At 64.8% G+C, this 54,698-nt stretch carries 60 protein-coding genes and 1 tRNA gene (2 of these 61 running past the window's edge); 34 read left to right on the plus strand and 27 right to left on the minus strand.

Translation table 11 applies throughout. The features are described 5' to 3' along the window. From AC6I6S_RS13445 to AC6I6S_RS13465, 5 genes are all read left to right on the plus strand, one after another. Window positions 1–894, plus strand: the 3' end of a protein-coding gene (locus tag AC6I6S_RS13445) for a hypothetical protein (protein WP_497950802.1). It extends 1,140 nt beyond the left edge of the window; the window shows 894 of its 2,034 coding nt (coding positions 1,141–2,034); its start codon lies off the left edge, out of view; the stop codon is at window positions 892–894. A gap of 462 nt (window positions 895–1,356) precedes the next feature. Further along, the gene (locus tag AC6I6S_RS13450) at window positions 1,357–2,076 is read left to right on the plus strand and encodes a hypothetical protein (protein ID WP_497950804.1); all 720 of its coding nucleotides are present in this window, start codon (window positions 1,357–1,359) and stop codon (window positions 2,074–2,076) included. After that, window positions 2,073–2,462: a hypothetical protein gene (locus tag AC6I6S_RS13455; protein WP_497950805.1), complete on the plus strand. Its 390-nt coding sequence runs from the start codon at window positions 2,073–2,075 to the stop codon at window positions 2,460–2,462. Before AC6I6S_RS13450 ends, AC6I6S_RS13455 begins: the two co-directional genes overlap by 4 nt. A gap of 39 nt (window positions 2,463–2,501) precedes the next feature. Beyond that, on the plus strand, window positions 2,502–3,227 hold the full coding sequence (locus tag AC6I6S_RS13460; RefSeq protein WP_497950807.1) for a hypothetical protein: 726 nt from the start codon (window positions 2,502–2,504) through the stop codon (window positions 3,225–3,227). After that, a complete protein-coding gene (locus AC6I6S_RS13465; protein ID WP_497950808.1) occupies window positions 3,224–4,030 on the plus strand; it encodes a hypothetical protein in 807 nt (268 codons plus the stop codon). Before AC6I6S_RS13460 ends, AC6I6S_RS13465 begins: the two co-directional genes overlap by 4 nt. A 124-nt stretch (window positions 4,031–4,154) precedes the next feature. Here AC6I6S_RS13465 and AC6I6S_RS13470 read toward each other — a convergent pair whose 3' ends face one another. Next, window positions 4,155–5,126, minus strand: coding sequence for a DUF3179 domain-containing protein (locus AC6I6S_RS13470; RefSeq protein ID WP_497950809.1), 972 nt, complete (start codon window positions 5,124–5,126; stop codon window positions 4,155–4,157). Between the two features lie 121 nt (window positions 5,127–5,247). Between AC6I6S_RS13470 and AC6I6S_RS13475 the strand changes: the two genes are divergently transcribed. Continuing rightward, window positions 5,248–5,370, plus strand: a complete 123-nt coding sequence (locus AC6I6S_RS13475) for a hypothetical protein (protein ID WP_497950811.1) — start codon at window positions 5,248–5,250, stop codon at window positions 5,368–5,370. A gap of 177 nt (window positions 5,371–5,547) precedes the next feature. On the opposite strand, the gene AC6I6S_RS13480 is transcribed toward AC6I6S_RS13475, so the two are convergent. From AC6I6S_RS13480 to AC6I6S_RS13520, 9 genes are all read right to left on the minus strand, one after another. After that, window positions 5,548–5,946 carry a helix-turn-helix transcriptional regulator gene (locus tag AC6I6S_RS13480; protein WP_497950812.1) on the minus strand — a complete coding sequence of 133 codons (399 nt, stop codon included), beginning with the start codon at window positions 5,944–5,946 and terminating at the stop codon, window positions 5,548–5,550. A 212-nt stretch (window positions 5,947–6,158) separates the two neighbouring features. Continuing rightward, window positions 6,159–6,968, minus strand: coding sequence for a 5'/3'-nucleotidase SurE (surE, locus tag AC6I6S_RS13485; RefSeq protein WP_497950814.1), 810 nt, complete (start codon window positions 6,966–6,968; stop codon window positions 6,159–6,161). 95 nt (window positions 6,969–7,063) lie between these two features. Continuing rightward, window positions 7,064–8,542, minus strand: coding sequence for a small ribosomal subunit Rsm22 family protein (locus AC6I6S_RS13490; protein ID WP_497950815.1), 1,479 nt, complete (start codon window positions 8,540–8,542; stop codon window positions 7,064–7,066). Next, window positions 8,539–9,300, minus strand: coding sequence for a prephenate dehydrogenase (locus AC6I6S_RS13495; protein WP_497950816.1), 762 nt, complete (start codon window positions 9,298–9,300; stop codon window positions 8,539–8,541). Before AC6I6S_RS13495 ends, AC6I6S_RS13490 begins: the two co-directional genes overlap by 4 nt. Before the next feature lie 117 nt (window positions 9,301–9,417). Continuing rightward, window positions 9,418–10,851 (minus strand): two-component system sensor histidine kinase NtrB, encoded by a 1,434-nt coding sequence (locus tag AC6I6S_RS13500; RefSeq protein ID WP_497950817.1) that lies wholly within the window; start codon window positions 10,849–10,851, stop codon window positions 9,418–9,420. Window positions 10,852–10,873: 22 nt separating this feature from the next. Continuing rightward, complete coding sequence (locus AC6I6S_RS13505; protein WP_497950819.1) at window positions 10,874–12,343, minus strand: ATPase domain-containing protein; 1,470 nt, start codon at window positions 12,341–12,343, stop codon at window positions 10,874–10,876. 61 nt (window positions 12,344–12,404) lie between these two features. After that, window positions 12,405–12,968 carry a response regulator gene (locus tag AC6I6S_RS13510; RefSeq protein WP_497950820.1) on the minus strand — a complete coding sequence of 188 codons (564 nt, stop codon included), beginning with the start codon at window positions 12,966–12,968 and terminating at the stop codon, window positions 12,405–12,407. A gap of 316 nt (window positions 12,969–13,284) precedes the next feature. Then, a complete protein-coding gene (locus AC6I6S_RS13515; protein ID WP_497950821.1) occupies window positions 13,285–14,421 on the minus strand; it encodes a helix-turn-helix transcriptional regulator in 1,137 nt (378 codons plus the stop codon). 289 nt (window positions 14,422–14,710) lie between these two features. Beyond that, window positions 14,711–15,898: a M24 family metallopeptidase gene (locus AC6I6S_RS13520; protein ID WP_497950822.1), complete on the minus strand. Its 1,188-nt coding sequence runs from the start codon at window positions 15,896–15,898 to the stop codon at window positions 14,711–14,713. Window positions 15,899–15,992: 94 nt separating this feature from the next. Here AC6I6S_RS13520 and aroA point away from each other — a divergent pair, with 94 nt between their 5' ends. The 5 genes from aroA (at window position 15,993) to AC6I6S_RS13545 (ending at window position 22,174) form a co-directional block, all read left to right on the plus strand. Beyond that, a complete protein-coding gene (gene aroA / locus AC6I6S_RS13525) occupies window positions 15,993–17,303 on the plus strand; it encodes a 3-phosphoshikimate 1-carboxyvinyltransferase (RefSeq protein ID WP_497950824.1) in 1,311 nt (436 codons plus the stop codon). Between the two features lie 144 nt (window positions 17,304–17,447). After that, window positions 17,448–18,602, plus strand: coding sequence for a chorismate synthase (aroC, locus tag AC6I6S_RS13530; protein ID WP_497950825.1), 1,155 nt, complete (start codon window positions 17,448–17,450; stop codon window positions 18,600–18,602). Between the two features lie 213 nt (window positions 18,603–18,815). Then, window positions 18,816–20,723: a 2-oxoacid:acceptor oxidoreductase subunit alpha gene (locus AC6I6S_RS13535; RefSeq protein ID WP_497950826.1), complete on the plus strand. Its 1,908-nt coding sequence runs from the start codon at window positions 18,816–18,818 to the stop codon at window positions 20,721–20,723. A gap of 2 nt (window positions 20,724–20,725) precedes the next feature. Continuing rightward, window positions 20,726–21,658, plus strand: coding sequence for a thiamine pyrophosphate-dependent enzyme (locus AC6I6S_RS13540; RefSeq protein ID WP_497950828.1), 933 nt, complete (start codon window positions 20,726–20,728; stop codon window positions 21,656–21,658). A 144-nt stretch (window positions 21,659–21,802) separates the two neighbouring features. After that, window positions 21,803–22,174, plus strand: a complete 372-nt coding sequence (locus tag AC6I6S_RS13545; RefSeq protein ID WP_497950829.1) for a hypothetical protein — start codon at window positions 21,803–21,805, stop codon at window positions 22,172–22,174. A gap of 1 nt (window position 22,175) precedes the next feature. Here the strand turns inward: AC6I6S_RS13545 and AC6I6S_RS13550 are convergent, their stop codons facing one another. Continuing rightward, window positions 22,176–22,526, minus strand: coding sequence for a hypothetical protein (locus AC6I6S_RS13550; protein ID WP_497950830.1), 351 nt, complete (start codon window positions 22,524–22,526; stop codon window positions 22,176–22,178). A 231-nt stretch (window positions 22,527–22,757) separates the two neighbouring features. On the opposite strand from AC6I6S_RS13550, the gene lrpA1 reads away from it, so the two are divergent. The 4 genes from lrpA1 (at window position 22,758) to AC6I6S_RS13570 (ending at window position 26,144) form a co-directional block, all read left to right on the plus strand. Beyond that, complete coding sequence (lrpA1, locus tag AC6I6S_RS13555) at window positions 22,758–23,186, plus strand: HTH-type transcriptional regulator LrpA1 (RefSeq protein ID WP_497950832.1); 429 nt, start codon at window positions 22,758–22,760, stop codon at window positions 23,184–23,186. A gap of 124 nt (window positions 23,187–23,310) precedes the next feature. Further along, the gene (locus tag AC6I6S_RS13560) at window positions 23,311–23,763 is read left to right on the plus strand and encodes a universal stress protein (RefSeq protein WP_497950833.1); all 453 of its coding nucleotides are present in this window, start codon (window positions 23,311–23,313) and stop codon (window positions 23,761–23,763) included. A 71-nt stretch (window positions 23,764–23,834) separates the two neighbouring features. Beyond that, window positions 23,835–24,023, plus strand: coding sequence for a hypothetical protein (locus AC6I6S_RS13565; RefSeq protein ID WP_497950834.1), 189 nt, complete (start codon window positions 23,835–23,837; stop codon window positions 24,021–24,023). A 138-nt stretch (window positions 24,024–24,161) separates the two neighbouring features. Then, on the plus strand, window positions 24,162–26,144 hold the full coding sequence (locus AC6I6S_RS13570; RefSeq protein ID WP_497951483.1) for a cation:proton antiporter domain-containing protein: 1,983 nt from the start codon (window positions 24,162–24,164) through the stop codon (window positions 26,142–26,144). Here the strand turns inward: AC6I6S_RS13570 and AC6I6S_RS13575 are convergent. Further along, the gene (locus AC6I6S_RS13575; RefSeq protein ID WP_497950836.1) at window positions 26,137–26,661 is read right to left on the minus strand and encodes a hypothetical protein; all 525 of its coding nucleotides are present in this window, start codon (window positions 26,659–26,661) and stop codon (window positions 26,137–26,139) included. The two genes, AC6I6S_RS13570 and AC6I6S_RS13575, sit on opposite strands and share 8 nt — an antisense overlap. A 132-nt stretch (window positions 26,662–26,793) precedes the next feature. Here AC6I6S_RS13575 and AC6I6S_RS13580 point away from each other — a divergent pair, with 132 nt between their 5' ends. Both AC6I6S_RS13580 and AC6I6S_RS13585 read left to right on the plus strand, forming a co-directional pair. Then, the gene (locus AC6I6S_RS13580; protein ID WP_497950837.1) at window positions 26,794–27,669 is read left to right on the plus strand and encodes a CbiX/SirB N-terminal domain-containing protein; all 876 of its coding nucleotides are present in this window, start codon (window positions 26,794–26,796) and stop codon (window positions 27,667–27,669) included. Window position 27,670: 1 nt separating this feature from the next. Further along, on the plus strand, window positions 27,671–28,843 hold the full coding sequence (locus AC6I6S_RS13585; RefSeq protein WP_497950838.1) for a DR2241 family protein: 1,173 nt from the start codon (window positions 27,671–27,673) through the stop codon (window positions 28,841–28,843). Window positions 28,844–28,871: 28 nt separating this feature from the next. Here the strand turns inward: AC6I6S_RS13585 and AC6I6S_RS13590 are convergent, their stop codons facing one another. From AC6I6S_RS13590 to AC6I6S_RS13600, 3 genes are read right to left on the minus strand one after another with little or no spacing between them, the layout of a single operon-like run. Then, on the minus strand, window positions 28,872–29,438 hold the full coding sequence (locus AC6I6S_RS13590; RefSeq protein WP_497950840.1) for a DUF7524 family protein: 567 nt from the start codon (window positions 29,436–29,438) through the stop codon (window positions 28,872–28,874). 7 nt (window positions 29,439–29,445) lie between these two features. Next, window positions 29,446–29,643 carry a methytransferase partner Trm112 gene (locus AC6I6S_RS13595; RefSeq protein ID WP_497950841.1) on the minus strand — a complete coding sequence of 66 codons (198 nt, stop codon included), beginning with the start codon at window positions 29,641–29,643 and terminating at the stop codon, window positions 29,446–29,448. 57 nt (window positions 29,644–29,700) lie between these two features. After that, window positions 29,701–31,065, minus strand: a complete 1,365-nt coding sequence (locus tag AC6I6S_RS13600; RefSeq protein WP_497950843.1) for an adenylosuccinate synthase — start codon at window positions 31,063–31,065, stop codon at window positions 29,701–29,703. 316 nt (window positions 31,066–31,381) lie between these two features. Here AC6I6S_RS13600 and AC6I6S_RS13605 point away from each other — a divergent pair, with 316 nt between their 5' ends. Continuing rightward, window positions 31,382–31,687, plus strand: coding sequence for a hypothetical protein (locus tag AC6I6S_RS13605; RefSeq protein ID WP_497950844.1), 306 nt, complete (start codon window positions 31,382–31,384; stop codon window positions 31,685–31,687). A 1-nt stretch (window position 31,688) separates the two neighbouring features. Here the strand turns inward: AC6I6S_RS13605 and AC6I6S_RS13610 are convergent, their stop codons facing one another. Together AC6I6S_RS13610 and AC6I6S_RS13615 are read right to left on the minus strand one after the other, a co-directional pair. Further along, entirely contained in the window at window positions 31,689–33,995 is a 2,307-nt protein-coding gene (locus AC6I6S_RS13610; RefSeq protein ID WP_497950846.1) for a DUF7527 domain-containing protein, read from the minus strand. An 89-nt stretch (window positions 33,996–34,084) separates the two neighbouring features. Further along, complete coding sequence (locus AC6I6S_RS13615) at window positions 34,085–34,363, minus strand: UPF0058 family protein (protein WP_497950847.1); 279 nt, start codon at window positions 34,361–34,363, stop codon at window positions 34,085–34,087. 130 nt (window positions 34,364–34,493) lie between these two features. Between AC6I6S_RS13615 and AC6I6S_RS13620 the strand changes: the two genes are divergently transcribed. Beyond that, window positions 34,494–34,847 (plus strand): VOC family protein, encoded by a 354-nt coding sequence (locus AC6I6S_RS13620; protein ID WP_497950848.1) that lies wholly within the window; start codon window positions 34,494–34,496, stop codon window positions 34,845–34,847. Window positions 34,848–34,929: 82 nt separating this feature from the next. On the opposite strand, the gene AC6I6S_RS13625 is transcribed toward AC6I6S_RS13620, so the two are convergent. Further along, the gene (locus tag AC6I6S_RS13625) at window positions 34,930–36,060 is read right to left on the minus strand and encodes an ABC transporter ATP-binding protein (RefSeq protein ID WP_497950849.1); all 1,131 of its coding nucleotides are present in this window, start codon (window positions 36,058–36,060) and stop codon (window positions 34,930–34,932) included. A gap of 94 nt (window positions 36,061–36,154) precedes the next feature. Then, window positions 36,155–36,625 carry a DUF5793 family protein gene (locus tag AC6I6S_RS13630; protein WP_497950850.1) on the minus strand — a complete coding sequence of 157 codons (471 nt, stop codon included), beginning with the start codon at window positions 36,623–36,625 and terminating at the stop codon, window positions 36,155–36,157. 172 nt (window positions 36,626–36,797) lie between these two features. Here AC6I6S_RS13630 and AC6I6S_RS13635 point away from each other — a divergent pair, with 172 nt between their 5' ends. Together AC6I6S_RS13635 and AC6I6S_RS13640 are read left to right on the plus strand one after the other, a co-directional pair. Further along, window positions 36,798–37,436, plus strand: a complete 639-nt coding sequence (locus tag AC6I6S_RS13635; protein ID WP_497950851.1) for a class I SAM-dependent methyltransferase — start codon at window positions 36,798–36,800, stop codon at window positions 37,434–37,436. Window positions 37,437–37,548: 112 nt separating this feature from the next. After that, window positions 37,549–37,619: transfer RNA gene (locus AC6I6S_RS13640), tRNA-Gly, on the plus strand. Window positions 37,620–37,817: 198 nt separating this feature from the next. Here the strand turns inward: AC6I6S_RS13640 and AC6I6S_RS13645 are convergent. The 4 genes from AC6I6S_RS13645 to AC6I6S_RS13660 all read right to left on the minus strand — a co-directional run bounded on the left by AC6I6S_RS13645 (window position 37,818) and on the right by AC6I6S_RS13660 (window position 41,288). After that, window positions 37,818–39,356 (minus strand): pyridoxal phosphate-dependent decarboxylase family protein, encoded by a 1,539-nt coding sequence (locus AC6I6S_RS13645; RefSeq protein ID WP_497950852.1) that lies wholly within the window; start codon window positions 39,354–39,356, stop codon window positions 37,818–37,820. 155 nt (window positions 39,357–39,511) lie between these two features. Continuing rightward, the gene (locus AC6I6S_RS13650) at window positions 39,512–40,228 is read right to left on the minus strand and encodes a DICT sensory domain-containing protein (RefSeq protein ID WP_497950854.1); all 717 of its coding nucleotides are present in this window, start codon (window positions 40,226–40,228) and stop codon (window positions 39,512–39,514) included. Between the two features lie 15 nt (window positions 40,229–40,243). Further along, a complete protein-coding gene (locus tag AC6I6S_RS13655; protein WP_497950855.1) occupies window positions 40,244–40,651 on the minus strand; it encodes a DUF7344 domain-containing protein in 408 nt (135 codons plus the stop codon). Between the two features lie 85 nt (window positions 40,652–40,736). After that, entirely contained in the window at window positions 40,737–41,288 is a 552-nt protein-coding gene (locus AC6I6S_RS13660; RefSeq protein ID WP_497950856.1) for a hypothetical protein, read from the minus strand. 105 nt (window positions 41,289–41,393) lie between these two features. Between AC6I6S_RS13660 and AC6I6S_RS13665 the strand changes: the two genes are divergently transcribed. From AC6I6S_RS13665 to AC6I6S_RS13675, 3 genes are all read left to right on the plus strand, one after another. Continuing rightward, window positions 41,394–41,945: a GNAT family N-acetyltransferase gene (locus AC6I6S_RS13665; protein ID WP_497950857.1), complete on the plus strand. Its 552-nt coding sequence runs from the start codon at window positions 41,394–41,396 to the stop codon at window positions 41,943–41,945. A gap of 42 nt (window positions 41,946–41,987) precedes the next feature. Beyond that, window positions 41,988–42,965 (plus strand): flap endonuclease-1, encoded by a 978-nt coding sequence (gene fen, locus AC6I6S_RS13670; RefSeq protein WP_497950858.1) that lies wholly within the window; start codon window positions 41,988–41,990, stop codon window positions 42,963–42,965. Between the two features lie 258 nt (window positions 42,966–43,223). After that, window positions 43,224–43,538 (plus strand): hypothetical protein, encoded by a 315-nt coding sequence (locus AC6I6S_RS13675; RefSeq protein ID WP_497950860.1) that lies wholly within the window; start codon window positions 43,224–43,226, stop codon window positions 43,536–43,538. A 68-nt stretch (window positions 43,539–43,606) separates the two neighbouring features. On the opposite strand, the gene AC6I6S_RS13680 is transcribed toward AC6I6S_RS13675, so the two are convergent. Together AC6I6S_RS13680 and mvaD are read right to left on the minus strand one after the other, a co-directional pair. Then, a complete protein-coding gene (locus tag AC6I6S_RS13680) occupies window positions 43,607–44,749 on the minus strand; it encodes an NAD(P)/FAD-dependent oxidoreductase (protein WP_497950861.1) in 1,143 nt (380 codons plus the stop codon). A 301-nt stretch (window positions 44,750–45,050) separates the two neighbouring features. After that, a complete protein-coding gene (gene mvaD / locus AC6I6S_RS13685) occupies window positions 45,051–46,037 on the minus strand; it encodes a phosphomevalonate decarboxylase MvaD (protein ID WP_497950862.1) in 987 nt (328 codons plus the stop codon). A gap of 139 nt (window positions 46,038–46,176) precedes the next feature. Here mvaD and AC6I6S_RS13690 point away from each other — a divergent pair, with 139 nt between their 5' ends. The 3 genes from AC6I6S_RS13690 to AC6I6S_RS13700 all read left to right on the plus strand — a co-directional run bounded on the left by AC6I6S_RS13690 (window position 46,177) and on the right by AC6I6S_RS13700 (window position 48,540). Continuing rightward, a complete protein-coding gene (locus AC6I6S_RS13690) occupies window positions 46,177–47,478 on the plus strand; it encodes an outer membrane protein assembly factor BamB family protein (RefSeq protein WP_497950863.1) in 1,302 nt (433 codons plus the stop codon). A 55-nt stretch (window positions 47,479–47,533) separates the two neighbouring features. After that, a complete protein-coding gene (nth, locus tag AC6I6S_RS13695) occupies window positions 47,534–48,217 on the plus strand; it encodes an endonuclease III (RefSeq protein WP_497950865.1) in 684 nt (227 codons plus the stop codon). Between the two features lie 98 nt (window positions 48,218–48,315). Next, window positions 48,316–48,540, plus strand: a complete 225-nt coding sequence (locus tag AC6I6S_RS13700) for a hypothetical protein (protein ID WP_497950866.1) — start codon at window positions 48,316–48,318, stop codon at window positions 48,538–48,540. A 36-nt stretch (window positions 48,541–48,576) separates the two neighbouring features. Here AC6I6S_RS13700 and AC6I6S_RS13705 read toward each other — a convergent pair whose 3' ends face one another. Continuing rightward, window positions 48,577–49,401, minus strand: a complete 825-nt coding sequence (locus tag AC6I6S_RS13705) for an IS5 family transposase (protein ID WP_497950867.1) — start codon at window positions 49,399–49,401, stop codon at window positions 48,577–48,579. 81 nt (window positions 49,402–49,482) lie between these two features. Then, complete coding sequence (locus AC6I6S_RS13710) at window positions 49,483–49,968, minus strand: DUF7321 family protein (RefSeq protein WP_497950868.1); 486 nt, start codon at window positions 49,966–49,968, stop codon at window positions 49,483–49,485. A gap of 186 nt (window positions 49,969–50,154) precedes the next feature. Between AC6I6S_RS13710 and AC6I6S_RS13715 the strand changes: the two genes are divergently transcribed. The 7 genes from AC6I6S_RS13715 to AC6I6S_RS13745 form a co-directional block, all read left to right on the plus strand. Then, a complete protein-coding gene (locus AC6I6S_RS13715) occupies window positions 50,155–50,997 on the plus strand; it encodes a DUF7319 domain-containing protein (protein ID WP_497950869.1) in 843 nt (280 codons plus the stop codon). Between the two features lie 71 nt (window positions 50,998–51,068). Continuing rightward, window positions 51,069–51,734, plus strand: a complete 666-nt coding sequence (locus AC6I6S_RS13720; RefSeq protein WP_497950871.1) for a plastocyanin/azurin family copper-binding protein — start codon at window positions 51,069–51,071, stop codon at window positions 51,732–51,734. Window positions 51,735–51,737: 3 nt separating this feature from the next. Continuing rightward, on the plus strand, window positions 51,738–52,142 hold the full coding sequence (locus AC6I6S_RS13725; protein ID WP_497950872.1) for a DUF7318 family protein: 405 nt from the start codon (window positions 51,738–51,740) through the stop codon (window positions 52,140–52,142). Window positions 52,143–52,145: 3 nt separating this feature from the next. Further along, the gene (locus AC6I6S_RS13730) at window positions 52,146–53,009 is read left to right on the plus strand and encodes a ubiquinol-cytochrome c reductase iron-sulfur subunit (RefSeq protein WP_497950873.1); all 864 of its coding nucleotides are present in this window, start codon (window positions 52,146–52,148) and stop codon (window positions 53,007–53,009) included. Further along, a complete protein-coding gene (locus AC6I6S_RS13735) occupies window positions 53,009–53,806 on the plus strand; it encodes a cytochrome b (protein ID WP_497950874.1) in 798 nt (265 codons plus the stop codon). The genes AC6I6S_RS13730 and AC6I6S_RS13735 overlap by 1 nt, the downstream gene beginning before the upstream one ends. A 4-nt stretch (window positions 53,807–53,810) precedes the next feature. After that, complete coding sequence (locus tag AC6I6S_RS13740) at window positions 53,811–54,569, plus strand: cytochrome b family protein (RefSeq protein WP_497950875.1); 759 nt, start codon at window positions 53,811–53,813, stop codon at window positions 54,567–54,569. A gap of 15 nt (window positions 54,570–54,584) precedes the next feature. Then, a protein-coding gene (locus AC6I6S_RS13745) for a DUF7315 family membrane protein (RefSeq protein WP_497950877.1) crosses the window boundary here: on the plus strand, window positions 54,585–54,698 show its 5' portion. 216 nt of this gene lie beyond the right edge of the window; the window shows 114 of its 330 coding nt (coding positions 1–114); its start codon is at window positions 54,585–54,587; its stop codon lies off the right edge, out of view.

Consider the following 54,698-nt stretch of genomic DNA (forward strand, 5'->3'; position numbering starts at 1 on the left):
GCAGAGTCGCCCATCCCAAACGGATGCAGCCAGATTATCGGCGACTCTTTTGAGAACGCGCTTCAGCGTACCCGGCCTGTGCCAGACGAAACTCGGTTCGTGTTCATCACTACTCCGGAACGCGGTGCACAGTTATCGTCTTTCGTTTCGAATGCCTCGTCCCAGACACGTCTCGAGCCGGATCGGATTTCAGTCATTACGAAACCAAGTAGAGACACGCTCGAGCAAGCGCTTCGAACGCCGTGTGAGTTTCTCTACTGTGATTTGCCAGTCACTAACGAGGGGGTTCAGTGTGCCGATGGCATAGTTGACCCCGCTGCGGAACGCGCTTTCGGCGCGAGTGCGTTCGCACTAGCCGGCTCAGGACGGACCGATATCGGCCGACAGTGCGTTCGTCACGGGGCTGTTGCAGGCATGCTCACGGAGGCGCGGCTACCCGCCCCCAGTATCATCCGACTTGCAGGATCCCTCCAGAAGGGTTTCTCGCTCCTCGAGAGCACACGCATCGCAGAAATCGAGCACTATACACCGTATCAGTTTATTGGTGATCCGACATGCACTGTCGTCAATCGGATGGGTGATTTCCCTCCCATACGGCTCGACATAACCTCTGTCGGCATTGATGAACACAGGGTTTCGATTTATTTCCAGCCGACTAGCGTCTGTTGGATCGGCTCTAGTGGACAGCTTGGCGATGGAATGTCCCTTGGAGCGCGACAACTGTGTGGCTCCGAAATCGAACAACCACACACCTACACGACCGAAGAGGTGGTTGCGTGTCTCGAAGATCATCACTACATCGTTCGATTGAACGGGAGCACGTATCACGGCGAGATAGATGCCTCGAGAAGACTTGTGCGCAATTCGGCTCGACGTGCACTCTCAGCACTGTAGCATCCCAGACCAGGGGCTTTCTTCTCCAGGCATGTGCCAGAGTAATCTTTACCGACTGTGCTAGTCTCATTTGACCCACCAGATTTTCGTTCGTGTTACGGTATTTTCAAATCGCCGGGGGATATATTTCCACATGAATTCTGTGGGCATAGTAATGTATTTCGAAGAGGATGGGACTCTCAAAGAGGTACTTCAGCAATCTGCGCAGGAAAAATTCAGTAATTGAGAAGTAATTGGAAGTATAATATTATATAATATCATTGTACTAGTGAATTGGGCTAATCGATTCTCCGATTGACACTCCTTACTGGCGCTGAAATACAGGAGATCATCGCTGCAGCACATGCAAGCCCAAGGACAACGGGACCGTCTGTGGTCGAGACTGATGGATATCCGATGGTCGCAGACAACATTACACAGACCGAGAACGAGACTGGCTCTGGAGCGGCCGGATCGCAGTCTATGGATGCGGACTCGAGTGATGACAACGATTCGAAGCGGTTGCTGACGGACGGTGGGGAGGACGAGGAGGAAGACGAGACGGAGGAGGAAGAAGAGTCGGACGACGAAGAATCCGAAGAAGAAGAGTCAGAGGAGGAAGAGCCCGAAGAAGAGGCAGATGAAGAAGAGTCGGAGGATGAGGAGCCTGAAGAGGAAGAAGCCGACGAGCAAGAGGAAGGGGATGAAGACGGTGACGAAGAGGGAGCGGATCTCGTTCATCTCGATCTCGAGGGGCTGTTCCTCGACGTGCTGGGCCTCGAGGTCGACCTGAACGAGGTCGTCCTCAACGTGTCCGCCCAGCCGGGATCGAACCGTTTGCTCGGGAACCTGCTCGAGGCGGTGTCCGGACTCCTCGATGGGGGCCCCGGCTCGATGCTCGGCGGCGTGAAAGGTTCGATCCTCGAAGCGCTCACTGGACTGTTCGGCTCCGGCGACGGTGAGGACGGCGAGTCGGAAGGGGCGGGGCGGCTGCGGAGCGCCCTGTCGTCGATAGGTGAGAAGATCCGGGAGGTACTGGCGAACGCGGTTCAGCAGCTTCCACTCGAGGAAATCATCGCCGGCGTCGTCCGTGAACTCGTTCGCCAGTTCCTGGACAAACCCAGCTCGATGGCCGAGGAGGCGATCGGTGACGAGGAATCGGAGTCGGACGAGAGCGAGGAGGAAGCGGAGGCCGAAGCATGAGCGACGAATCACTTGTCGACCGAGTCGACTACGAGCAGATCATCGACGAGATCGACATCGAAAACATCCTCGAGGGGACCGAGTGGGAGGGGGCCCTCGACGACGAGAGTCCGCTCGGTGAGCAACTCGGCGGGAAGATCGGCGAGGTCGTCGGCCGAATGATCGGCGAGGCGGTCGGTCAGCTGATCGGTGAAATGCTGATTGAGGAGATTCTCGAAAGCACTGAGAACGGAGCGGACAGCGAGGAGGCCGAAGACGAGGGAGATGCTGACGACGAGAACGGCGGTAGTGAGGGCGGAGGTGAGGAAGACGGCGAAAGCGAGGCGGAAGAAGAGAGCGATGAGAGTGATGAGGACGACGACCAGAGCGACGATGATTCGGACTGACCCTACACCGATGCGGCGGACTCCCGCGAGGTGTGCTGCGTGAGCGAGCAGTCGACGCTCAAGGAACTCGTGGTCGAGGAGGTAACCGAGCAGATGAGCGTCGAAAAGCTCCTGAGCGGCGGGAGCCTCAAAGACAGCATCGATGCGGGCGAGATCGGTGCCGCCGTCAGCGGCGAACTTGGCGCGCGTCTCGGCCGAGCGATCGGCGAGTCGCTCGGCCGAACCGTCCACGAGACGATCGAAACGGGGCTCGAGGAGGAAAAACGCCCGAGTGAGATCGGGGCCGACCTGAAAGGCGCGATCAGAGAGGGGGTCGTCGGCGCGTTCAGCGATGGCGACGGGCGCGAAACCCTCGAATCGATGCTCAAACCGCTTGCGGACGACGAGGAACTCGACCTCGCGGACGCCGATGCAGTACCCGCGATCGGTACCGAAGACGAATCGGACGAGGACGAAGAAGAAACAGAGGGGGCTCCGGAAGAGGAAGAGACAGAGGGGGGCGAGGAAGCAGAGGAGGACGAGGAGAGCGAAGAGGCTGAGGAGCAAGGTATCGCCGACTTCGATGAAGAAGAGCCCTCGGTCGAAGACCTCGAGAACCTGCGTCGAGAAACCCTCGAGGACTTCCTCGAGGTGATGTCCTACCGTGACCTCCAGTCGATCGCGAAACAGGTCGGCGTGAAGGCGAATCTGAGCCAGGAGGAGATGACGGAGAGGATCATCGAAACAGTTACCGACGGGGACGACGAGAACTCCACTGAATCATGAGCCCTGACCTCGACGACCGTATTCAGGAACTGCTCGAGGACGCGGAGTCGGAACTCGAGTCGCTTCCGGACGACGACTCGGCGCTGCTGGACGACGAGGAGCATCCACTCCGCGAGGTCGCCGACGAGGTCGCCGATTTGATCGAGGAGACGGACTCGGAGTCGTTGCTCGAGGCGCTCTCGCTGACGTCGCTTCCCGACGGCAGTGAGCCGGAGTCGATCCCACAGGCGATCGCTGAGGGGGATTCGGAGAAGGTCGCGACCCTGCAGGCGCTCACGAAGCTCTCGAAGCTCTCGGACGGATGGGAGAGCGGCGACGAAAGCGCGTTCGAGGAAGGCCTCGAGGACGTCCGCGAAGCGGTCGCGGCCGAATCGGCACTTCTCGGCGAGGTCGAGTCAGATGCGGAGCCACAGGACGACACGGCGGCGGACGAAGACGGTGAGGAAAGCGAAGAGGGTACCCTCGAGAAATCGGTTCAGTCGGCGATGGACGGTGCGTTCGACGGGTTCGGAGAGGACCTTCGCGAGGCGAAGGCACAGCTCGAGGGGTTGGTCGGCGACGAGGAGGATGAAAGCGACGACGAAACGGAGGCGGACGAGGATGACGAAACGGAGGCGGACGAGGATGACGAAACGGAGGCGGACGAAAGCGACGAGGACGGACTCCTCGGCCAAACGGACTCGTCGTCCTCGGGAACCAGACATTCGACCGTCTCCCCCTCGCCGTCGAAGCGAGCCGATATGCGGGCCGTCAAACGCCCTTCGACGATGCCCGACCGTGACAGCCGGCGGGATATGAAGTAGCCGTCGTCGACTACAGGCCCTCTCAGCCGATACCGGGTCCGTGATCGGCTGCCCGAGATTGTTTCTACCTCGCCGCGGACGGAGTTACAACCCGAACTGTCTCGAGCCGGGCGTTCAAACCGAGTCAGGCGGTATCGGGGTCGTCACAGAACGCATCCTGGCCGTGGTCGTCAACCCAGGCGAACGCGAACAGCCGTCGGGCGGGAACGCGCTCGAGTCGGCGGCCGTCGGCTGCCCGTCCGGTCACGCCATCCCAGGTCGTGCCATCGGCGACGAACGCGTCGTCACGGCGTTCGAACTCGAGGCCGGAGGTCGGACGTTCGAAGGCGTGGATCCCGCCCTCGCTGGCGAAGACGGCGACCGGCGTGTCGCCGACGGTCGTCTCGAGGGCGCCGCCCGCGTTGCGGACCCAAGGGAGCGGAACGCCGACCGCTTCGTCCTCGACTTCGAGGCCACAGACGATCGCTTTCGGGTCCAGATCGGATCTGTCCCAGGCTCGATCGTCTTCGGTGCCGCGGTGGCCGGCGAGACCGACGGCGTCGCTCGAGAGGTAGTCGGCGTAGGGGCGTTCGCCGTAGTCGATCGGGGCCGGTTCGTCGTCGTCGCTCGCGGCCTCGCTCTCGGCACCCTCGACCGGCTGAAGGACGATGCCGTTGGGGTAACGATCGCGAAACGTCGTCAGGCTCATCACTGCCGCCGGACGGGCGGGTAGCTGGGTCCCCTCGAGCGGACCGGCGATGGCGGTTCCGGCGGACTGCTTCCACTCGGTTCCGGTTTCACGGTCGTACATCACGAGGTCGTCGTCCGCGAGTTTCCCGCTGACGCCGAAGCTGAGGGTGCGCCCGTCGATGCACCGCTCGTAGACGACCGCACTGGCACAGAGCGGACACCAGGTGACCGCGATCGGGTCGTCCGTCGTCTCGAGTCGGTCGTTGACGATCTCGTGGTAATCGAGGATCCGAAACGGGTACGCCCGAGGCGGGTCTGCGTCGACGACGAGCGCGTCGCCGGTGTCGCCGCCGGTGGCGTCCGCGTCGAAAACGGGATCGTCGATGCTGGGAATGGCGTCCCGCGGGACGACCTGTCGCACGTTCATGCTTCCGTGTGCGTGGGTCGATCTGATAAACGGTGCTATCGACCGGGAGTACCGTAGAGTCAGGTCCCGGTTTCGACATGCCGGGCGAGTACTTTTGCCGAAACACGTCGGACCTGAACAGATGTCGACATCGGATCATCGCCGACAGCGTCGTGTCCTGCTCTGGGGTGTCACTATCGGCGTCGGCTTTGGGGCCGTTCTCGACGTGCTCGTCTTCCACCTGGAAAGTAGTCTCCGGACGTGATATTTCAGCTACTGTGACCGAACCAGACGTTTATACGTTCGGCCAACGACGGTAGCAAATGACCAGGGACAGGGACTGGTCACCACGGCGTGTCGAGTCGGAAATGCCGACACCGATCACGGGTGTTTTCTCAGACGTCTCTCGTCCGGTAGACGCAGCGAAAACAACGGCCTGCGTTCACTCGTTCAGGTGCGAGCGGTATCCCTTGGGTTCGAAGCCGCGTCGGCAGATTACTCGCTTCCGGCCGACGCTGATCGCGCTGACCTGATCGTCTGACTCCATCTCGTCGATTATCGCCGCCAGATGATCTGCGGACCAGCCGGTTTCGTCGACGATCGTCGCCTCGTCTACTCGCCCACCACGCTTTACGAGCAGTCTGAGGATCTTATCTTCGTCCGGGAGGTCGTTTTCGTTGACGCCGTACTCGACCTGTTCTGCGTAACTCAGCGTTTCATCGGTCCCATCTGACCCGTCGTCTACTGGGTGGTCGGTGGACTCGAGGTCCGCGGCTGCGGCCTCCGTCGAATCCGACTGCCAGAGAGACGAAATGCGGGTCCATAGTGTACTAAATACCATCTTGTCAATCACCGTCCACCGGGACTATTCCCAGTTGGACGTACTCCTACCTTGATCTTATGCTCCCGATGTTATATGTTTGTACCGTCCGCGCGGGAGCGCTGCCTCCAGAGGTTCACCGTCGAAGTAAATAGCCCTACCCCTGCACATTGCAAGTAACGGGAACAACTCGAGTCGGCGGTTTCGAGAGCCCGGAGCGGGCCGTCGGCTCCTTACGGCCGGTCGCGGTTGGCCTCGAGATAGGTGTTGACGAGACGGTCGAGCGCCTCGTGATGGTGGGTCGTATGCGGGGCCGTGAGCGGAGAGACGCTGATTTTCCCCTCTGCGACCGCCCGTCTGTCGGTGCCGTCGGGATCGGGAATCGTCGCGGGATCCATCTCCTCCCAGACGCGGTCGTGGAGAACGATGGACTCGCCGTTTCGGACCGCGTCCATCTCGTAGCGCTTCGACGGGCGCGTAACCGTAATCGGCGCGGGGTCCTCGCCGGGGACCGGCGCGTTCACGTTGAGATACGCCGCCTCCTCGAAGACACCGCTTTCGAGGGCGTGTTCGGCGAGAAACGCCGTCGCGCGAGTCGCCTCGGCGTACTCCTCGGGGGCCATCTCGATCTCGTGAAACGCGAGATCCCCTGTCGGAACGTACAGCGACGTCGCGATCGCCGGAACGCCGAAGAACGCGGCTTCGACTGCCGCGCTGATCGTCCCGGAGCGTCCCAGCACGTACTCCCCGAGGTTCGCGCCCTTGTTACAGCCCGATACCACGAGGTCGGGGACGGGGCCGAGTTCGGCCAGGCCCGCGACCACGCAGTCGGCCGGCGTCCCATCGATGGCGTACCCGAGTTCGTGCTCGCGAACGTCGACCTCGTGGGAGATCGACCGACCGACCGCACTCTGGTCGTTCGCCGGAGCGACGACGGTAACGTTGCCGACCGGCGTTAACGCCTCGTAGAGACGCCGAATCCCGGTGCTCTCGATGCCGTCGTCGTTCGTGAGGAGGATCTCGAGGTCGTCGCTGTCGTCCATACCCTCCGATCGGACAGCCCCGCGAAAAGCACACCGTTTCCGACCGCGCGGATCGGCCTCGCCCTCGCGGCCCGCGACCGGCGACGCGTCGGGGCTCAGCCGAGCCGGTCGACGACCGTTTCCTCGTCGACCACCAGGTTGTACGCCTCCTCGTCGTCGTTCCAGAGAACGAGCACCCGTTCGAACGTGAGCACGTCGCCGTAGGCGGCCTCGAGCAGCGGTCGGTTGAGCGACGTTTCCTGGGTACAGACGGCGTAGTGGTCGACGCGTTCGCTGCCGTCGCTGATCTTGAACAGGGGATTCCTGTTCGTGGGCGTCGCTGCCACACCGTCGTCGCTCAGGGAGTGACTGAGCTTCGCGGCGACGAGATCGATCCGGTTCGTGACGTGGGATTCCATCTCGGCCATCGTTGCCCAGCGATCGCCGTCGAGTTCCATCTCGATACGGCGGGTTCCATCGAGTCGGAGCAGCGAGGCGGAAAACTGGACGTCGACGTTGACGAACTCGCCCGGCTCGTGGTCCTCGTCGGTCGCCGCCTCGTCGAGCCGACGTTGGAACTCGGGTACCGAGAGGTCCGGCCTGACGTCGAACGACCAGCCCCGATCGGACGGCGTCCGTCCCGGCCAGAGTCGAACCGTCGGGCCATAGACGGTGACGGGTCGCTCCTCGTCCGTGTCTCCGGGAACGATCGGTCGTCCCTCGAGGGATCGCTCGATCTCGCGAAGCTGGATACTCGTCTCCCTGTCCGCGGGTGCCATCGCGAGCGCCGTTCCGTCGGCGGCGAGCGTCGAGAGGTAGCGCTCGAGGACCGCCTCGGGATCGCCGAGTTCGCTCAGGACGTTGCAGGCGAGGAGAAGGTCGAAGCCACCGCCGTCGTCGACGAGCTGCCCGGGCTCGAACGCCTCCGCCGTCGTCCGGTGGATCGTCGCGTGGACGTTCGGCCCGGTTTCCGCGAGCAGTTCCTCGAGGACGTCCGCCCCCTCGCCGGGTTCGATCGCGTGGTACTCGACGAGGGCGTCCGTCGGGAGATACTCGAGCAGTCCGAGCGCGGGGCCGCCGACGCCCGCGCCGACGTCGAGGACGCGGAGCTGCCGGCCGAGAAGCTCCCGTTCTGCGAGGTCGTCGAGGGCGTACTGGACGGCGGCGTAGTAGCCCGGCAGATGGTAAATCGCGTAGCCGGCGGCGACGTCCGCGTCGTACTCGACCGGGCGTCCGTCGAAGTAGCGGGCCTTGAACCGCCGGATCGTCGACCGGAGCAGGTCGCCGGAGGCGCCCTCGTACCAGGTCGGGCCGTACCGGTCGGTGAGAAACTCCTCGAGTCGTCGCCCGTAGCGGTCGGGGAGGGCTTCGACGGGCGCGTGACGCGGCGAGACCGGCTCGTCGTCGACCGGGACGAACGTTCCGTCGTCGCGTTCGATCAGGCCGAGCGCCGTCGCCTCCTCACGCAGGTGCTGGCGAACGACGGCCGGATGGGGCGTCCCCTCGACGTACTCACAGATCTCCTCGGGGTCGATCGGGCGGACGTTTCGGAGGTAGCGGGCGTTCGAGCGCACGGCTTCCCGCTGGTCCGTCATCGGCTGTCACCCCCGCTGGTCGCCTCCTCGAGACGGCTCCCGGCTCGTCTGTAGAGCGCCTCGAACTCCGCGCCGTCGGCTCCCGCGAGCTCCGCTGCCGCCGCCGCGACGGCATCCGCTCCGTCGAACGTCCGCTGGATGTCCGCGTACACCCGTGGCGTGCCGCCGGTCACCCGCCGAGCGAGCGCGAGGAGGTCGTCGTACACCGGGGTCGAAAACCGCTCCGGGACCGGCTCGAGCGCCAGCGCGAACGAGAGGACGGCCGTGTGTGCGGCTGCCTGGACGGTTGCCATCGCCTCGTCGTGCTCGGCGGCGGTCGTCTCGACCAGGTCGTTTCCTCGGGCGCCGATCGAGTCGAGAAGGGTCTCGGTTACGGGACCGGAGCGGGCGCGGACGACGGCGACGGTCCCCGGCGCCCGATCGGGGGCAAACAGCGGGTGCAGACTCGTCCGCTCGAGATCCGGCGCGGACGTGGCCATCGCTGCCAGCGGTGGCCCCATCACGCCGGAGACGTCGAGCAGGGCTCGCTCTGCGCGGTCTGCGTGGCCCTCGACCGCAGCCTCGACGTGGGGGAGCGGGACCGCGAGACAGACGGCGTCGTAGCTGTCCTCGGCCTCGAGACCGGCCACGTCGCCTCCAACGGTTTCGGCTGCGGCGGCGGCTGCGTCGGGATCGATGTCCGTGAACGTCACTCTCGCGTCGATTACGCGCGCGAACCACCGTCCCATCGACCCGGCCCCGACGATCAGTACGTCCATTGTCGATACGTATCGCCCGGCCTCGCAAAAGGTGTTCGATAGCCCGGACTCGGGGGCGTTCATCCGAATCCTGATGCAGCGATGATCCGTGCGCTCCGTCGGACGACCGGTCGACGGTTAGCTGGGCTGGCCGCTCTCCGTGCGGTCGACGAATTCGACGCTATCGATCCTGAACGTCGTCCCCGACGACGCCTCGCTGATGTCGATCTCCCAGCCGTGGGCCGAGACGATCCGGTCGACGATCGTCAGTCCGAGACCGGTTCCGTTCTCTGCGGTCGTATACCCGGACTCGAAGACGTCGTTCTGATCGGCGGGGGGGATACCGGGACCGTCGTCTTCGACGTAGATGCCGTCGTCGGTCAGACCGACGCGAACCGTCACGTCGGCACCCACGTGTTCGATCGCGTTTTCGAACAGGTTTTTGAACACCTTCGTGAGCGGCCCCGGCTTCCCGAGTACCTCCCGGTCGAGCGGTTCGAGTTCGAGCGTCGCCGTCGACGGGGCGACCTGTTCCCAGGCGTCCTCGACGATCTCACAGAGCGCCGTCGGCTTGACTTCGCCGACGGTTCGGCCCCGCCGGGCGAGCGAGAGTAATTCGTCGATCATCCGCTCCATCCTGACGAGCGCGTCGTCGACCTGTCCGAAGGCGCTCGTCTCCCCCTCCCGCGCCATGTTCAGATACACCTGAGCGATACCGAGCGGGTTGCGAAGTTCGTGGGCCAGCATGCTCGCGAACTCGTCGAGCCGCTGGTTTTGTTCCTCGAGTTCGCGCTCGCGGTGTTCGCGATCGGTGACGTCGTGTAACAGACAGAGGGCGACGTCGCCTGCGACCGCCGTTGAGACGACCGTGGTGCTCACTTCCGCATACCGACAGCCGCCGGTAGTCGGATAGTATCGAACGGTTCGTGCCTGTTCGATCGGCTCACCCTCCGTCGAGGCCAGCAACTCGCTTCTCGTCTCCGAGGGAAACACCTCACAGTTCTCGAGGCTGCGATCGAGTACCGCCGACCGCGTGAGTCCAGTCAGCTCACAGAACGCGTCGTTGACGTCCTGTATACGGCCGGTGCTGTCGACAACGAACACCGGATCGGGTGCGGTTTCGAACAGCGACCGAAACCGCTGTTCGTTGAAGCGCTTTTGCTGGTCCAGTTCGGTCGAGAGATAGCGCTGGCGCAAGAGGCCGTCGAGGCGAGCTTTCAACACGGCTTTCTCGATCGGAATCGACGCCACCTCGTCGATCAACTCCCAGGTTGCAGACACCCGCTCGGTCTCCTCGGTCGCCGTCACCATCAGATACGGAAGGAACCGCGGGGCGTCCTGTCGCTTTTGCTCGGCTAACTCCTCGTTGTACCGGACGAACGACTCTTCATCAACGACACACAGATCGAACGGTTGGTCGATTCCGTCACTCGAGACAGATACAGAGACGTCGTACGTGGCTTTCAGCCAGTCGACCAGGAGTTCGCGGTTGTGGCCGTGTTTGATCAACACGAGGACGCGCCCAGCGGCCGCCTCGAACTCCCGTTCATCCGGTGTCGTGTGCTTCTTCATCGGTCATCGCTCCAGTAGGGGTTCAGCGACCGACCTCCCGACCCGTGTTCTCGTCGTCGATCCACCGTGGTTGTCCGCTCAGAATGCCGCGAAGTCCGGTCAGGGGCTCGCCAACTTTGAGTCCGTGTTCCGAGATCTTGAACTCGCGGAGGGTCCGCTCGAAGTCGCTCGTCCGCTTTTTCAGGACACCCGTTGCTTTCCGCATCTCGCCGTTGATCTCGAGATGTCGAAGGACGATAATGTTGTCGGCGAGATAGCTCAGGTTGCGTTTCGTCGCCTCGAACTCGCCGGTAACTGTGCCAACCTCCTCGACGAGAATAACGGTGACGCCGGCGTTTTTCAGGTACCGACCCAGCGTGTGGAGTTTGCGGACGATATCCGACTCGGAGCCGCGAAGCGAGAGCCGGTAGCCGTCGATGCCGTCGATCATCACGATACTCGTATCGTTCTCCTCGACGTCGGTTTTGACCTGTTGGGCGAACTCCTGGGCGGACATATCGAGCGGTTCGATCTCCTTGATCCCGAGGCGTCCCTGCTCCGCCATCTGTTCGATCGGCATGTTGATCTTCGACGCCCGCTCGAAGAAGGTGCGTTTCGTCTCCTCGAACATGTAGATCGTCGAGCGCTCCCCCCGGCCGGCTGCTTCCTTCATAAACTGGGTTCCGGTCGTCGTCTTGCCGACACCGGTCGGCCCGCTGATGATCGTCACCGTCCCCCGCTCGAGTCCGCCGTTGAGCATCTCGTCGACTTCTGGGACGCCGAACGGGAGCGTATCGTCCTCGAACTCTCGAACGTTCGAACTCGGTTTCAGTTCGGGGTAGATCGAGAGTCCGTCGTCTCGGATCCGTAACGTGTGCGTCCCGGTCTTGACGGCCGATCCCCGGAACTTCGGGACCGTAATCGTCCGTCCGTGCTCGCTCCGTTCGAGTTGAATCGTGCCGTCGGTCAGGAACTGCAGGTCGTCGTCCGACGTCGACTCCGTGTTCTGGGAGGTGAAGACCACCGTCGCCCCCTGCTCTTTGAGGAACCGCATGAACGAGATGACCTGCTGGCGGAACTGGAACTCGTCGGAGGTGATGTGGCGCAGCCGCGTCACCGGATCGATGAAGACGCGATCTGGCATCAGTGACTCGACGTGTTCGGTGATTTCCTCCGTCACTGACTCCTTTTCTACCTCGTTGGGTTCGAAGATGTCGTAGGTCTGTTTCTCGACGAAGACGTCCGAGTCTGGACTCAGATCCAGAAAGTGAACCGATTCGAGATCGATGCCGACCATCTCGGCGTTGTGTTTGATATCGCCCTCAGTTTCCTCTAAGTTGATGTACAGAGAGGTCTCGCCGTTTTCGATGCCCTTCTCGAGGTATCGGCTACCGAGAATCGATTTCCCGGTGCCAGGATCGCCACGAATGAGGTAACTTCGACCGGGGATCAGGCCGCCGTAGAGGATGCCGTCTAATCCGTCCGTCCCGGTTGATATTCGCTCATCTGTCATTCTGAATAGCTCGGAATTTTGTTCCGCGGGACATATGCGTATCGGTGTCCACTGTTCGACATCAGCCCTTCAGTTCGAAAAATTCCGCTCGCAAATCGTCGTCATCGAGATCCTCTGTCGTACTGGAGACACGCTCGTAGAGCGTGTCGAGTCGGTCCGTAAGCCGCTGATACTCGGTGTGTTCTTCGAGTTCCGACTGGGTCTTTTTCGCCTCGAGCGTTCCCTTTTTCGAGGCGAGTGCGAGTAGTTCCTGCATCTCGCCGTCGTACTGAGAGCGCCGGAGCAGCGTTTCGACGGTTTCGAGGAGCTGCTCGGCTTCCGAAACGGGTTTGACGAGGTACGTGTCGTAGCCGAGTTCGAGGATGTCGAAGTTAGGCTCCACGGCAGAGACCATCGCGACACGACAGTCGTAGCCGTGATCACGGATCGTGCTGAGTACGTCGTCGCCGGAGATACCCGGCATGCGACGGTCGAGAAGAACGACATCGATCGACTCGTCCATCACCTCGAGTGCTTGTTCCCCGTCGTACGCTGTTTTCACGGTGTACTCTTCGGAGAGCCACTGGGCATGGGCGTCTGCGATAGCTGGCTCGTCATCAACGACGAGGACGGTCGGATCTGACATGCGTACTGGGTTCGACTCGGCCGATAACCGCCTGCTGGCCGAAGTTGATTGAACAATATATGCATCATATGTCGCAGTATTTAATTGCTTCTATCCAGTCGGTTGCGATAGACCCCTCATAGTTTCGACTCCTTTCGGATCGTCTCACTTATCGTAGGTTATGTACTACCGACGGTCGGTTTGAGATCGGCCGCCACAGGCCGTCTGGCTCGCAGTCAGTGTGTTCACGGAGAATCCTCCACCAAAGAGTAGAGCGTATACTACTGTGGAACACTGTATCCACCTCTGACAAGAGTCGGTACTTGACTCGTACTAGTCAGTTCGTTGCCTCTTCGTACGGGGAGTCGGCCGCGTCGGGTTCGTACCCGCTCAGGAAGACGAGGTTCCCGCGCCCGATCTGGAAGCGGGTGATCATTCCCTTTTCTTCCATCGCGGACAACTTTCGGCTCACCGACGATCTGGACCAGTCGGTTTCGGCGACGATGTCCGTCTGTTTCATCCGGCCGCCGCTCTGCAAGAGGAGCTGTCGAATCCGTTCATCGTCGGTAAGCAACATCTCGTCCTCGATTTCGGCAGTCGCTGACGCTGACTCTGTCGCCGGTTGCGTTTCGGAGTCCGACTCGGGGTCGTCGGTCGCAGCTCCGTCGGTGTCTGACGACCCGCCAGAAAACAGTCCTCGCACGCGCGCCATGAACCGATCCAGCGTGGACACTCCGTCGGACGCCGCCGTCGGCGAATCGGTCGACTGGGAAGCCGAGCCCGAGTGGTCGGTCGTCTCCGCACCGACGTCGGTTGGGGACGGCGGTTCCGAGGCGGGTGGCTGCGTCTCGGGTGTTTTCTCCGGGTCGACGCCGGGCGAGGAGACGGCCCACTCCCCGTCGTCGACTTCGACGACGACGTCGAACAGTACTTTCAGCGTGTTCAGCGTCTCCTGATCGTGGAGATCGGGGTCGGCCTGATAGAAGCCGATCGCGCCGCTCGCGGTAACTTTGTGGGTCAAAATGTGCAGGTACCGGAACACGGTGTCGAACTCGACGTACTCCAGAAGGACCGTTAGCGTCTGTACCGACAGTACGGTTCGGTTTCCGGTGTCCCTCCACTCGTCGAACCGCTGGCCGACGGGTGCGATGATCTCCATCGGATCACGGGGGTCGACCGCCTGTGTCTCGATCGGCCGTGAAGCGGTTTCCTCGAGTTTCGAAACGGAGGGCTGCATCTGCCCGGCGTGTATAAACGAGAGACCGGCGGGGAGTTCACCGACGTTCGCCTGCCAGTCGTCGACCCACAGGTGTGGGGGCTGTGTGTAGGTCACCGCGAGTAGGTTCATCTCCCCCGGCGGCGTTGCTGCGACGAGATCGATAAAACTGTTGCTACCAGTAGGCGTCAACGGGGCCAAAACGAGAACGTTCGACGCGTCCTCGAGGTGATCGTGTAGTAGCTCAGATGTATTCATGCCGGCAGTGGGGGTGGTCCGTTCGGACGACTGTTCGATTCGTTGGTTCTGTGTACGGTATTCTGGCGTATTAATCTACTGTTCACGCGCTCGTTCCCCGAAATGATAGTTCCTGTAGTATGGCTATGACCCCCGGGAGCTGTCGGCGAGTCGGTTCCCGGACACCCTTCGGTCCACTCCACACTACTGACCAATATACCTGATGGACGGTTTTCAAAGAGATAGTATGTCGGCATTATATTTAATGCAGGTTATATACTATCGGTCTGTGAGTAAACCACGTGACCGCTCACCGGCCACCGGCCGACGGTTCGATCGAAATCGGATACGACGTCAGATTTTCGTAGCCGCCTTCGGTGACGACGACGAGATCCTCGATCCGAACGCCGCCCACCGCGGGATCGTAGATTCCCGGTTCGATCGTGATCACGTGTCCTGCCTCGAGTTCCTCGCCGTGGGGAGAGAGACTCGGCTGTTCGTGGATATCGAGTCCGACGCCGTGGCCGGTGCTGTGGATGAACCCCGTCTCCGCCGTCGGATCGCTGCGGAGACTGTCGTAGCCGGCTTCTTCGATGACGTCGCACGCCGCGTCGTGGACATCGGCGCCCGTCACGCCGGCTTCGACGGCTGCGAGGGCGGCATCGAACGCCTCGTGGGTGACCTCGTAGCGCCGCCGCGCCTCCTCGCTCGGTTCCCCGCGGACGAACGTCCGGGTCATGTCTCCGAAGTACTTCGTCTCCTTGTCCCGCGGGAAGATGTCGATGACGATAGGGGAGTGGGCCTCGAGCGGGCCACTGCCGCGGTCGTGAGGATCCGCACCCTGTTCGCCCCCGGCGACGATCGTCTCGTCGAGCGAACAGCCGTGGCGCAACAGGGTAACCTCGATCTCTTCGGTGACTCGCTCGCTGGTCAGGATCTCGCCGTCGAGAACCAGCAGGCCGTTGTCGATCTCCGAACGTGCGATCATCCCTTCAGCGACGGCCATCGCCGCCTCGTTCGCCGCCTGCGTCTCACGGATGTGTTCGATCTCCTCGGCGGTCTTCACCGCCCGAATCTCGGTGACGACGCCGTCGCGCTCGACGGTTACCTCGACACCCTGCTCTCGGAGGCCGTCCGCGGTTCCCGTCGGAAAGGTCTGCGGAACCGCGATAGCGGTAACGTCGTGGTCGGCGAGAAACGCCGCGAGCCCGCGGGATTTCCCTTCGTATGCGCCGTGTTCCGCCCGAAGGGCGGCCATCTCGTAGGCAGACGTCCGCGTCACCGAGTCCGCGCTCGCCTCCTTTCGAGCGCGACCGTACTCGAGGCCCGACACCAGGAGGTGAACGCCGTCGTCGGTGACGAGGGTCTGGTAGGCGTCGGGTGCGGCGAAACCGGAGACGTACCGCTGGTCTGAGTCCGACGCGTCGTCGTCGATGAGATACCCGTCGACCTCGAGAACCGAGAGCCGCTCGCGAAGCGCCGAGAGATCTACGTCCATGGACCGTGGTGTGTGTGGTGAGTACATAATTGCGTGGATTGCGGAACTGGCCACCACCGGTAGCGGTATAGGGTGGCCGACCCACAGGCCGAGCATGCACGTCACGATCTCGCCCTCGCGCGTTCGCGGGAGGGTCCGCGCACCGCCGTCGAAGAGCTACACGCACCGAGCGATTCTCGCATCGGGCTACGCCTCGAGTGCCACCGTCCACGACCCGCTCTGGAGCGCCGATACGCGCGCAACCGCGCGTGCAGTCGAGCTCTTCGGCGGCGACGTCTCACGGGCGACCGACGGCAGCCTCGAGATCGACGGCTTCGAGGGTCGGCCCGCGGTTCCCGCCGACGTCATCGACTGCGCCAACAGCGGCACGACGATGCGGCTGGTCACCGCGGCGGCGGCGCTGGCGGACGGCACGACCGTTCTTACGGGGGACGACTCGCTGCGCTCGCGTCCGCAGGGGCCGCTGCTCGAGGCGATCGCCGACCTCGGCGGGAACGCGACGAGCACCCGCGCCAACGACCAGGCACCGCTGGTCGTTACCGGCCCTATCACCGGTGGCTCGGTGTCGATCCCCGGCGACGTCTCCTCGCAGTACGTCACCGCGCTGTTGATGGCCGGCGCGGTGACCGAGGCGGGCCTCGAGATCGAACTCGAGACCGCGCTCAAGTCGGCCCCCTACGTCGACATCACGCTCGAGGTGCTCGAGGCGTTCGGCGTCGAGGCCCGCCGAACCGAGTCCGGCTTTTCGGTCGACGGCGACCAGCGATACCACCCCGCCGACGGCGAGTACCACGTCCCCGGCGACTTCTCGTCGATCTCCTACCTGGCGGCGGCGGGCGCCGTCGCAGCGGTCGACGGTGAGGCGGTCCGAATCGAGGGTGCCTATCCGAGTGCGCAGGGCGACAGCGCGATCCTCGAGGTGCTCGAGCGAATGGGCGCCTCGGTCGACTGGCGCCGCGAGGACGGCGTCGTCGAGGTATCCGGCGACGGACTCGAGGGGATCGAGGTCTCCGTCGCGGACACGCCGGATCTCCTGCCGACGATTGCGACCCTCGGCGCGATTGCCGACGGCGAGACGCGGATCACGAACGCCGAACACGTTCGCTACAAGGAAACCGACCGCGTGCGCGCGATGGCCGAGGAACTGGGCGCGATGGGCGTCGAGACGACCGAAGAACGCGATAGCCTGACGGTCCACGGTGGCGACTCGCGACTCGAGGGGGCGACCGTCGACGGCCGCGGCGACCACCGGCTCGTCATGTCGCTGGCGGTCGCCGGACTCGTCGCCGACGGCGAGACGACGATCCGGGGAGCAGAGCACGTCGACGTCTCGTTCCCCGGCTTCTTCGACGCCCTCGAGGGGCTGGGTGTCGACCTCGAGCGCACCGGACGCTCGAACGCCTGACGCCGCCTGCACGTGAACGGAGATACGTACGTCGCCGTATCGATCGAGGTGGTCGGACAACTCTGGACGTCCTTCGTATCGACTCGTCACGGGTTCTTGCACCGATTGTAAGGCATAAATGGACGGCCCGCCCACACCGGAGTAATGAACGGCAACCGCTTCGGTCGCCTCTTTCAGGTGACCACGTTCGGCGAGAGCCACGGCGAGGCGATGGGCTGTACGGTGTCGGGCTGTCCGGCGGGGCTCGAACTCACCGAAGACGAGATCCAGGCCGACCTCGACCGGCGTAAACCCGGCCAGTCGATGATCACGACCAGCCGCGGCGAACCCGACGCGGTTTCGATCAAATCCGGCATCCAGGACGGCTACACGACGGGAACGCCGATCGGGATGGTGATCGAGAACAAGGACGCTCGCTCCGGAAAGTACGAACCCTTCATCACCGCGCCGCGGCCGAGCCACGGTGATTTCACCTACTCCGCGAAGTTCGGCACGCGCAACTGGGGCGGCGGCGGCCGCTCCTCCGCTCGAGAGACGGTCAACTGGGTGGCAGCCGGTGCGATCGCGAAGAAGCTACTCGCACTCGAGGGGATCGAACTGAAGGCCCACGTCAATCAGATCGGCGACATCGAGGCCCCCGAGGTGAGCTTCGAGGAGATGCTCGCACACAGCGAGGAGAACGACGTCCGCTGCGCTCATCCCGAAACCGCCGAGGAGATGCAGGAGCTAATCGAGGAGTACCAGGAGGCGGGCGACTCCATCGGCGGCTCGATCTACTTCGAGGCTCGCGGCGTTCCCGTGGGGCTGGGCGCGCCGCGGTTCGACTCGCTCTCGGCGCGGCTTGGGCAGGCCATGATGGCGGTGCCGGCGACGACCGCCTTCGAGTTCGGCCTTGGAGCCGAGGCCAGCGAGTATACGGGCAGTGAGCGAAACGACGACTGGGAGTTCGATTCCGAGGGGAACCCGGTTCCCGCGGAGAACGACCACGGCGGCATCCAGGGCGGCATCAGTTCGGGCGAACCGATCTACGGCGAGGTCACCCTCCACGCGCCGACGTCGATCCCGAAAGAACAGCAGACGGTCGACTGGGAGACCGGCGAGGTCGTCGACGACGCCCAGGTGATCGGTCGCCACGACCCGGTATTGCCGCCTCGAGGTGTCCCCGTCGTCGAGGCGATGCTGGCGCTGACGCTGGTGGATTTCATGCTGCTCTCGGGACGGCTGAATCCCGACAGAGTCGACGGACGGCCGGGTGAGTACGACACCGACTACCATCCGAGTAACCCACGAACTGAGTAGTACCACCCGGGCGAGCGGGATCGTGCCGGTTCGGGTCGCGGAAACAAATCAGTCTACATTCACGTCATTTCCCGTAAAACTCCACTCGAGCGGCTGGAAAGTGGATGGTTGTTCATTCTTCACGATCGATACATGGCAATCTATAGCAAAGGCTTTAGGCGCGGTGAGCCGAAAATTCTGATACCGCTGGCCTACCAGGGCCACATCCTACCTATGAGCGACGATGAACTTATCTGGCGAATCGCGGGGGGTTCCGGCGACGGGATCGACTCGACGAGCCAGAACTTCGCGAAAGCGCTGATGCGCTCGGGGCTCGACGTCTTTACGCACCGCCACTATCCGTCACGGATCCGCGGTGGCCACACCTACGTCGAGATCCGCGCAGCAGGGCACGAGGTACAGTCACGGGGCGACGGCTACAACTTCCTGCTGGCACTGGGCGACTCCTTCGCCCGGAACCCGAAGGAAGAGGCCTACTACGGCAACGAGGAGATCAAGCCGCTCTCTGAGAACCTGAACGAACTCCGCGAGGGCGGGATCATCATCTACGACGAGGGCCTCCTTGGCGAGGAGGACGTCGCAGAACTAAACCTCGAGGAGCGCGCCGAGGAGAACGACTGGCACGTCTTCCCGCTCGACCTGCGCTCGCTCGCCAAGGAGCACGGCCGCGAGGTCATGCGCAACACCGCTGGCGTCGGCGCGACTGCCGCGCTGCTCGAGATGGATCTCGCGCACATCGAGGACCTGATGGAAGACGCCATGTCCGGTGACATCCTCGAGGCGAACCTGGACATCCTTCACGAGGCCCACGACACAGTGGCCGAGGAGTACGACTTCGAGCACGACCTGCGCGTGCCGACGGGCGAGCACGACGAGGAGCAGGCGCTGCTGTCGGGCTCGAACGCGATCGCCTACGGATCACTCGACGCCGGCTGTCGCTTCATCGCCGGCTACCCGATGACGCCGTGGACGGACGTCTTCACGATCATGTCCCAGAACCTGCCGGAGATCGGCGGGATCTCCGAGCAGGTCGAAGACGAGATCGCCGCCGCGGCGCTCGCGGTCGGTGCGAGCCACGCCGGCGCGAAGGCCATGTCCGGCTCTTCGGGCGGCGGCTTCGCGCTGATGTCCGAACCGCTCGGCCTCGCGGAGATGACCGAGACGCCGATCGTGTTGCTCGAGTCGATGCGCGCCGGCCCCTCGACCGGGATGCCGACGAAGCCCGAGCAGGGCGACCTCGAGTTCGTCCTCTACACGAGCCAGGGCGACTCCTCGCGGGTCGTCTTCGCGCCGGGGAACGTCGAGGAGGCCTACGAGCAGACCCGACTCGCCTTCCACATCGCCTATGAGTACCAGATCCCCTCGATCATCATCTACGACCAGAAGCTCTCCGGCGAGAACACGAACGTCGACGTGAGCTTCTTCGACCGCGAGCCCGCGCCGGATCTAGGCTCGACGCTCACCGAGGAGGAACTCGCGGAGGCAGCCCACGACGCCTCCGGGAAGTTCCACCGCTTCCAGCACGAACCCGAGGGCGACGACCACGTTAGCCCGCGCTCGCTGCCGGGCCAGCAGGGCGGTCGTTACCTCGCGACGGGTAACGAGCACACGCCCGAGGGCCACATCAGCGAGGACCCGGACAACCGCGTCTTCCAGATGGAACGGCGGATCCAGAAGCTCGAGGCCATCCGCGAGGAACTCGACGAAGAACACGAGTCGAACCAGACCTACTTCGGCGACGAAGAAGCCGACTTCGGCGTCATCACCTGGGGCTCCTCCCAGGGCGTCGTCGAGGAGGCCGTCGCCCGACTCAACGACGACGGCCACGCCGTCAAGGGTATCGGCGTCTCCGACATGATGCCGTTCCCCGAGAACGAGATCACGGAGTTCGTAGAGAGCGTCGACCAGGCGATGGTCGTCGAGATGAACGCCACCGCCCAGTTCCGCGGTCTGATCCAGAAGGAACTCGGCCGCTACGGCGACAAACTCACGAGTCTGCTCAAGTACAACGGCAACCCGTTCGAGCCCGCCGAGATCGTCGAGGGCTACGAACTGAACGTCAACGGCTCCGACGAGGAGCCGAGCGCACAGGTTCGCATCGAACCCGCAGCAGGTGACTAATCATGAGTGCATTCAACGCAATCGGAGAAGAACGCGAGATCGACCGTGACGAGTTCACGCCCGGTCTCGAGCCCCAGCCGACCTGGTGTCCGGGCTGTGGCGACTTCGGCGTCCTCAAGGCGCTGAAGCAAGCCCTCCCGGAGATCGGCAAGACGCCCGACGAGGTGCTCACCGTGACCGGGATCGGCTGTTCGGGCAAGCTGAACAGCTACCTCGAAACGTACGGATTCCACACGATCCACGGCCGCTCGCTGCCTGTGGCCCGTGCCGCCAAACTCGCCAACGACGGCGTCGAAGTGATCGCCGCCGGCGGCGACGGCGACGGCTACGGGATCGGCGGCAACCACTTCATGCACACGGCTCGAGAGAACCACGACATCACCTACATCGTGTTCAACAACGAGGTCTTCGGCCTGACGAAGGGCCAGACCTCGCCGACGAGCCCGAAGGGGCATAAATCGAAGACGACGCCCCACGGCAACGCCAAGTCGCCGATTCGGCCGCTCTCGCTCGCGCTGACCTCGGGTGCGACCTACATCGCCCGCACCGCGGCGGTGAACCCGAACCAGGCGAAAGAGATCATCAAGGAGGCCATCGAGCACGACGGCTTCGCCCACATCGACTTCCTGACCCAGTGTCCGACCTGGAACAAGGACGCCCGCCAGTACGTCCCCTACGTCGACGTCCAGGAGTCCGACGACTACGACTTCGACGTCCACGACCGCCAGGAGGCCCAGGAGATGATGTTCGAAACCGAAAACGCGCTCCACGAGGGCACCGTCCTCACCGGCCGGTACTTCGTCGACGAGCGCCCGTCCTACCAGGACGAGAAGAAGGAACTCGGCGAGATGCCCGAGGAGCCGCTGGCGGAGCGCTACTTCGACGACGACTACGAGTGGGAGCGCAGCTACGACCTGCTCGAGCGTCACAAGTAACTGCGGCCCGTTTTTACCGTCGATTTTCTCGGACGTGATCCGTGTCGGGAACCGACAGGTTTCGTCGCTCGAGTCGTGCTCCCGAGGACTCCAGTGTGGTTGGAGAATAGACACGACTATGAGATGGTGTCGCTACTCCTCTGTATGGGTCAGGCGGCGTCACCGCGGTCGGTCGCTGAGATGTTCGGCGAGTTTACGGCAGGACAGCGCCGCTGGTGGTATCTCCCCGCGTGTTGTGCCTGGATCGCCCTCTGCGTCGATTTCTTCGCCAGAGGCGGTGAAGTCCCGTCGTGGATGCTTGAGGTCGCATTGCTGTTGGGCATTCTCCCGCTGGCGGTTCTCTCCCTGGTCGCGATTCCGGTCGATATCGGAAACAAGTACGAGTCGTCGGTCCCGCCGGGGTTTTTCCTCTACCCGCTCGCGATACTCACCGCGCCCGTGCTCGGACTCTGGACGCTCTATCTGGGGATCGGTATCTACCTGTTCTTCTGGGTGTGGCCCGGCAAAGCGGCCTGACTCAGACGTCCTCGTCGGTCCCGCGTTTCTGGCGAAAGCTCGAGTGAACGGGCCACCCTCGAGCGAAGAGCTTCGAGAGGTACGCGAGGGCGAACAGCGTGACGATGAGCGCTCCGAGTGCGGTCGGGTGCCAGCCGAACAGCATCTCGCGGACCGCGTAGGCGATGACGACCCCGCCCATCACCAGCGCGGTACCGCCGGCCCAGCGGGAGGCGTATTCCGGGTCGACGGACTCGTCGTAGTTGGCGTGGAGGTCCGCTCGTCCCCGGATCGCGATCAGGTAGCCGAGATAGCAGATCGCGAGCCCGCAGACCAGCCAGACCCCGCCGCTGACGAGGGAGTAGTCGACCATCGGCCGAGAGTGGGGACAGCGGGAGAATAAGTCCGACGATCACGGACCGGTTCCGGGAATCGGGCACACAGTTAGTAACAACTGAAACGATTTGCACACCGATCGCAGCGCTGTCGTGCGATCGGGTGCGCATTGACTTTCAGTGGCTACTATAACCCGTTGACTTTCGAACCTGTACTCGTCGTTTTCGAATACAAAAGATATTTTCCCGACGGGGAAAGAGATACCGGTATGAGCAGTCAGTCTACGGAAGATCGCATCCTCGAGGTGTTAGAGGAGGATGCCCAGGCCTCTTATGCCGAAATAGCCACGCGGGCGGACGTCTCCAAGCCGACGGTGCGGAAGTACATCAAACAGCTCGAAGCGGACGGCGTCATCGTCGGCTACTCGGCCGACGTCGACCCGAAGAAGCTCTCGAGCCAGACCATCGCCCTCGTCGGGATCGACGTCGCCAGCGAGCGCTACGTCGAGGCGACGAAGGCGCTCAAGGAACTCGCGGAGATCGAGTCGCTGTACAGCTCGAGCGGCGACCACATGCTGATGGCAGAGGTCCGCGCCGCCGACGGCGACGCTCTCGGCGAAATCATCTCCGAACGGATCCTCGCGGTCGACGGCGTTACTGCGGCCCATCCCTCGTTCTTGCAGGAACGCCTGAAGTGAGTCGGCGGTTCAGCACCGTCAGTGGCGAACCCGTGAGCCGTCGTTCGGCCGCCACGGTGCCGGCGTCGTCTCGATCCCCTGGCCCGGGTGATAGCGCTTTCTACTCGGCTCCCGTAGGGAAGTCGTGTACGACTCGATCCTCGTCGCGACCGACGGTAGCGACGACGCCGGCGGTGCCATCGAACACGCGGTCGAACTCGCCAGCCGCCTCGCGGTCCCGCTGCACGCCGTTTCCGTCGTCGAGACGCGAACTGCGTACGACAGCGCGATCGTCGACTCTCGGGAGCTCGAGCGACGGCTGCGAGCGGACGGCGAGGCGGCGCTGGCGGCGGTCGACGCGGCCGCGAACGACGCCGGGATCTCGGTCACGACGGCGCTCCGATCGGGGGTTCCACACGACGAGATCCTCGAGTACGCCGACGAACACGACCTGTCGGTGATCGTGGTCGGCGCACGCGGTCGGTCGGCGTTCAGGCGGGCGCTTCTGGGCAGTACGGCGGACGCGCTCGTACGACTGTCACCGATTCCGGTGCTGGTCACCGGCGGGTCGGGGACGCACGAACGCGCCGAGGAGTAGCCGCTCCGGGGCCGTTCTCGGACGGTGTCACCGTCCGAACCTTTACCATCGCTCCCAGTGCAGACGACCCTATGACGGTTCCCGCGCCGTTCGGCGGGTCGGTGCTGTCGACGGCCGCACTCGAGAACGCCACGACGTGCGAGCGGCTGACCGAGACGGACGTCGTCGTGCTTACGGTCGCGTCGGATAGCCGCGGGTACGCACGAGGGCGGTTACTCGAGGACGAGCGGTTCGATCACGGGCGAATCACGGAGCGGTAGCGAGGGAATGATCGGACACGATCAGCGCGAGGCGGGCCGCCCGCGGGTGGTCGGAGAGTGACGACCGGCGAGAGCGGCTCGATCGCAGCGGCCGTCGGACTACCCGTGGAGGACCCGATCCTCATCTTCGGGCTGGCGATGATCGTCTTCCTGACGGCGCCGCTGGTCTTCCAGCGCTACCGGCTCCCCGGCATCGTCGGCGTCATCCTCGTGGGTGCGGCGGTCGGTCCCAACGGGTTCGCCGTCCTCGAGCGCGACGCGACGATCGTCCTCCTGGGGGAGGTCGGCCTGGTCTACCTGATGTTCGTCGCGGGCCTCGAGATCAACCTGAACCGGTTTCTCGAGTACCGGAACCGCAGCCTCGTGTTCGGACTGCTCTCGTTCGCCGTTCCCCAGACGGTCGGGACCGTCGTCGGTACCGCCGTACTGGGTCTCTCGCTTCCCGCGGCGCTGCTCTTCGCGGCGATCTTCGCCTCGCACACGCTCCTCGCCTATCCGGTCGTGAACTCGCTGGGGATCAGGGACGACGAGAGCGTCACCGTCACGGTCGGTGGGACGATCGTCACCGACACGCTCGCGCTGCTCGTCCTCGCCGTGGTGATCGCCGCCGACGGCGGCCACATCGGCGGCAGATTCTGGCTCGAACTGTTCGGCGGACTCGCCCTGTTCTTCGCCGGCGTCTGGCTCGTCGTGCCCCGGATCGGCCGGTGGTTCTTCCGCACCGTCGACGAGGAGAGCTACTTCGACTTCCTGTTCGTGATGGCCGTGCTGTTCGTCTGCGCCTACCTCGCGGAGGTCGCCCGGGTCGAGCCGATCATCGGCGCGTTCCTCGCGGGGCTCGTCCTCAACCGGCTCGTCCCCCGGAGCGGGCCGCTGATGAACCGTATCGAGTTCGTCGGCAACGCGTTGTTCATCCCCTTCTTCCTGCTGTCGGTGGGGATGCTCGTCGACGTCCGCGTCCTGACGGCGGGCCTCGAGGTGCTCGCTATCGCGACGGCGTTCGTCGTCCTCGTCGTGGTCACGAAGTACGCCGCCGCGTGGCTCACCGCCGAACTGTACGACTACTCGCACGATCAGACGATGACGATGTTCGGCCTCTCACTGGGCCAGGCCGCCGCGGCGCTCGCGATCGTCCTGATCGGCTTCGAGGCGGGGTTGTTCGGCGAGGCCATGCTCAACGCGGTGATCGTCCTCATCCTCGCGGCGAGCCTCCTCAGTCCGGCCGTCGTCGACCGCGCGGGGCGGGCGCTCGCGCGGACCCGCGATCGCCGGGCGTACGACCCGGGCGCCGTCTCCCAGCGCGTGCTGATCCCCTTCTCGCGTCACTCCGAGTTCCGCGAGCGGCTGCTCGACCTCGGCTTGCTCGTCCGCGAGGAGCGCTCGCTCGAGCCCCTGTACACCCTGACCGTCGCCCGACCCGCGGCCGACACGGAGGCCGAACTCGCGGCGATCGAAGCCGACCTCGCGGAGACGGAGGCGTACACCGCCGGCGCCGACGTCCCCGTCCGGTCGCAGGCGCGGATCGAGCAGAACGTCGCCTCGGGCATCGTCCGGGCGGTGCTCGAGAACCGAATTACGACGCTGATCATCGGCTGGGACGGAGCCGCGACGCGGCCCCAGCGGGTGTTCGGCGACGTGATCGACCGGGTGCTCACTCGTACCGGGCTGCTCGTTCTCGTCGCCCGCGTTCGCGAACCCCTGAACACGACGGAACGGGTCGTGCTCGTCCTCCCGTCGGCGATCGCGCACAACGAGGGCTTCGCCGAAGCCGTTCACGCGATCGGTCGCGTTGCCGAACAGGTCGGCGCGCCGATTCGGGTCGTCGTCGTCGACGGCGATCCCGAGGCCTACGAACGACGGTTCGCAGACGTCGATCTCGAGGCTCCGGCGACGTTCGAGGGCGCCCCGTCCTACGACGCCGTCGTCGAGGAACTGGAGGGATCGGTGGCGAGGACGGATCTCGTCGTGGCGATGAGCGCCCGCCGGGACGCGGTCGGCTGGCAGCCGGCGCTCCAGACGGTCCCAAAGCGGATTTCGGAGCTCACGGACGGCAACTTCCTCGTCGTCTACCCCGCCAGCGGAGAGCGCGCGGACGACCGGCAGTTCCTCCGGTTCAGGTGAGCCGGCGTTCGAGACGGTCGGCCCCGATCCGGGCGAGAAACGCCATCCAGACGGGGACGGCCATCAGCGCCAGCACGAACGCGACGTGGGCGCCGGGCGAGGCCTCGAGCGCCAGCGCCAGGACGACGAACAGCGGCAGGCCGAAGAGCACCACCAGCGGCGCGAGAGCGACCTCGAGAAGAGCGGGGCCGATACCGGCGAGTCCGGGAACCGCCCAGAGGAGAAGCAGCGAGATTTCGGCGAGAAAGACGGCGAGCGTCCGGTCGTCCGGCTCGAGGACGAGTCGCTGTCGATCGCCGGACGGGTCGGCGAACACCCGGCGGTCGAGGACGACGAGCACGGCGGCGAGCACCGCGGCGGAAGCGACGGCTGCGGCGAGCGCAGCGAGGAGCAGTTCCGGCGACGGCTCGACGCGCGGCGGGAGCGCGTCGGTCGTCAGATTCCGGTTGCTGTACCAGACCATCGGACACAGAAAGACGAAGAACGGGACGACCATCCCGCGAGCGAGATCGTTCACGTTTCCGACTCGGTTCGACCGATACTATAGTTACGGGGTTGTCAGGTAGTCGAAACCTGCGCGACCGGGTCGTCCCCGGCGACTCGCGCCGTAGGCGAAGTCGATAAACCGCACCCGTCCCAACCTCCACGCATGCAAGCGCTGGTCATCGTGGCTCACGGATCGCACCTGAATCCGGGTTCGGCACAGCCGACGTACGACCACGCGGACACGATCCGCGAGGCGGGCGCCTTCGACGAGGTCCGCGAGGCGTTCTGGAAGGAAGAGCCCTCGTTCCGCGAGGTGCTCCGCACCGTCGAGTCCGACGAGGTATTCGTCGTGCCGCTGTTTATCAGCGAGGGCTACTTCACCGAGCGGGTGATCCCCCGCGAGCTCCGCCTCGCGGGCTGGGACCCCGAAAAGTGGGAGTCCGACGGCACCGACGCCTCCGAGGTGACCCTCGAGGCCGGCGACGTCGAGAAGACGGTCCACTACTGCGGCCCGGTCGGCACCCACGACGCGATGACGGACGTGATCGTCCAGCGGGCCGAGAGCGTGACGGGCGACCCCGAGGTCGGGGACGGGTTCGGCCTCGCGGTCGTCGGCCACGGCACCGACCGCAATGAGAACAGCGCGAAGGCCATCGAGTACCACACCGAACGCATCCGCGAGCGGGGGCGCTTCGACGAGGTCCGGGCGCTGTTCATGGACGAGGAGCCGGAGGTCGACGACGTCACCGACTTTTTCGAGAGCGACGACGTCATCGTCGTCCCGCTATTTATCGCCGACGGCTTCCACACCCAGGAGGACATCCCCGAGGACATGGGGCTGACCGACGACTACCGAACCGGCTGGGACGTCCCCGGCGATGTCGACGGCACCAGGATCTGGTACGCCGGCGCGGTCGGCACCGAGGAGCTGCTGGCCGACGTCCTGCTCGAGCGGGCGGCCGACGCCGGAGCCGACGTGGACGACGCCATCGAGCGCGTTCGCGAGCAGACGGGCGGCACGCCGCTGGCGGGTGACTGAGATGTTCGAACAGACGACCGCTGACGACCTCCTCGAGGCCGCGAGTGACGGCGTGGATTTCGACGGCCTTCGACTCGAGGAACGCGACGACGGCTACCTGTTCGAGACGCCGACGCTCCGGCGCACCGGGCTCTCCGGAGAGGAGTTCCGGCGCACGCTCGAGGAGTTTCCGGAGTACGCCAGCAACTGGCGGTTCTGGGACGATGTCGGCGGCGGCGGAACCGCCAGACGGGCGTTCTTGCGGTGGTGTGAGCGCGCGCCCCTCGAGGCCGTCGACGTCGACAGCCGCACGGACCACGAGAGCGGCGACGAACCGATCGTCGACCCCCTCGAGCGCTACCGCGCCCTCGAGTCGGGAATCGAACGAACGTGGGGGGAGTTACGCGTCACGGCCACTCTCGCGGGCGAGACGAGCGCAGACGACGTGACCGAGGCGGCGGTCGACCACGGCACGCGGGGTTACCGGGTGTCTCACGTCGACGACGCCGGGACGCCGGCGACCGCCCTCGAGGCCCACCACGAGCCCCGCGAGGCTCGAGCGATCGCGACCGACGACGAGAAGGGGCGCTACCGGCCGCTGAAGACCGCGCCTACCCTCCCAGACGGCTGGGTGTTCCCCGCTCTTTCCGCCGAGGAACTCCACCGACTCGTTGGGATCTTCTACCCGGCCACCGTCGCCAACTGGCACCGCGAACTGCAGGGGAACCTCGACGTCGACCACTGGCTCGAGACCGCAGAACGCCAGACCGGGATCTACGACGTGGTCGACGAACTCCCCCGCGAGGCCCTCGAGTGGGTCACCGAGGCCTGCTGCGTCGACTCGCAGTGTCTCAAGCGCCGGGAGTGGCAGTACGAGGCGGGCGACGAGATCGCCGTTGACGGCGGCGACGGTGCCTTCCCCTGTCGGGAGCCGTGCTCGCTCGTCATCGCCGCCGCCCGCAAGTGGGCGATCCTCGAGTCCGAGAGCGAGAAGACCTGGGAGTTCGAGCTGACGACGAGCGAGAAGAACCAGTTCGAGGCGCTGCTCGACGCCGTCGCCGACGGCCGGATCGACGAGATCCGCGAGGCCGACCTCGGCGACGGCGCGAACCGCTACCGGGCGCGGTACCTGCGCGCGAAGCGGGTCGACGAGGACGGGAATCTCTGTGGCGTGGACTCGAGCGAAGACGACTGACAGCCCACACAATTCGGCGTCTCTCGAGTCACCGCGCCAGCAACGCGGCCGCGGCGACGATCCCGACCGCGGCGATCAGAAAGCCGACGAACCCGACGAGTCCGCCGACGAGCACCGCCATTCCCGCCGCGATCAGGAGCGCAACCAGCCCCAGGGCGATCACGCCGATCACCGCCGGATCGACGCCGGCGAGGGCGCCGTTCGACCCCGCTCGCTCGGGTTCCCGCTGCTGGGGTTCGGCCAGGCGCTCGTCGACCTCGACTTCCGGCCCGCCGGGGACGACCGTCACCCTGATGCGAACCGACGACGCACCGTAGCCCGTCGACACCTCGAGTCGCCCTCGCACCTCCCTGGGAACGTCACCGACGGTGACTGGAACGTACGTCTTCTCGTCGGGTTCGACGTAGTAGTTCGGTTGCTCGATTCTGGCCGCTCGCTCCAGGTCGTCGGTAAGCCGACAATGGACGTGGGCGGGACCGCCGTGAGTTTCCAGAACGAGTTCGAACGACTCGCGCACCTCGAGGTCGGTGACGTCGGCCTCGATGGCGCCGGTTTCCCCGCGATTGATCGAAACGGTGACTTCCTCCCCCGACACGATTCTATCAGGCAGGCGTCTCTTCGCGCATGTCCGGCGGCAGGAGGTTCGGGATGCCGTCCTCGATCGGGTAGTGCTCGCCGCACTCGCTACAGACGAGCGTCCCGGAGACGATCTCGTCGTTCTCGTCGTACTCGGCGTCCTCGAGTTCCAGCTCGTGTTTATCCAGCGGACAGCAGAGGATCGACAGCAGCGACTCCTTCATAAGAGGACAGGCGGGCGCCTTCAGCAAAAGGTTTCGGGAACGCGCCCGGCGGTCGGCTTACTCGTAGGGGTTCTCGAGGACGACCGTCTCCCCGCGGCCGGGGCCGACACCGATGGCGTAGATGGGGGTGTCGAGTTCGTCGGCGATGTACTCGAGGTAGGTGCGGGCGTTCTCGGGGATCGCCTCGTAGCCATCCGCAGCGACCTCGCTCCAGTCGACCTCGGGCCAGCCGTCGAACGAGCGGAAGGTGGCCTCACAGCGGCCCCACTTCTCGGTCGTTGGCGGCATCGTGAGCAGTTCTTCGCCCTCGAACTCGTAGGCGTGGCCGACCTGCACCTCGTCGAGGCCGGCAAGCACGTCAACGTGGTTGATCGCGAGGCCGGTGAAACCGCTCGTGCGGGCGGCGTGGCGCAGCATCGGCATGTCGAGCCAGCCGACCCGGCGCGGCCGGCCGGTGACGGTGCCGTACTCGCCGCCCTCGTCGCGGATGTAGGTGGCGAGTTCCTCCTCCTCGGAACCCGCACCCGCTTCGGAGTCGTATTCGGGTGTCTGTCCCTCGACGCCGCCGAGTTCCGTCGGGAGCGGGCCGGTGCCGACCCGCGAGAGGTACGCCTTCACGATGCCGATGACCTCGCCCTGGCCGACGACCGTCGGGCCGAGACCGGTGCCGACGGTCGCGCCGCCCGCCGTCGGGTTCGAGGAGGTCACGTAGGGGTAGATGCCGTGGTCGATGTCGATCGAGGTCCCCTGTGCACCCTCGAGCATCACGTTCTCGCCCGCGTCGATGCGCTCCTGGAGGAAGGTGCCGCAGTCGACGGTCATCCCCTCCTCGGCGAGGCGCTCGCCGTACTCGCGGTAGATCTCGTAGAGATGGTCGACGTCGAACTCCTCACCCGTTTCTGCGCCGAAGACGTCCTCCGCGAGGGCCTTCTTCTGGGGGACGACGTACTCGAGGCGCTCGCGCAGGGTTTCCGGCTCGAGCAGGTCCCCGATGCGGATGCCTCGCCGGCCCGCCTTGTCCTCGTAGGTCGGTCCGATGCCGCGCTTCGTGGTGCCCGCGGCGAGATCCTGCTTTTCGTCCTCCTCGATCCCGTCGAGCACGCGGTGGTACGGGAGGATGACGTGCGCGCGCTCTCCGACGCGGACGTCCGGCTCGAGGCCGCGCTCGCGGAGTTTGTCGATCTCGTCGAACAGCGTCTCCGGGTTGACGACGCAGCCGTTGCCGAGGACGCCGATCTTCCCCCGAACCGCGCCGGAGGGAACGAGCGACAGCTTGTACTTCTCGCCGTCGTGGACGACGGTGTGTCCGGCGTTGTCGCCGCCCTGATAGCGCGCGACGACGTCGGCCGCGTCGCCGTAGAGGTCGACGACGCCACCCTTGCCTTCGTCGCCGAGTTGGGCCCCGACGATTGTGACGGTCATAACAGGGCCGGGTTCATGCCGGGCCGATAAACAGATTACGGTCTGGCGGAGCCGGAAACCGACTATCTATCCACGTGTGTGTACATCCGTCGTCGTCAGTCCGGTCGTATGTGTCCAAACGTGGGTAGTCGCGCCGGTGACTCGTTCGGACGGCGTCGCTCAGTTCGCTCGACGGCCTCGAGCGCGGGTTGGAGGTGATACCCCTTCTGCAATCCGAAGCGTTAACTACTGGCACGAACAATCCCCGAGTTGACAGTGGTTTCGTCACCGCCCATGAGTAACTTTTAAAGGGTGGAAAGACAAGTTAACAAATGCCATGATAGACCGACTTGAGAAGGAAGTCGATATGCTGGAACGACATCTGCAGGTCCTGAAGATGGTCATCGAAAACGAACCGATCGGGATCGTCAAGATGTCCAACGAGACGGGGTACCCACATCACAAGGTTCGATACTCCCTGCGCGTTCTCGAGGAAGAGAACCTCATCGAGCCCTCTAGTCAGGGTGCGATCAAGACCGAGCGCACCGTCGAGTTCGTCGACGAACTCGACGGCAAGATCGACGACATCGTCGACAAGCTCGACGGGATGAAGATCGAAGACGTCGCCGAGATCCAGGGCTAACCTACAGCTCGGGGACGTTCATGTGGAAGCCGCCCGACCGCGCCTCCACGAGACACAGGTGATAGCCACCCTGTTTTCGCGACAGCGTCACGTAACTCAGCTTCGAGCTTCGGCTGAGGAAGCCCCCGCTCGTCGCCTGTTCGGTCACCTCGAGGGCGCCCGGGTCGAAGTAACTCGAGGTGACGACCATCGCCGCTCCGAGGTCGGGGTAGTTGGCCTTGACCGCCGACGCGGCTTCCTCCATCTCCGCGAGCATCTCCCGTGTTGCGGGCTCGCGCGAGTCGTTGATGTTCGCGACGATCAGCGGATCGCCCATCTTGTCGAAGGCGACGACGTCGAACCGGACCGAGTCGGGGACGTCCGCGGTGTCGTCCTCTGCGAGCGAGATCGTCGCGTCGAGTTCCACCCGGTCGACGTACGGGATCGAGTCGTAGAGATCCGCCAGCGCGTCGGCACGGCCCGTATCGCGAACCTCGTACAGCAGCGTCTCCGTGAGCCAGTCGACGAACCGGTACTCGATCGACTCTTCGAGGAACGCCTCGTAGGGCTGGCCGACGACGGAGACGTCCGCCGCATCGAACCCCGTGTGGTGCTCGAGCTGTAAGTTCTCGGCGACCTCCGGCTGGTCGGCCTGGCCCTCGTGGGCTCGTTCGAGGGTGGGCTGGCTCTTCGAGGCGTAGCGGACGAACAGGTTCGTCCCCGAAAGCGCCTGCTCGCGCGATAGCTGGGTCTCTCGCCCGGCGAGTTCGGTTGTCGACTCGCCGGACTGGGTGCGTGCCTCCTCGAGTTCCGACTCGAGGTCCGCGATCTTCGACTGGAGCCGCTCGACGGCCGCCGTTAGTTCCTGGTTTTCCGCCTGGGCCCGATCTCGCTCGGTTTCGAGTTCCGACGCGCGCTCGCGCAGGTCGTCGCGGCGGCGCTCGAGTTCCTCGACGCGCTGTGTGAGCTGGTCGATCGTGTCCTCTCGCTCGAGCATATCCGACTCGAGGGTCTCTCTGGACCCCGCTTCGTCTCCCCGTCGCCGGGTCGTCGCTTCCTCGTCGGCGGCGGAGGCCTCCTCGCCTTCCCGGGTGGGTCGCGCAATCGACTGGGACTCAGACGCCGTCTGGCCGGTCTGGGTTCGGAGCCTCGTCGGCGGATCGGCCGACTGGCCGGGGTCGATCGAGGGAATGTTGCGCGTTTGCCGCCACGCCGCCTCCTGCTCGAGTCGCTCGCGGTGTTTACCGTCGTCGTCCGACGTCGTCTCATCCTCCTGTCTGGGCGCGCCATCGTCGGCTGGCGCTCCTGCCGCGTCGGGTCCATCGGTGTCGTCGCGCTGGTCGATTGCTTCGCTGTCGCCAGGCCGTTCGTCCGCATCGTCGTCGGCCCACGGCACGCCGTTCTCGGCGAGTTCGGACGCCGCTGCTTCGACGTCGGCGGGTTCCGCGGCGCTCGATCGGTCGTCGCTCTCGGCGGCGGTCGGCGCATCCGGTTGCTCGCCGGCATCCGACTCGGCCTCGCTCGGCGACGGCTCGCCGGGGCTCTCAGCCGCCGGTGACGGGTCGGGTTCGTCCGTTGTAGCTGAGTCGTCGGTGATCCCCGGTGTCGTCGGTTCGGTCGCTCGGTCGGCGTCGGTGATACCCGACGCTGTCGTGGCGTCGCCGTCGGTCACAGACGCCGGCCCCTCCCCGGTGTCGGCCGCCGTTTCGGCGGGCTCCGACTCGAGTGCGTCATCGGCCGTGGTCGACGGTGGCGCGTCGTCGGTGGTCGCTTCGGGCGATTCGTCCATCGTACCCGGGGCGTCGGTCACCTCGAGGTCGACGTCGATGACCTCGTAGATCCCGACCTCCTCTGCAGCGCGGGAGAACGCCTCGTCGCCGGTCAACAGGCGCTGGGCGTTACCGATGTAGGCGGCGGCCATCCGGCGGCCGCCGTAGTAAACGGCGTAGTAATCGCCGCTGAGAACCCGCTCGCTCAGTTCTATGTAGCCCGTGAAGGAGCCGTCCTGGAGCGTCCTGTCGACCTCTTTCAGGGGCGTTTCGTTCGTGTAGTACTTTGCTCGAGTCTCGCCGCCCCGTTCGACCATCGAACAGAGCAACGGTAGCCCCGGATCCGGCGCGGCGTAGATCGTCCCGGATTCGTTCTCGAAGGCGTCTAGCCCACCGTCGACGATACCGACGATACGGCCGTTAAGCATGAACAGCCACGCGTTCCCGGCCGTGACGGCCCCAGAGAGCCCCCCGTCGGCGAGATCGGAGAGTTCGCTGTGTCCGCCGGTGAACGGGCGAGAGTCCCATTGCTCGACGCGCTCTTTCGTGCGCGAGTCCATAGTCCAACAAGCGGGATACGGACCAAATACGTTTCGTCTATCCACACCATCGATCCAGCCAACCGTTCCGGGGCTGGCTCGAGCGGCGCCTAGATCTTCGACTCTGCGTCGTCGGCCAGTTCCTGCATCCGCTTGCCGATGCGGCCCGCACTCGAGAACTCGTCTTCGCTCATCGCGCTCGCGAGGGCGTTCCCGAGCACGAAGACGGCGTGTTTGTGCTCGCTCTTGGATTTGTGGACGTGGGACGGGTCGACGTCGAGCTGGTGGTAGGGGTCGAAGAGGCCGTCCGGAACGTCCTCGCGCTCGGAGAAGTACTCCATAATGATCACGAGTTCCTCGTGGAGTTCGAGGAGTTCGTCTTTATGCATGTGAACGTCTATGAACGGTTTCGATTTAAGATTTGTGTGGCGCGGCCTCGCACCGTCTCCAGTACTGTCACCTGCCGGGACGACCGCTTTCGAACCCAACAACTATCTCATCCCCCACTCGAGAGCCCGTATGTCAGGAATCGTCTTCTTCGCCACGACCGCCCTCGAGACGACCGTCGAGTTCTACGTCGAGGAAGTCGGCGCGACGGTGTGGCTCGAACAGCCGGACTGTACGATCTGCCGGTACGACAACATGCTGTTCGGCTTCTGCGAGCGCGACTCGCCAGATACCGGGGGAATCCTCACGTTCGTCCTCGAGACGCGCGAGGCCGTCGATGCGGCCCACGACCGTCTCGAAGCGTACGCACGCGAGACGCCACACGAGAACGAGCGCTACGAGATCTACCAGTTCTTCGCCGCGGATCCGGAGGGCCGAACCGTCGAGTTCCAGACGTTCGATCACGAGACGCCCGGACTCGGTTGATACGGACCGTTGTAACGTTTTACCGATGATCGCTCGGCCGGGGCTGCGATCACCGGTAAAGAATCACACCAGACCGTATGACTCACTCGCGCTGGCCCGCGGGGAACCACGCGAGTTCGTGGTCTGCGGTGACGCGGACGGCGACGTGTTCGTCCAGATCGATGCGGTCGGAGTGGTTGTGCATACACTCGATGACGTCACCGTCCTCGAGTTCGACCCGGTACAGCATTGTCGGGCCGAGGTACCGACGGTAGACGACGCGGCCGTCCGCCTCGGCCGCGTTCGTCGGATAGGCGGTCACGTCGTCGGGACGGACCAGCAGGTCGATCCCGCTGCCGTCGTACTCCGCGACGAGTCCGTGGACGTCCTCGCGGAGGACGCGGCCGAGGGCCGTGTCGACGTGGTCGCCGTGGACACGCCCCGAGAGGAAACTCGCGTGACCGAGAAAGCCTGCGACGAACCGCGATTTTGGCTGCTGGAACACGCGTTCGGGGGCGTCGATCTGCTCGATGTCGCCGTTGTTCATCACTGCCACGCGGTCGGAGATCGAGAGCGCCTCCTCCTGGTCGTGGGTGACCGAGATGGCGGTGACGCCGGCCTCCTTGATGATCCGGCGGACCTCCTCGCGCATCTCCACCCGGAGGTCGACGTCGAGGTTCGAAAACGGCTCGTCGAGCAACAGCATCTCGGGTTCGGGCGCCAGCGACCGCGCGAGCGCGACCCGCTGTTGCTGGCCGCCCGAGAGCTCCTCGGGGTAGTTATCGCCGTGACTCGTGAGTCCGACCAACTCGAGCAGTTCGTCGACTCGCAGCTCCCGCTCGTCGGCGTCCCACGCCTGCAGGCCGAAGGCGACGTTCTCCCGCGCGGTGAGGTGAGGGAACAGGGCGAACTCCTGAAAGACGACGCCGACGCCGCGGGATTCGGGGGAGACGAACTGTCCGTCGTCGGCGACCAGACTGTCCTCGAGTCGAATGGTTCCCGAATCGGGTCGCTCGAGCCCCGCGATCAGCCGGAGCGTCGTCGTCTTCCCACAGCCCGAGGGGCCGAGCAACGTGAGAATCTCGCCGTCACGAACGTCGAGTGAGAGGTCGGGGATAACTGGTTCGTCGCCGTACTGCTTCGCGACGCTGTCGAGTTCGAGGACGACATCTGCCGTGTCGGCCGCTCGAGAAACGCTGTCCGTCGCCGTCGTGCGTAGTTGTCCCTTCGACATCGTCGACATCCGGCGTGGCCGGTGTTCGTGTAATTTAGGGTCGCCTAAAACACTTATAGATACCGATTTCGGAAAACGAGGCGGCGTCGGTTCCTCAGAGTTCGACGCCGCTCGGAATGAGGCTGTGCTGGCGGAGCAAACTGCCCTCCTCGTCGTAGACGAGGAACGTCCCCTTCTCGTAGGTCGTCATCCGTTCGCCGTCGAGAAGGATCTCGACGCCGTACCGACCGTCGTCGTCGGAGGCGGCCTTCCCGTATCGGCGGGCCGCCCGGATGAACCCCAGCACGTCCGCTGCTCGCTCGTTGAGTTCGAGAACGAAGTCGCCGGTGACGCGGTTGGTCACGCTGACGACGCCGTCGGCGTCGTCCTCGAGCGGCCCCCGGAGTCGAAGCGCAACGTCGGTTTCCGTCGCCTCGAGGAGATCGCCGTCGGCACCGGTAAGGCGCTCGCGAAGGATCGTCTCCGGGCCGGTGAAGTCTATCGATACCGACGGTTTTCGGGGCTCGCCGTCGGTTTCGACCCAGTCGACGTTGCGAACGGTCAGTGTGAAGTGCTCGCGCCTCATTACGTACTCACCGGTTGGTACTCCGGCGGTATGAACGTAACGCCAGCGAAGGTGGTGCGGGAACAATTCGAGCCGGCACTTTCCCGGTCGGAACGTTCGTCTCGCCGGCAGTTCGACGCCTCTCGAATCGGTGGGTGCGAACGCTTTTACACCGGGCCGGTAACCCATCGACATGGATCGCCGGGCTGCCGTGCGCGACACGTACGATCGGATCGCCACGCACTTCGCCTCGACGCGAGAGTACGCCTGGCCCGAGGTGGAGTCATTTCTCGAGGACCGGACCGGAACGGTGGGATTCGACCTCGGCTGCGGTAACTGTCGACACGCCGAACTGCTCGCCGCCCGCTGCGAACGCGTCGTCAGCCTCGACGTGAGTCGCGGACTTCTCGAGACCGGGCGGGCGCGGGCGGACGATCGGGGGTTTTCCGTCTCACTGCTCCAGGGCGACGCCGCGAGCCTGCCGCTCCGAGAGAACGCGATCGATCTCGCGGTGTACGTCGCGACGCTGCACCACCTCCCGACGCGCGAGTCCAGGGTCACGAGTCTCGACGAACTCGCCCGGGTGCTCGCTCCCGACGGCGTCGCCCTCGTGAGCGCCTGGAGTACGGCCCACGGGCGGTTCGACCGCGAGGACGGCTTCGACACGACCGTCGAGTGGACCCTCCCCGGCGGCGAGACAGTCGATCGCTTCTATCACATCTACGCACCCGACGAGTTCGAGGCGGATCTCGAGGCGAGCGCGCTGGCCGTTGAGGCGTGGGAGCTCTCGAGTGGCAACTGTTACGCCGTCGTTCGTGGCGACGACCGGTGAAGCCGCCGCGACTCGACCTCGTTTCGCGGGCCTGAGAGTCGACGACAGTCGCCCGACTCGAGTGGAGTGAAAAAGGAAGACCCTTAAACGAGGAACGAAAATTCAGGGGTGAGCGCGGATGGTCTAGTGGTAGGACCTGAGCCTTCCAAGCTCATGGCCCGGGTTCAAATCCCGGTCCGCGCATTCCTGTCCGCAAAAGAGCGCACCGTGCTCTTTAGGACCTCGCAACGCTTCGCTTTGCTTAGCTACGAACAACACCGCGAGCAGCAGAACTCGCACGAGGGATTTGAATTACGGAAGTCGCAGCGCGCGAGCGAAGCGAGAGCGACCGTCTTCAGGTAGTTCAAATCCAGGTCCGCACAGATCGTCACAACGGCGAACTCAGACCGGGAGGCTTGCCTTTCCTCGCCACTCGGCGTCTATCTGTGCACCGGTTTCCGCGAGTGCGACGAACACCGCGTCGATGTCCGAGTCGGTCGTTCGGTGGCTACAGATTGACATCCGGAGGACGCGCCGGCCGTGGATCGTCGTAGTCGTGAGAAACGCGAGCCCGCTTCGGACCACCTCGTCGGTGATCTCCTGGTTGAGCTCGTCCAGATACTGGTGGAGCCGCGCCAGCGGGATCTCCGGCGGGTCCGCCAGCACCGCCTGGAGATCCGCCGGGACGTACCGAAACGAGTAGATGTACAGGTTCGGTTCCTGGACCGCCTCGAAGTCGTCGTGTTCGCGGACGAGGCTATCGAGCTGTTCCGCACGCGAGACGCCGTTTCGGAGCAGCGTTCGGTATCCCTCCAGGCCGTACTGTTTCAGCATCATCCAGAGCTTCAGCGCACGGAACCCGCGGGACATCTGCGGTCCGAACTCGTAGTAGTCGAACTCCTCGGGGGTTTCGGCGACCGATCCTCGGAGGTAGGCGGCGTCCATCGCGAACGTCCGCGCGAGGACCTCCCGGTCGCGGACGAACACGGCACCGCACTCGTAGGGGATCGAGAGCCACTTGTGGGGGTCGAGCGTGACGGAGTCGGCCCGCTCCATGCCGGCGTACCGGGACTCGAGTTCGGGGACCATCGCCCCAACCGCCCCGCAGGCGCCGTCGACGTGGAACCAGCAGTCGTGGGCCGCACAGACGTCGGCGATCTCCGAGAGGGGGTCGATCGCGCTCACGTTGATCGAGCCCGCCTGCCCGACGACGCAGATGGGCTGTTCGCCGCGTTCCCGGTCGGTCGCGAGCAGTTCCTCGAGGGCGTCGACGTCCATCGTGAAGTCGTCGTGACTCGGGACCCGCCGAACTGCCTCGCGCCCGAGGTTGAGCATGTCCGCGGCGCGGACGATACTCGAGTGTGCCTCGTGATCGGCGATGTACACCGTGTACCGCGGTCGATCGCCATCCTGGAGCCCGAAGTCGGCCGTCTCGTAGTCGGTTCGGTCGCGAAGTGCCGCCAGCAGGGCGGTGACGTTGGCCATCGTCCCGCCGCTGGTCAGCAGCCCGCCCGTCGCGGATGGGTAGCCGATCGCCTCGGCCAGCCACCGGATACAGCGCCGCTCGATTTCCGTCCCCGACGGTGCCGGATGCCAGCCGCCGGTGTTCATGTTGACCGTCGCCGCGATCGCGTCGGCCAGCGCCGCCAGCGGTGTGCCCGATCCCATCACGAAGCCGAAGTACCGCGGCGAGGGGTTGTGAGTCGCGTACGGAATAACGTACTCCTCGACGGCGTCGAGGATCGCTTCGGGATCCTCACCCTCCGCCGGGAGCGGTTCGTCGAACGCGGCGACGACCGTCTCCGGGTCGGCCTGAACGTAGACCGGCCGCTCCTCGAGCCCCTCGTAGTAGTCCGCGATCAGGTCCACGGTACGGTATCCCAGCTCCCTGAACTCGTCGGACGGCAGGTCGGCGGTCGGCCGTTGGTTCCGGGTACCCATACCTGTGGTACCCCATGTGTGGTGTTAACTTTTGTCTACCAGGAGTCATTCGTTCGAAGAGAAGCGAACGCGGTTGCCGTCGCCCGTCGGACCGGTAGCCACCCGAGCAGAGACTGCAGCGTGAGTACGTGGCGCCTCCGTAGACGGAAATTCGGCTAGCCGTACGTCTCTCGGACGTTGCGGAGGATATCCGCGACGAACTCGGGGTCGTACGTCCAGAACCCCTCGAACGACTCCCGCTCGCGTTCTCGAGCGAGCAGGGCACACGCCTGCAGGTCGTCGCCCCCGCCGTCGAAGGCCAGAAACCAGTGGGTACCGATCTCGTCGCTCGAGTGGCTGTGAACGGTCACTCTCGGAATCTTCGGGGGTTCAGAGTCGTCCCGGCAGTAGACGTGGATGTCGAGGTCGGTCTCTCGAGCAAGTCGGCCGTAGATCGGAGCCTGGGATTCGAGTGCGGACGGGTGCTGGAAGCCGACGGCGAGCGTTCCCCGGCCGATCCGCCAGGCGCGGTTTTCGATCTCGCGGCTCGTTGCGAGCAGCTGTCGCCGCTCGAGGGTGTGACAGAGCGTGTTGTCGAGAACCTCGAGTAAGGTGCAGTACTCCGTCCCGACGATGGCGTCGTCCCACGGGCGGTAGATCGGCGGCTCGAGAAACTCACGGAGCTCTCGAAATCCGATGGAGGAGACGAACTCGCCGTCGTCTTTGATGACGAGAAAGCCGTCGGCGGCGTCCGACGGCAACGCGCGGTGTGTGATCGAGACGGCGCGGGTCGAAAACGGGGCGAGGATGTCGGGGTCGTCGTCGTCGGCTGCGTAACAGACTATTTCGGTTCGGTTTCGCTCGATCCGCTCGAAGAACTTACGGAACGTCATCGTGATGGGGTTCCGTCATCCGTGATTATCGCCAGTCTCGATGGTGCGCGCTCTCCGGACGAGCGAGAGCGTCGGTTCGGATACTGGCTCCAGCGAGACGGTATCGTCCTCGATACGCGCGAGCCCCGCTTCGACCAGTGTGGGAACGTGGCGATGTTTGAGGTCGAAGAGCGTGTGATCGCGAACCCGGCGGCTCGCCATTCCGTAGGCCATCGCGCGCGTCCAGCCGGTGACGACGTCCGCGAGTTCGTCCATCGAAACCGTCCCGTGCTCGAGAAGAAAGTACAGGGCGTATCGTCGGTCCCGATTCCGAAGGACGGCGAACAGGTCGTCGATCGGCTCCGCCTCCCGTCGAAGACCGCGATCGGCATCGCTCCAGGGACGAGAGCCGTCACCCTCTCCGCGATCACCGTTTCCGCCCATTTCTCAATGGGTACGTAAGCGGGAGGAGCGGGTTATCTGTTACGCTGCGAGTGCAGTCTCACCCGCTACTGTGGATGCCGGCCGATCACTCCTCGAGCGGTTCCTCGGTCGACCGGTCGGTGAGGTCGATCGTTGCGGCGAAGACGGCCCCCATGATCGTTCCGAAGACGAGGTGGCCCACCATGCTCTCGACGGCAATCGCCGGAAACTCGCCGGCCGCGGCGGTTCCCAACGCACCCGCCCAGACTGGAAGAACGATCACCGGAAGGACGGCCCAGAGGGCGAGTCCGAAGGCGAAGCCGGCACCCACGATACGCAGCATAACGCTGCTCCTGGAGATGGCCTCCGTCTCGACGTCGGCGCGGAGAACACCGAGGATCGGCCTGCGAGTGACGAGAAACGCGAACAGGACTCCGAGAACCGCACCGTGGGCAACGTGGATCCCCCAGCCGGCGATCCCGGTCGGTTCGAGCCCGTAAATGGCTGGAATCGCGGCTTCGACGATCTCCGGGTCGAACAGCCACATCACGATGCCGAAACCGACGGCCCCGACCGCGCCGGCGATGGCGCCACCGATCGGCCAGCCGACGCGGCTTCTGATACCGAACGTGGTCACCTGATCTGATTCGGCGCTCATCGTCCGCATATCCACCACGAAGGGAGACAAAAGCGTTCGCGTCACCGGCGTGTGCCCTTACGACGGAGGAAAGCGGCTTTGTGGTCGGCGAACGGACGAGTTCGTGTGGAGATCGACCTACTGGGCTGGCCGCCGGACGGACCGCAACTCCGCCTCGATCACGAGCGGTTCAGCTACGCCGGGAAGTTCGTCATGACGAACACCGGGAAGGCGGTCGCTCTGGAGAACGGCGAGGTCGTCGCCGCGGTCGCGTTCAACCAGGATCGGACCGATCCGGGGCGGCTCTGGCTCAGGTACGTCACCGTCGCGCGCGAGCGACGCGGCGAGGGGATCGGCCCGCGCCTGCTCGCGGCCGTTCGCGACCGCGCTCTCGAGCGCGGCTACGAGCGGATACGGATCGCGGTGAACAATCCCTACGCCTACGAGGCGCTGTCGCGCGTGGGCTTTCAGTACACCGGCGAGACGACGGGAATCGCCGAACTCGTCCTCGAGTACGAGCCCGAAACGGACGGACCGCCCTCTGCCGACCCCGCTCCGCTCGAGCCCGCGCGCTACCGGACGGGGCTGCGCGAGTTCGGCGACCGAGAGCTCTCCGCCGACGAGCGGGCCTTTCTTCGGGAACACCTCGAGCGCGGGCCGCCGGCGCGCCTCGAGTGAGAACAGCCAACGATTCATACGTCGACTTCGAAGGGCGGGGTAATGGGTAACGCAGCACTGCGGGAACTCGCCGTCATCGAGGAGTTTCCGTTCGACGAGATCGAAGGCGTCGTCGCCGTCGACGCGCACAACTGGCTCTATCGCTACCTGACGACGACGGTCAAGTGGACCTCGAGTTCGAAATACACCACGCCCGACGGAACCGAGGTCGCGAACCTGATCGGGATCGTCCAGGGGTTGCCGAAGTTCTTCGAGAACGACGTCGTGCCGGTGATGGTGTTCGACGGCGGCCCCTCCGATCTCAAGGCCGACGAGATCGACGCCCGCCGGGAACAGCGGGCGGGCTACGAGGAGCAACTGGAAACCGCCCGCGAGGAGGGTGACGAGGTTGCGATCGCACAACTCGAGTCGCGTACCCAGCGGTTGACGCCGACGATCCAGGAGACGAGCCGCGAACTCCTCCGACTGCTCGACGTTCCGATCGTCGAAGCGCCCGCCGAGGGCGAGGCCCAGGCGGCCCACATGGCCAAGCGAGGCGACGCCGACTACGTCGGCTCCGAGGATTACGACGCGCTCCTGTTCGGCGCGCCTCTGACGCTGCGCCAACTGACCAGCAAAGGCGACCCCGAGCTGATGGACCTCGAGGCCACGCTCGCCCACCACGACCTGACGCTCGAGCAGCTGATCGACGCCGCGATCCTGATCGGCACCGACTTCAACGAGGGCGTTCACGGAATCGGCCCCAAAACGGCAATCTCGGCGATCACCGAACACGGCGACCTCTGGAGCGTCCTCGAGGCCCGCGGCGAGCACATCGAGTACGCCGACCGGGTTCGGCAGCTGTTTCGCGACCCGAACGTGACCGACGACTACACGTTCGAGACGAGCCTCGAGCCGGATCTCGAGGCGGCGCGCAGCTACGTCACCGGGGAGTGGGATGTCGATACCGGGGAAGTCGAGCGGGGCTTCGAGCGGATCGAGGAGAGCGTCACCCAGACGGGGCTCGATCGGTGGAGCTGATCGCCGGGGCAGGTCGGTTGTCCGTCTTCCGGGTTTCGGGCGAAATCGCCCGTCCGGGAGCGGGTAGCCGGTGGCCACCGGCGTCGTCAGCCAGCGGCGAAATGGCCGGAGGACGCCGACTATGAAACGGCTAATCCTGCTTCCGAGCACCGATCGTTCGTCGACTCGAGAGCGACGACGTCCGCGGATCGACGACTGCAGTTAACGGGCTCATAATAACTTACGTCGCTCGAGTATCCCTGCTCGGGGTGACAACCCATGTCCCAAGAGCCAGAAGGCGGCCGAAGCCGTGATTCTGCTCGAGCGGAACAACCTCCGGAAGACCGGCGACGCGAACCGCGCTTCGCTCCCGGAGCGTGGATGGCGTCGACCGCGATGCAGACGATCGTGGCCGTCATCGGCCTCGTCGTCGTCCTGTTCGCGGTCGGCCAGGCGGTCGGCGCCGACTTGCTCGGCATGACCGCGGAAGCGCTCTCGACGCAGACCGGCCAGTGGCTTGCGGTGGCGGTCATCGCACTGATCGTGGTCGGTGCTGCGCTGCGCGCAATGGCGTTCACTCGCGCTCGCTGGTAACTCCGGTTCGACGTTGTCTCGCCCCTTTTTACTGCGCGACCTCGACTCACCGAGCGATTGCTGCTGGCTCAGCGTCGACGCCCTGGAAGCGCGCGCTGTACCTGCTCGACGGCCCCTTCGACGTCCCCGATCGCGGAGTGGTAGCCGACGCCGACGGTCGTCTTCACCGCCCTCGCGGGCTTCCCCCGCAGAACCCTCGAGCCGACCTGCGCGACGGCGTCGTCGCCCACGCTGACGATCCAGCCCGGCGACTCGAACGTAAAGCGCTCGAGACGCGGCTCGAACAACCCCCCGTCGCGCTCGTACTCGACGAGCCGCGAGAGATTCGTGGCGGCGGTGCGGGCCTCGCGGACGGCCGCCTGGGCGCTCGCCGGTACCGCCTGACCGTGGGCGTCGACGACGCGGACGGCGTCCCCGAGCGCGAAGACGCGGTCGTCGAGTCGAAGGTCGCTTCGCACTGTCGGTCGATCTCCCGACAGCGCCGCCGGGCCGGCGATGCCGCCGGCCCAGACCAAGGTATCGGCGGGATACACCGTTCCGCTCTCGCAGGCGATCGCCTCCGCGTCCGCGTTGACGACCGTCTCGCCGGTCCGGACCTCGACGCCGCCATCGACGAGCGCCTCCCGGAGCGCGTTCCGGAAATTCGCCGGGAACTGCGGAGCGACCTCGTCGTACTGCTCGAGCAGCGTCACCGTCGCGTCGTCGCGGCCCTGCTCGCGGGCCAGCGCGGCGAGTTCGCCCGCGACCTGCACCCCCGAGAGGCCGGCGCCGCCGACGACCAGCCGCGGCTCCTCGCGCTCGAGCGAGGCGAGCGCCGCCGCCCGAATCCGTTCCGCGTGCTCGAGGCGCTTGAGCGGGAGTGCGTGCTTTCGAACGCTCTCGAGGCCGTAGAAGGCTGTTTCGGCGCCGAGACAGATCGCGCAGTAGTCGTACTCGAGGTCGCCGTCGGCACAGACGACGGTCCGAGTGTCGCGGTCGATCCGCTCGACGCGCGCCACCCGGAGGCCCGCCCGCTCGAGGAGATCCCGCAGTGGTAAACTGATCTCCTCGGAGACTGCGGGCCGGCGGATCGCACGGTGGAGTTCGTGCTGGACGAGGTGGTCCGGCGACTCGTCGACCAGGGTGATGTCGACGTCGTCGGGGAGGTCGCGCTCGAGCAACCGCGTGAGCGTCAGTCCGGCGTAGCCGGCTCCGAGAACCGCGACGTGCATGGGGTAGGGTAGGGACTCGAGAGATAAAGGTGTAGGCGGCGAATGAGCAGCAGTGGGTGGTGGCCGAGAGCGCGGTCGCCGCTCGCGTGGCGACTCGCGCGACCCGGGGGAGGGCAGGCGAGTGTTCGGCTCCCGCCGCGAAAGAGCGAAGCGAGTGAGCGGGCCGACGACAGATGTATAGGACGCGAAGCGTCCGGAACGGAAGGAGGAGTGCTTTTGATCGAGCTTTTACCGAGTGACGGCAGGCTGTGCGACAGCGTCGCTGTCGTCAGCCTGCCAGAACGCAGAGTAAAAGGTCGTTTTAGAACAAGTGGTCGTCTTCGTCCTCGAGCAGTTTCGCGGGGCCGCCGACGCCCCACGTCGTCGTGGAGACGCCGCAGTCGGAGATCGCTTCCTCGACGCGGTCGGCGTGTTCCTCGGTGGTGTTGACGTAGACGCTGGCGCCGGTGTCCGTCGAGAAGTAGACCGGAATCCCCTCCTCCTCGCGGAGTTCGCGAACCGTGTTGAAGATCGCCAGGGTGGCGGGCTGCCAGTAGACCCAGCCCTCGGGGCCGGTCATCGTCGTCGCGGCCAGCGACAGCGAGTCGTGCTCGGCGAGTTCGAAGGCGGCCTCGAAGTCGTCGTTCCGGAGGTGATCGCGCATCTCCGCGATCTGGCCGTGGATGTGGGCGTTGCGCGCCTGGAACATGTGGCTGTCGGCGGCCTCGTCGTGGGCGTCCTCGGTTTCCTTGTGGTAGGGAACGAGTCCGACGACGATCTTGAGCTCCTCGTGGAGGTTCGTCGGCACCCGGCGGGAGCGACAGTCCTCGTCGTTCAGGCCGGTGTAGAGCTGGGAGAACGCGCCGGTGACGGCCCTGGCGGCGGAGGCCGAGCCCACGCGGGCGATCGTCGAGATATCCTGGAGCGAGGCGTCGAGTTCGGCGGCCTCGGCGAGCGCGCGGGCGGCAGCGGCGAAGCCCGACGACGAGGAGCCAAGCCCGACGTTCGAGGGGAAGCTGTTCTCGCTCTCGATCCGGACGGGGTAGACGGTGTGGGCGGCGTCGGACATGCCGCGGGCCTTTTCGACCACCGCCTCGAGTCGGTCGAAGGCGCGGCCCTCGAGTTCCTCGCCGTCGACGACGTAGACGTCCTCGTCGTACTCCATCGAGAACTCGACGGTAGTACGGGTGTGACTCGGCGCAGTGCAGACGCTGATGCTGTCGTGATACGGGAGTCGCTCGATGTCGTCGCGCATCCCGTGGTACTTCACGAGACCCTGAATGGGGTGGGCCATCGCCGTCGCTTTCATACCCCCACAGGTGAGTGACGGCCGCTTAAAGTTCACGGCATCCGCCGGGACGGACTAGAGGTGAGTGTGCCACCTCGCCTCGACGAGCGCCGGGTTGACCCACCGGAAAACATATACAGTTGACGGAAAAGGGCGGACGATGCCTGGCCACACACGACGGCGGCTGCTCGGCGCGATCGCTGGCACCCTCCCCGCCGGGTCGCTCGCCGGCTGCCTCGAGGCCACCGGTGGAGACGAATCCGACGCGTCCCCGACGGATTCACCCTCGCCGACGAACGAGTCCGAACCCGATCCGGAGCCGCCCGACCGGCCCGCGGCGGCGTGGTCGTTCCGCGAGGAAGAGCCCGGTCGACGACGCGACGACTGTACCAATTGCGGCGGAATCGCCGGGACGCCGATGGTTACGGAGGACCGCGTCTACGTTCCGGGGCAGGATCTCTACGCGCTCGAGCGGGCCAGCGGCGGTCGAGTGTGGAAGTACGAGACGACGGTTCCCGTCGACGACGCGTCCACGATTTCAGACGGGACCGTCTACGCGGTCGCTGGCGTCGACTTCGGGCAGGGTGGTCGGAAATATAGAACGTACGCGATTGACGCCGATAGCGGCGAGGTCGACTGGGAGTACGGAACCGAGCGGTCGGTCTACCAGTCCGTGTTGGGGGTCGGTCCCGACTCGGTGTACCTCGCGACCTACCAAGACGAGGACGGACCCGACGGGTTCCCCGTCTACGCGGTCGACCGGTACCACGGCTCCCTTGAGTGGGAAGCCGAAACCGGCAGGCCGCGGAACGCGGTCGTTCGCGACGGTACGGTCTTCGTCGGTTCGTCGGGTGGTCTGACCGCCTTCGACGCCGATACCGGCGACCGCCTGTGGCGACAGGACGAAGATCGGTCGGGGCACGCAACGGTCGTCGGCGAGTCGATCATCTACCGGTCCGAGGGGGGACTCCGCGCGTTCGATCCGGATGGTTCGACGACGTGGCAGGACGGGACCGATTGGGGCGTCTACGACTACGCCGTCGACGGAGGGACGGTTTACGCGACCACGTTCTCCGACGGCGTCTACGCGGTCGACGCGGCGACGGGCGAGCGACGGTGGCACCACGACCCCGGCGAACTCCGCGGTCTCTCGGTCGACCGCGGTCGCGTCTACATCGCGCTCGCGGACGCCGTGCTCTCGATCGAAGACGGCGACGAACGGTGGCGATGGCGGTCGCCGTGGCGGTTCCCGCATCCCGAGGCTGACGGGGGTGGTGTCTTCGTTACCGAACGCCGCGACGGTGGAACCGAGGTGGTTTCCATCTCGGACGACGACGGCGAGGAGCGGTGGCGTACGAACGTGGCCGACGAGTGGACGTCGTCCGCGGTCGTCGACGGGACGCTCTACCTTGGCGGCGAGTCCGGCACGCTGTCGGCCTTCCGGTCGGAACCGGTCGCCTGATTCCGTCGCGGCGGAACCGAATCGCTGAAACCCCTGCTCTCGCAACAGGTTCCCTATGGGAACCCCCCTCGAGAGCCGCACTGAACAGGCCGAAGAGATCGTCGACCGCCTCGAGGCGGAGTACCCCGATTCGACCATCTCGCTGCGGTACTCGAACCGTCTCGAACTCCTGATTGCGGTGATCCTCTCGGCGCAGTGTACCGACGAACGGGTCAACAAGGAGACGCGCGAACTGTTCGAGACCTACGAGAGTCCGGAGGACTACGCGAACGCCCCACAGGAGGAACTCGCCGAGGCGCTTTCTTCGATCACCTACTACAACAGCAAGGCGAGCTACATCCGCGAGTCCTGCGAGCGAATCGTCGAGGAACACGACGGGGCGGTGCCGGATACGATGAGCGAACTGACCGAACTGCCCGGCGTCGGCCGGAAAACCGCCAACGTCGTCCTGCAACACGGCCACGATGTCGTCGAGGGGATCGTCGTCGACACCCACGTTCAACGGCTCTCGCGGCGGCTGGGGCTAACTGAGGAGGAGTACCCGGAGACGATCGAGCAGGAGCTGATGGCACTGGTTCCCGAGGGCTACTGGCAGCAGTTCACGCACCTCTGTATCGACCACGGACGGGCTGTCTGTACGGCACGGAGCCCCGATTGCGGTGAGTGCGTGCTTGCAGACATCTGCCCCTCCGAACGCGGCGACAGCGAGGTCGACCTCGCCTCCGGCGACCCCTGGTAGGACTCGAGTGTCGTCCTGCTGACGGGGGAAGGCGGTGCGTCGACTGTCGCAAGGCCAAACCCTTTTCCATCCAGTGTCGTACCGCCGGGTGAAGACCCATGTCCGACGACACAGAACACGGCCGCGACGTCGAACTCGCGAAGGAGGACACCGACGCGGAGGACGACGAGGAACTCACCGAAGAGGAGATGGAGGCGCGTCGGAAGCGCCACGAAGAAGAGCGCCGTCAGGATATCGAGCACGAATCCGAGGAGCGAGAGGACGACGCCCTGGAGCACCAGAATCCCGACAACCACCGGGACGAGGAGCCCTTTAACAGCTAACGGCCGTGGTGAATCGCCATACAGCGGTTGATTTGGCTAGTTCACAGCACGCTTGATGTTGTAGACGGCACACATCAGGACGACTTCACGGAACTCTCGATACCAAGATCGCGCACGCACGGCGTCGCCGAGCGTGCGCTTGATCACCGAGAAGACGGTCTCAGACAACGCCCTCTGGCCGTAGAGAGTCTCATCGATCCGCGCGTTATGCGCGTGATCGATGGGACGGAACTCACGATGCTTGATTAGCGGTCTTACGCCCTCTTCCCGCAGTTTATCACGTAATCGTTGCCAATCGTAGCCTTTGTCGGCGGCGAGGCTGTGCAACTCGCCCGCGTTGCGGCGGGCGAGTTGCCAGCCGAGCTGGGTGTCGTGACGTTTCTCGGTTGTGCAGTGAACGTCGAGGATTGCCTGTGTCCCTGTATCGACGAGAGCGGTTGTTTTGAGCGTCTGAACACGGTAATTCGTGCGACGGCAGTAGTGTTTGCTCGCGTTTTCGCGGTCGAAAAACGTCGCGTCCATCGCCGCGTGACCAGATGGCTCGTGCAGCTGCGCCGACAGGCGCAGCAGCACTCGCCAGACGGCCATCTTGATCCTGTCAAATGCCTTCACTAGCGTCGAGTGATCAGGGAGATCAGCCTTCTCAAGGCCGATCTCGGCCAGTATTTGTGGCATCTCGCTCAGCAGATCGAGCGCTTCGCGGTAGGATTTTTCTAGGTAAATCCGGAGACAGTGGAGCGAAATGACGGCGTAGTCGGCGAATCCGCCGCCACCCTGCGGGGCGGCGGATTCACCTCGGCCACCAACAGCACTTTTTGCTAACGTCGCCACTTTCCCAGTGAAGCGGGAGACTTTGGACATAGACCATCCGCCGTTTCCCGCTTCAACTTCCTAGTTCTGACGGATCAACTCGACGCTTTCTGGCGATTCACCAGAGCCCAGCTAACGGAACACCGGGTACCGGATGAGGTACCTGATGATCCCGAGGAGATAGGCGAGCAGCCAGAAGAAGACGTAGCCGAAGACGCCGATCCGGAGCCGTTTTCGCCACGCGCCGACGTTCTCGTGGAGATCGTCGAGTGCGACGTCCTGGTCGGGATCGTGATACAGGTCGTGGGCGATTTTCACCTGGAGGATGCGGACGATTCCGGTCAGACCGACGAGCAACATCGCGTACGCCTGCAGGCCGAAAAAGGCGTGAACCGCCAGGAGACCGCCGATCTGATCCACCGTTCGGGGGATCATCCAGACGACGACGGGAACGGTCGTCAGCGCCAGGCCGACGGCGATGAACTTGAGGTGGTGAAGCAACACTCCCCAGGTGACGACCTCGGCGTCGATCATGATCCAGGCGCCGTAGAGGTAGAACGGAAAGCTGGCGGTCACGAGAACGGCGACGATCGTTGCGATCGTCAGCTCCGACACCATGTTCGGAACTCGGGAGGGGGCACGAATAAACGAAGCGAAAAGCGAGGCGGACGAGTCGACCGCCCATGGTGGAGCTGTGATGACGTTCGATCCGGCCTGCTGGCCTCGAGCTCGCCGTTCTCGACGGGCGTTTGCCGCCGCCGACAACCGTCACGCTAACAGGGGTAGCGACCCAAGGCTCGAGTGATGAGTGACGCCTCCGACGACCCGGTCGACGCCGTCGAGGACCCAGCGGAGGCACCGACGGACGCAGTAGACGAGGACCTCGAGGAGCTGCGCAAGCGCGTCGAGGAGAAGTACGACTTCGACGACTTCAGCCCGGCGGATATGGCCGAGATGACCGCCGAGGAGTGGGACGTCGCCTTCGACGACGAGACCTGGATCACCGGCGACGAACTGCTCGAGCGCGTCGAGCGCGAGCTGAAAGCGCGGATCGCCGACCGGGACGTCTTTGCCGTCCTCGAGTACGCGAGGGTCGACGGCGAGCGCGTGCTGGTCGCCTACTCGGATACGGACTACGCGATCGTGTACGCGAGCGGCAGCGTCGAAGGCCGGGGGACGGTCGTCCGCGACATCAAGCCGACGGTGGCGCTGTGTTCGATGGAGAGCTACGACGTCGCGGAGCCGCCGACGGACTGGCAGCTCCCGAGTCCGGCGGAGATTCCGGATTCGGGAAACGAACTGGGCAACTGGATGCTCCAGCTACTCGCGGCCTCCCAGATCCTCCTCGGGGTCGCCGCGATTGCGGTCTGGATCGTCCAGGACCTCCAGGACCAGCTCGTGCTTGGTGTGACGGGCATGGGACTGATCGTTATCGGACTGATTCTGTTCACGATGGTCGCGAACGCCCGGCTCTCCGAGAAGTTCCAGGTGCGCGCCTACCGCGAGCGCCTCCGGTCGATCGGGCTCGATTCCGAGGAACGACCCACCTTTCTGCCGATCGACGACGAGGCGTTCGAGGAGAGCGAGGATCGGCGAGGTGGCGACTCCCTCGAGGGCGAGCACGACGGGCTCGAGGGGCCGTCGTGAGAGGGAGTGACGGGGGCGGGAGCCGCCAGCATCGGTGGGTTTAAGCGAACCCGTTCCTGAGTTCAGCCTGTATGAATAGGCGGGAGTTTATGGTAGCGGCCAGCGGCGTTACCGGTGGAGCCGTAGTCGCATCTGCTGCGACACCCGTCGTCGCACAGGAAGACGGAAACGGCGATGACGACCCCGACGCCGAGGACAACGGCGAGGAGGAGAACGGCGCGGAAGAAAACGGTGCGGAGAACGGCGAGGAGGAGAACGGAAACGGCGCCAACGGCGGCGGTGGTGGCGGCACCGAGCACGTCGAGGTCGGTGACGACTACTTCGAGCCCGAAGAACTGACCGTCGAGCCCGGGACGACCGTCGTCTGGGAGTGGGTCGGCGAACGCGACCACAATATCGCGCCGGGTAGCCAGCCCGAGGAGGCAGACTGGGATGGCCACACCGACTTGCAGTCCGACGGCGAGTACGAGTTTACCTTCGACGTCGAGGGCGAGTACGAGTACGTCTGCGAACCCCACGTTGGTGTCGGGATGGTCGGTTCGGTCATCGTCGACCCCGACGGCGGTGAAGAGGCGGCCGCAGCCGGTGACGTCGACATTCACGAACTCGGCATCCCGATCCAGAAGCACTTCGTCGGCGTCGCGACCTTCCTCGCGATCTTCGTCTCGTTCGTCTTCACGTTCTACCTGCTGAAGTACGGCGAATCATCGCACTCGAGCAGCCCGGGGAGGAAATAATATATGTCATCTTCAGGAAGCACCTACGGCGACATCCACCGGTACGAACCGCCCCGCGAGAGCACCGCGGCCGCGATCGCGATCGTTCTGTTGACGTTCGTTCAGATCATCTTCGTCGCCCTGTTCGTCTACGGACTGGCCGACAACTGGGCCATCGGCGGTCTCGACGGCGGCACCGGGAACATGGTTCTCGGCTTCTTGCTGTCGGCGATCTTCATCAATCTCGGATTTATCCTCCTGCTCTACCGCAAGGAGTTTCTGCCGGACGTGATGATCGTCAAGAAACGACGGCGCAAATGGGAGGACCTCTACGTCCGCGAGGAGGACGTCGAAGGGACCACCCTCGCCGCCGAAACCGGCGCGTGGGACACAGTCAAACGCGCAGTCTACCCCTACTACAAACGATAAACAATGGCAAACGACGACAACTATCCGGTCGAATCCGACCGCCGCCGCTTCGTCAAGGGCGTCGTCGGTGGGGCCGCCCTCTCGGGCGCGCTCGCCACCGGCGCCGTCAGCGTCTCGCTGGCGACGAGCCCGGCGGGTGGCGGTGGCGGTATCATGAACTACCGTGGCGCAACGCGAACGCTCGGACCGGCCCCCCGTGGGCTGCCACAGATTCCCCTCGAGGTCGACGACGAGGGGAACCTGATGGGCATCTGGCCCGAGCCGGAGACCGAAGAGCTGGCCGACGGCAGCGAGTACACGTTCTCTGCGACGGAGATCGCCGACGTCGAGTACACGACGGAATGGTACCAGTACTGCGGGCTCCAGACGTTCCAGGGGCTCGTTCCAGACGCCGACGGCCAGGACGCCTATCTCCGCTACGACATCGGCGAGTACGACTGGATGGAGGACGTCGGCGAAGGCGACATGATCAACGTCGACGACTTCGACGACTACGAGGAGTGGGGGAACGAGATCGGCGAAGCCGGCGTCGGGAAACCGGCGACCGGCACCTGGCGCTCACAGGAGGTCCCGCCCGAGGAGACGATCCCGATCGTGGTTATCCGAAGCGAGCGGATCCGGGAGATCGCCGAGGAGCAGGCCAACGAGGGCGACGAGTGGCTCCAGGAGACCTGCCCCGAGGGCTTCATCGCCTTCATCAACAAGTGTACGCACTTCTGTTGCGTGCCCGGATACAAGAACCGTGACGGTGCCCCCGAATTCGGGGCCGAGGACAAGATTTACTGCAACTGCCACAACTCGGTCTACGACCCCTTCGAGATCGTCGAAGACCAGTTCGTGTCGCTGCCGCGACCGGAGGACGACTGATGAGTATCGAGCGCAAGGACGAACACGACCACGGTGCGTGGCTCGCCGAGCGGGATCTCTCGCTCATCGAGAAGACGTACCTGATGACGCTGATCTGGCTCGACAAGCGGTTCCGGGTCGTCGACTACCTCGAGCTGATGGAGGACATGTACTACAAGGTCAACCTCCAGATGCCAAAGAGCCACACCGAGCAGTACAACCTCGACAACAAGTTCTGGTACTGGTATCCGCTGTACGCGTTAGGATCGTTCTCGGTCATCGCCTACATCGTTGCCGCAGTCAGTGGTGCGCTGCTGGGCTTCTACTACGCGCCCTCTACCGCCGGCGAGGGCGATCCGGAGGCCTATCTCCAGATCGTCGCGATCATGAAGGACCTGAACTTCGGGTTCATGCTCCGGAGCATCCACCGCTGGTCCGCACAGGTGATGACCGCGGCGGTGTTCCTGCACATGCTGCGGGTCTACTTCACGGGCGCCTACAAGGAGCCCCGCGAGGTCAACTGGCTGATCGGCATCATCCTGCTCAGCCTGACGATGGTGTTCGGGTACACCGGCTACCTGCTGCCGTGGAACCAGCTCGCGTTCTGGGCCGGCCAGATCGGCGTCGAGATGGCGATCGCGGTGCCGATCGTCGGCGAGTGGGCCGCCCAGTTGCTGTTCGGCGGGTTCAGCCTCGGCCAGCCCACCCTCCAGCGGATGTACATCCTCCACGTGTTCGTCCTGCCGTTCGTGGTGACAGCGCTGATCGCGTTACACATCGGCATCGTCTGGATGCAGGGAATCGCGGAGCCACACTAATCCAATGAGCGACAACAACGAACCCCAAACCGACGGAAGCGGCCCCGGAATCGTCGCGCCGGACGACGAAGTCCCGACCTGGCGCGAGCGAAAGGAACGAACCACGGGCCTCTCGAGGCTCACCTACGAGTACTTCGAGCGCGCCCGCCGGGAGGACCAGGATCTCCGCCAGGAGTCGAGCTACGTCGAACGAGACGTGCTCGGCTTCCCGGCCTGGCCTCACGAGACGATCCGTAACCTCGCGCTCACGAGTTTCTTTACGGGGATGTTGCTGTTCCTCGCGGCGATGCTCCCGCCGCACCTCGGCGACCCCGCGAATCCGGCGGTGACACCGTCGGTGATCCTGCCCGACTGGTATCTCTACTGGTCGTTCGGCCTGCTCCACCTCGATCCGCTCAACCCGGAACTCGCGATCGCCGGCGGCGAGAAGATCATGTCCGACGAACTGTACGGCGTGCTCGCGAACGTCGCCGTCGTGACAGCCATTGCGATCGTGCCGTTCCTCAACAAGGGCGGTGCTCGCCGACCGGTCGAAGAGCCCTTCTGGGCCGCGGTCGGCGTCGGCGGGGTCGTCTTCGCGTTTACGATCAGCATCATCCCGATCCAGGAGATGTTCCCGTTCCCGGTCGCCATCACGTTCGACCTGGCGTTCCTGTTGCCGATCATCGCGGCGACGATCGCCTACGCGGTGTTGAAGACGATGCGCGAGGGCTACATGTACGACCTCAACAAACGCTACTACCGGCTCAGGCCGCCGCGGTAGTACCGCACACGGGTTATGACCGATTCCGACGCACCTGGTGACGTGACTGAGCCGGAGACGGCGTCCGGCCGGCGCGAAGTCGTCGTCCCGATGCGTCTGTACAAGACGATCACCGTGTTTTCGACGATC

The sequence above is a fragment of the Natrononativus sp. DTA114 genome, from assembly GCF_059736515.1.

Coding starts and splice junctions, on each gene's coding strand:
- AC6I6S_RS13450 (WP_497950804.1), top strand. CDS start 1,357: ATGGATGCGGACTCGAGTGATGACAACGATTCGAAGCGGTTGCTGACG.
- AC6I6S_RS13455 (WP_497950805.1), top strand. CDS start 2,073: ATGAGCGACGAATCACTTGTCGACCGAGTCGACTACGAGCAGATCATC.
- AC6I6S_RS13465 (WP_497950808.1), top strand. CDS start 3,224: ATGAGCCCTGACCTCGACGACCGTATTCAGGAACTGCTCGAGGACGCG.
- AC6I6S_RS13470 (WP_497950809.1), bottom strand. CDS start 5,126: ATGAACGTGCGACAGGTCGTCCCGCGGGACGCCATTCCCAGCATCGAC.
- AC6I6S_RS13475 (WP_497950811.1), top strand. CDS start 5,248: ATGTCGACATCGGATCATCGCCGACAGCGTCGTGTCCTGCTCTGGGGT.
- AC6I6S_RS13480 (WP_497950812.1), bottom strand. CDS start 5,946: ATGGTATTTAGTACACTATGGACCCGCATTTCGTCTCTCTGGCAGTCG.
- surE (WP_497950814.1), bottom strand. CDS start 6,968: ATGGACGACAGCGACGACCTCGAGATCCTCCTCACGAACGACGACGGC.
- AC6I6S_RS13490 (WP_497950815.1), bottom strand. CDS start 8,542: ATGACGGACCAGCGGGAAGCCGTGCGCTCGAACGCCCGCTACCTCCGA.
- AC6I6S_RS13495 (WP_497950816.1), bottom strand. CDS start 9,300: ATGGACGTACTGATCGTCGGGGCCGGGTCGATGGGACGGTGGTTCGCG.
- AC6I6S_RS13500 (WP_497950817.1), bottom strand. CDS start 10,851: ATGAAGAAGCACACGACACCGGATGAACGGGAGTTCGAGGCGGCCGCT.
- AC6I6S_RS13505 (WP_497950819.1), bottom strand. CDS start 12,343: ATGACAGATGAGCGAATATCAACCGGGACGGACGGATTAGACGGCATC.
- AC6I6S_RS13510 (WP_497950820.1), bottom strand. CDS start 12,968: ATGTCAGATCCGACCGTCCTCGTCGTTGATGACGAGCCAGCTATCGCA.
- AC6I6S_RS13515 (WP_497950821.1), bottom strand. CDS start 14,421: ATGAATACATCTGAGCTACTACACGATCACCTCGAGGACGCGTCGAAC.
- AC6I6S_RS13520 (WP_497950822.1), bottom strand. CDS start 15,898: ATGGACGTAGATCTCTCGGCGCTTCGCGAGCGGCTCTCGGTTCTCGAG.
- aroA (WP_497950824.1), top strand. CDS start 15,993: ATGCACGTCACGATCTCGCCCTCGCGCGTTCGCGGGAGGGTCCGCGCA.
- aroC (WP_497950825.1), top strand. CDS start 17,448: ATGAACGGCAACCGCTTCGGTCGCCTCTTTCAGGTGACCACGTTCGGC.
- AC6I6S_RS13535 (WP_497950826.1), top strand. CDS start 18,816: ATGAGCGACGATGAACTTATCTGGCGAATCGCGGGGGGTTCCGGCGAC.
- AC6I6S_RS13540 (WP_497950828.1), top strand. CDS start 20,726: ATGAGTGCATTCAACGCAATCGGAGAAGAACGCGAGATCGACCGTGAC.
- AC6I6S_RS13545 (WP_497950829.1), top strand. CDS start 21,803: ATGGGTCAGGCGGCGTCACCGCGGTCGGTCGCTGAGATGTTCGGCGAG.
- AC6I6S_RS13550 (WP_497950830.1), bottom strand. CDS start 22,526: ATGGTCGACTACTCCCTCGTCAGCGGCGGGGTCTGGCTGGTCTGCGGG.
- lrpA1 (WP_497950832.1), top strand. CDS start 22,758: ATGAGCAGTCAGTCTACGGAAGATCGCATCCTCGAGGTGTTAGAGGAG.
- AC6I6S_RS13565 (WP_497950834.1), top strand. CDS start 23,835: ATGACGGTTCCCGCGCCGTTCGGCGGGTCGGTGCTGTCGACGGCCGCA.
- AC6I6S_RS13570 (WP_497951483.1), top strand. CDS start 24,162: ATGATCGTCTTCCTGACGGCGCCGCTGGTCTTCCAGCGCTACCGGCTC.
- AC6I6S_RS13580 (WP_497950837.1), top strand. CDS start 26,794: ATGCAAGCGCTGGTCATCGTGGCTCACGGATCGCACCTGAATCCGGGT.
- AC6I6S_RS13585 (WP_497950838.1), top strand. CDS start 27,671: ATGTTCGAACAGACGACCGCTGACGACCTCCTCGAGGCCGCGAGTGAC.
- AC6I6S_RS13595 (WP_497950841.1), bottom strand. CDS start 29,643: ATGAAGGAGTCGCTGCTGTCGATCCTCTGCTGTCCGCTGGATAAACAC.
- AC6I6S_RS13600 (WP_497950843.1), bottom strand. CDS start 31,065: ATGACCGTCACAATCGTCGGGGCCCAACTCGGCGACGAAGGCAAGGGT.
- AC6I6S_RS13605 (WP_497950844.1), top strand. CDS start 31,382: ATGATAGACCGACTTGAGAAGGAAGTCGATATGCTGGAACGACATCTG.
- AC6I6S_RS13610 (WP_497950846.1), bottom strand. CDS start 33,995: ATGGACTCGCGCACGAAAGAGCGCGTCGAGCAATGGGACTCTCGCCCG.
- AC6I6S_RS13615 (WP_497950847.1), bottom strand. CDS start 34,363: ATGCATAAAGACGAACTCCTCGAACTCCACGAGGAACTCGTGATCATT.
- AC6I6S_RS13620 (WP_497950848.1), top strand. CDS start 34,494: ATGTCAGGAATCGTCTTCTTCGCCACGACCGCCCTCGAGACGACCGTC.
- AC6I6S_RS13625 (WP_497950849.1), bottom strand. CDS start 36,060: ATGTCGAAGGGACAACTACGCACGACGGCGACGGACAGCGTTTCTCGA.
- AC6I6S_RS13630 (WP_497950850.1), bottom strand. CDS start 36,625: ATGAGGCGCGAGCACTTCACACTGACCGTTCGCAACGTCGACTGGGTC.
- AC6I6S_RS13635 (WP_497950851.1), top strand. CDS start 36,798: ATGGATCGCCGGGCTGCCGTGCGCGACACGTACGATCGGATCGCCACG.
- AC6I6S_RS13645 (WP_497950852.1), bottom strand. CDS start 39,356: ATGGGTACCCGGAACCAACGGCCGACCGCCGACCTGCCGTCCGACGAG.
- AC6I6S_RS13650 (WP_497950854.1), bottom strand. CDS start 40,228: ATGACGTTCCGTAAGTTCTTCGAGCGGATCGAGCGAAACCGAACCGAA.
- AC6I6S_RS13655 (WP_497950855.1), bottom strand. CDS start 40,651: ATGGGCGGAAACGGTGATCGCGGAGAGGGTGACGGCTCTCGTCCCTGG.
- AC6I6S_RS13660 (WP_497950856.1), bottom strand. CDS start 41,288: ATGAGCGCCGAATCAGATCAGGTGACCACGTTCGGTATCAGAAGCCGC.
- fen (WP_497950858.1), top strand. CDS start 41,988: ATGGGTAACGCAGCACTGCGGGAACTCGCCGTCATCGAGGAGTTTCCG.
- AC6I6S_RS13675 (WP_497950860.1), top strand. CDS start 43,224: ATGTCCCAAGAGCCAGAAGGCGGCCGAAGCCGTGATTCTGCTCGAGCG.
- AC6I6S_RS13680 (WP_497950861.1), bottom strand. CDS start 44,749: ATGCACGTCGCGGTTCTCGGAGCCGGCTACGCCGGACTGACGCTCACG.
- mvaD (WP_497950862.1), bottom strand. CDS start 46,037: ATGAAAGCGACGGCGATGGCCCACCCCATTCAGGGTCTCGTGAAGTAC.
- AC6I6S_RS13690 (WP_497950863.1), top strand. CDS start 46,177: ATGCCTGGCCACACACGACGGCGGCTGCTCGGCGCGATCGCTGGCACC.
- nth (WP_497950865.1), top strand. CDS start 47,534: ATGGGAACCCCCCTCGAGAGCCGCACTGAACAGGCCGAAGAGATCGTC.
- AC6I6S_RS13700 (WP_497950866.1), top strand. CDS start 48,316: ATGTCCGACGACACAGAACACGGCCGCGACGTCGAACTCGCGAAGGAG.
- AC6I6S_RS13705 (WP_497950867.1), bottom strand. CDS start 49,401: ATGTCCAAAGTCTCCCGCTTCACTGGGAAAGTGGCGACGTTAGCAAAA.
- AC6I6S_RS13710 (WP_497950868.1), bottom strand. CDS start 49,968: ATGGTGTCGGAGCTGACGATCGCAACGATCGTCGCCGTTCTCGTGACC.
- AC6I6S_RS13715 (WP_497950869.1), top strand. CDS start 50,155: ATGAGTGACGCCTCCGACGACCCGGTCGACGCCGTCGAGGACCCAGCG.
- AC6I6S_RS13720 (WP_497950871.1), top strand. CDS start 51,069: ATGAATAGGCGGGAGTTTATGGTAGCGGCCAGCGGCGTTACCGGTGGA.
- AC6I6S_RS13725 (WP_497950872.1), top strand. CDS start 51,738: ATGTCATCTTCAGGAAGCACCTACGGCGACATCCACCGGTACGAACCG.
- AC6I6S_RS13730 (WP_497950873.1), top strand. CDS start 52,146: ATGGCAAACGACGACAACTATCCGGTCGAATCCGACCGCCGCCGCTTC.
- AC6I6S_RS13735 (WP_497950874.1), top strand. CDS start 53,009: ATGAGTATCGAGCGCAAGGACGAACACGACCACGGTGCGTGGCTCGCC.
- AC6I6S_RS13740 (WP_497950875.1), top strand. CDS start 53,811: ATGAGCGACAACAACGAACCCCAAACCGACGGAAGCGGCCCCGGAATC.